The sequence below is a fragment of the Shimia sp. genome, from assembly GCF_965227725.1.
In the GTDB taxonomy this organism is placed as follows: Bacteria; Pseudomonadota; Alphaproteobacteria; order Rhodobacterales; family Rhodobacteraceae; genus Shimia.
This window is the reverse complement of record NZ_CBDDGH010000006.1, coordinates 403,700-461,370: the sequence shown is the minus strand read 5'-3', so window position 1 is coordinate 461,370 and position 57,671 is coordinate 403,700. Positions and strand designations below refer to the sequence as shown.

Sequence of the window (57,671 nt, the reverse complement as noted above, 5' to 3'; positions counted from 1 at the left end):
AGCCGCACACCTAAGAAGTCAACAATGTAGTGTATTGCTGAGGGATCTTTGACTAGAGCGCTCGTACATTCCTCATGGCCCTTGGTTGTACACGGCATTTATTAGGTATTTCCGAGGCGCAAACTTCAAATTTCAGTTTAAAAGTGCGGTCAATTGATTTTCACGTATTAAAGATCACCTAAACTCCAGTGCATCCAATGATTGCGAAATTTGATCTAATCAGTGGGTGGATGAGTTAGTTGACTATAGCCACCCAGAACTCCTCGGTCGATGATATAAGATAGGGGCAGCGAAAAGCTCGCGTTTTTATAATACGTAGCGACGGTACCATTTGAAAAATGGCTTCTCAACAATTTGAGGAAGCTCTCATTGGTATCAAAAATCATCACATAGATAGACTAGCGGTTTATCATGAGGCAACGTTCTATTTGTTCTTCTTAGTGAGGCTGATTGCGAGAAAATTTATGACTATTTTTAGAGGCGCCTGAATTGGGTGATTCTTCTGCATTCGCACAATGGGTTCTTTTTGTTTTGTGAGGTTCTCTTCTTCTGCGTCAGATTAGGCCTGGTTCACCTTATTATTAAGAAGACTTCTATGCGACGGGGTCATTGCACTGACAGTATATCAAAGGAGAAAATAGATGTGCTGACAGCTTAAATGGAAATTTTTTTCTGCAAGTGAGTAATAACATGCTAATAAGTTAAATTTTTATATTTGACCTCTTGCACTTCTTTTTTTCTTTTTATCTCAGCGTGTTGTTGGAAATATCAGAAGGTTAATCTTCTCAAAACGTTAAAATTCTGCCATGTTTTTCCCACATTTTGGTGAGGGTGGACCCGACGCCCTTGGTCTATTTTTAGTGCCGCCGACTTTTCGGCTGTTATTTGTATGAGGTTCATTATGAATTCTCCGGTGACCCCAGAGCAACTGGTCAATAGCTTTTTTGTAGGTAACCAAAACGACCCTCGCGTAGAGGTGCTTGCCGATGGCAACTACGTAATTGTGTGGGTGTCGGACGGGCAGGATGGGTCCGGTGCTGGTATCTTTGGACAAAGGTTTACCGCTCAGGGTCAACGGATCGGATCACAGTTCATAGTGAACGATACAAACCAGAACGATCAGCAAGACCCATCTATCGCAGCGACGGATGATGGTGGCTTTGTCGTCGTCTGGGATGCGATAAATCAGGATCAGCCCGGTGTTTTTGACTTCGGCATAGTTGGGCAACGTTTCTCGGCTGACGGTACTACGCTCGGTGGGGAGTTTGTGGTCAACGCGGTGAATACGGCGGCTTCGCAATTTGACCCTGAGGTGGCATCTGTCCCGGGCGGCGGGTTTGCCGTGACCTATGTTGACGACCTGGGGGATGGAAGCAACGATGGCATTCGTCTGCGCTTCTATGACGGTGCTGGCGCGGCTTTGGGCGATGATATTCAGGTGAACACTGGAGTCGCGAGTAATCAATTTTCCCCAGACATAGCACGCATTGAGGCCAGCGCGGGGGCGAATGGATTGGTCAATGGCGGGATAATTATCACGTGGACCAGTCCCAATTCCGGAACCACCGGGGACGGCTCGTCCAATGGTGTGTTCGCTCAGGTCTACGCCGCGGATGGCTCGCCTGTCGGTAGCGAGTTTCAGGTTAATACGACAATCGTCAACTCACAGAGCGAACCTGCCAGTGCTGGGCTTGCGGGTGGCCGTTTCGTTGTGGTTTGGGACGACAACGGCGGTGCAGACGGCAGCGGGACCGGTGTTTTTGCGCAGGTTTTTGAAGGTGACGGTACTCCGGTTGGCGGCGAGTTTCAGGTCAACACTGAATTTTCTTCCACGCAGAATGATGCGGAAATCACGGCCACGATTGATGGTGGATTTGTTGTCACCTGGACGTCAAACACCAGCGCCACTGCAGGCGATGGCAGTAGCACCGGGGTCTTTGCGCGACGCTTTGATGTGAACGGGGCGGCGGTGACCGGGGAAATCCTGATCAACGAGGAAATCACCTCCAGCCAGTTTGCTTCAGATGTGGCTGCGCTGTCTTCGGGCGGGTTTGTGGGCGTCTGGGTCTCCGAGACATCGGGCGATGCGGGTGATGGCGATCTGCAGGGTATTTTTCAGCGGATTTTTGACGACCCAATGACCTTTGTCGCGGCGGGGGCACAGCCCGAAGTAGAGGCGTTTTCCACCAGTCGGACATTTGCCGAAGCGGATTTGAACGCGGCTCCACAGCGTCTGGATATTGATGGCGCAGTTGCGTTTTCTGACACGGATTCCACCGATTTCGATGGGGGGCGGATCACGCTTAGTCAAATTCAGTTGCGCGTGGATGAGGATGAGTTTCCAGCTGAGGACGCCGATGAGCAGTTTCAGCTCGGGCTTGATACGTCCGGGGTGGTTTCAATCGTTGGAACGGATATCTCAGTCGATGGTGTTTTGGTGGGAACAATTGCCCAAGATGGCGCCAACGGGGCACCGCTGGCGCTTGATCTGAACGCCAGCGCAGATGCTGCGGCCGTTGAAATACTGCTTGAAAACCTCACTATCGCGAATGTGTCGGATGATCCACGGGCGCAGTCAACGCTGGAACTTTTGGTAGATGACGGCGACGGATCAGCGTCTGAACCGGTACTTATCGCAGTGGAGATCACACCTGAAGAAGATATTGACGGGCTGGTCGGCGCAGAGCGCCAGGTCAATACTGTTACGGTCAACAATCAGCGCGAAAGCGATATCGCTACGCTTGTGGATGGTGGATATATTTCGGTTTGGACTTCCACCAATCAAGATAACGCGGGTAGTTTTGATCAGGGTGTCTTTGCGCAGCGATATGACGCAAATGGCAAGGCTGTTGGTGCTGAGGTCCAGGTCAACTCAACTGTGATCTCCTCACAATTTGATGCCCGGGTGACTGGTTTGACGGACGGCGGTTGGGTTGTTGTTTGGGACGATGCCGCCATAGGTGGCATTCGCCTCAACCGCTATGACACGGCGGGAAATGTCACTGTCTCCGAGTTGCAGGTCGAGACCGAGACGTCCGGCAATCAGTTTGAACCAGATGTCGTCGGGCTCAACAATGGTGGCTATGTGGTCACGTGGTCCTCGCAAAACTCCGGGAGCGCGGGTGATGGCAACTCCAACGGTGTTTTCGCCCAGCTCTTTAACGCTGCTGGGGCGCCGGTTGGGGGCGAAATCGCCGTGAATGAACAGACCATTGGAGCGCAGGACACATCCAAGGTCGCTGCGCTTGGTAGTGGCCGCTTTGTTGTCGTCTGGGAGGAACGCGATATCGCAAACGGCGACGGGAGTTCTGGCGCAATATCTGCAAGGATTTTCGACGCAACAGGCGTGCCAGAGGGAAGCGAATTCCGGGTCAATACCCAAACCAACTCTGATCAATCCAATCCGGTTGTTGCAACTTTGGCCGATGGCGATTTTGTGGTGGCATGGCGATCGACCGGTCAGGATGGAGCGCAGGGCGGCATATACTATCAACGCTTTGCCGATACGGGCGCCTCCATTGGTGATGAAATCCGGGTGAATGACACAACGGAGGGCGATCAAACCACGCCTGATATCATTGCGCTGGATACCGGCGGCTTTGCCATTGGCTGGGTCGATACCACGGCGGCGGCACCTGGGTCCGGTTCGGATGTTTTTGTGCAGGTGTTTGACGCAGACGGCACACGGCTTGACAGCGAGCGTTTGATCAACACCGAAGTTGCCTCAACACAAAATGAAATTGCGCTGACAGCGCTGCCCGGTGGCAACTATGTTGTTCAGTGGACCTCAGCGACATCCGGTACTGCAGGGGATGGCGACAGCAACGGCATCTTCCAGCAGATCGTGGCGGACCCAACTGACATTTCGCAATCGGAGGCACCCAATCTCCAAGGTTTACCGCTGATCCTGGAGTTGAATGAAAATGCTGCCAATCTTGGGGTGCAGCTTGTCCAGGCAGGAGGTCTGTCTTTGACGGATGAGGACTCTCCCGATCTGGCCGGAGGGAGCATCCGTCTGGCGCGAATTGTCACAGAACCTCTGGCCGCTGCGTTCAACGCGCCCGACAATCTCGATCAAGATTCAGTTTTTGTCGCCGTGGGGGGCGGCATAACTCAGAATGTCGATACTCTGAGCGTAGACGGCGTGGAGGTCGCGATAATCTCCTCTGATGGTCAGAATGGCGCTGATCTGGTGTTAAACCTGCTGGCGGGGGCAACGCTCGATCGGGTTGAGACGCTGCTAAATGCGTTGAGCTATCAGACCGACAGTGATGATCCGCGCGACACCCGGACATACTCACTGCTGATCGAAGATGGCGATGGCGGGTTAACCCAGCCTCGGTCGCTTGAAATCCGTATTCTTGCTGAGGGCGAGCCAAATGCGCCTGTACCGGTGCCCCCTGAGCAACAAGTTAACACGTTCATCACAGATCAGCAGACCGATCCCGAGGTAGCGGCGCTCACCGATGGCGGTTGGGTGGTTGTTTGGAGTTCCGATGGACAAGACTCCGAGGGGTTCGGCGTGTTTGGCCAGCGCTACAATTCTGAGGGTGTTCGGGTTGGGGGAGAGTTCCAAGTCAACACGAGCTTTGACGGCAGTCAAAATGATCCGGTTGTGGCCGCGCTTGAAGACGGCGGCTGGGTCGTTGTCTGGGAAACAGGTTTTGTCGATGTGCCAGGCAGCACCGACGTGGGGATCGTGGCGCAGCGGTATGGGGCGGATGGCACCCCGGTTGGTGGAGAAGTGGTCGTGAACACGACTACTTCCAATACGCAGTTTGATCCGGCGGTTGCCACCATTCCGACCGGGGCACCTGGGTTCGCCAGCGGCGGATATGTGGTTGTCTATACGTCAGATACAGGGGACGGGTCATCTGGTGCGATCCTGATGCAGAGGTTTGCAACTGACGGCACGGCAGTGGGATCTGAGTTGGTTGCGAACGCGACGACTGCTGGCTTTCAGGATGAGCCGGACGTGGCGGTGCTGAGCGATGGACGCATTGCTGTAACCTATCAAACATCAAACAGTCTGTTCGTGCGCGTTTTAAACGCGGATGGCAGTGAGGCCGTTCCTGAGATTTTGGTTACTCCCAATGCGAACACTCCGGATATCGCGGCGACCGCCGACGGAGGCTTTGTACTGGCTTGGGCTGATACAAGTGGTTTGGACGGTTCAGGGCAGGGTATCGCTGCGCAGCGTTTTGACGCGAGTGGCGCACCGGTCGAGAATATTTTTGTGGTGAACGACCCCTTTGCTAGCACGCAGGGTGAGCCGGATGTGATCGGTCTGGATGACGGGCGGTTTGTGATTGCGTGGCGCGATTTCTCCAACGGCGGCGACGGAAGCGGTGACACAATTTACGCACAGGTCTACTCAGCCACCGGCGAGCGGCTGGATGGCTCGTTTGTTGTCAATCAGGAAACCACGCTGAGCACCCAGTTCATGCCGAAACTGGCGGCATTGCCAGGCGGAAATTTCGTGGCAACCTTTGCGTCCTCAACGTCTGGCTCTTCAGGTGATGGGAGCTCAACCGGGGTTTTCCAGCAGATTTTTGGCGACCCGGCTGACTTTACCCCCGGTGCCGCGCCTGTGATTCAAGGCATGTCCACAAGCGTTTCGTTTGATGAGGCAGATGTGAATGCCGCATTGCAACGCCTTGATGCAGACAAAACAGTTTCTTTGGGTGACACGGACTCTCCGGATTTTGACGGAGGCGTGCTCACACTGGCCGTGGATCAAACCTTCGATATCCTCGAGCAACTCAACGCGGGTGATGACGAGACGCAGGATCAACTGGGGCTCGTAGCAGGTGACGTTGGCAACGGTGACTTGCAGTTCACAGGGCTTGGGCTCAACGACACTGTATCGGTGGATGGGACGGCCGTTGGCGTGATCACCAGCGTCGGTACGTCTTTTGAAATCACCTTCAACTCTGATGCGACGGCAGAGGACATCGAAGCCATTTTGGGCAACCTTGCCTACGGCAATGGCTCAGATGCACCTGCGCCTGATCGGCGGCTCCGGGTCGACTTGACCGATGGCGATGGGCAGAATGCGAATACCCAACTGATCGATGTCAGCGTTGTACCCGAGCCAGATTCCGGGCTGATTGCTGGTGAAGAACGGCGCGTAAATGCCTTTACTGAAAGCACGCAAACCGCTGCGCAGGTGGTTGAACTGACGGGCGGTGGCATGGTCGTTGTCTGGCAGTCCTTTAACCAGGATGCCCTCTTTACAGAGGGTGTGTTTGGCCAGACGTATGACGCCGCTGGTGTACCGGTTGGGCGTGAATTCGCAATAAACACCACGACCGACCGCAACCAGAGCGAGCCTGTTATTGCAGCGACATCTGATGGCGGCTTTGTCGTCGCCTGGCGGGGCAACAACCAAGATGCGCCGGGCAGCTTTGATGACGGTATTATCGCCCAGAGATTTGACGCTGCCGGGGTCGCGCAGGGGGGCGAGATCATCGTCAATACGGCGATCCCTCAGACACAATTCGATCCGTCCATCGCGGCGTTTGTCGATGGCGGATTTGTGGTCACATATGTGTCGGATCTGGGGGATGGCAGTGGAAGTGCCATTCTGAGCCAGCGCTTTGATGCCAGCGGCACGCCGGTCGGCGCTGAGGTGGTGGTCAATACTGCCAATACCACAGGTAGCCAAAACCAGCCCGCAGTGGCGACGCTGGTCGATGGGGTGGGGAACAATGTGGGGCATGTGATCGTCTTCACGGCCCCAACACAAGGCGGTGATGGCGACGGCGACAGCAGCGGTGTCTTTGCACAGCGCTTTGACGCGACGGGAGCGCCCGTTGGCGCGGAATTCCAAGTCAACACGGCCACTGAGGGCGCTCAGGACGAGGCGGCTGTTGTCGGGCTGACAGGTGGTGGTTTCGTTGTCACTTGGACGGATGACACACAGGATCGCTCCTCCAACGGCGTCTTCGCCCAGATCTATGATGCAGTAGGTGTGCCTGTTGGCGACGAATTCCGGGTGAATACAGATCGCACGAACAGCGAGGGCGACCCGGCAATCACCGCGATGAGCGATGGTGGTTTTGCCATTAGCTGGACCGCCGGCACCAATCAGGACGGCAGCGGAGATGGCATATTTGCCCAGCGTTTTGCCGCAGATGGCAGCCGGATCGATGGCGAAGTCCAAGTCAATGTAGAGACGAGTTCCAGTCAGAACCTCTCAGACGTCGCAAGCTTTGGGACCGGGGCGGTTGCTGTTTGGACCTCCGCAACAAGCGGCAGCTCGGGTGATGGCAGCGGAAGTGGCGTTTTCTTGCGCACTTTCGAAGCGGCGCCCGCGACCAATACATCTCCGGTTTTGGAAGATGTGGAACGCAGTGCAACGATATTTGCGGACGATATTGTCGGCGGTGTTCCGATCCGAGATACAAACATTGGCCTGTCTGATGCTGACACCACGAACTTTGATGGTGCCACAATTGAGTTCTACTACACCGCTTTTGCCGCCCCCAACGACCAACTGGTGATTTTCACCGACGCAGATGTGACGGTGGCGGGGAGCACAATCAGCGTAGGCGGCACGGCCGTTGCGACCATCGATGCGACCAGCGATGGCAGCAATGGCGGCCCACTACTGATCACCTTCAACGCGCCTGCCACGATAGATGATGTGCAGATGGTGTTTGAGCATATCAGCTACAGCTCAACCGACCTTGCCGCCAATTTGGCGAACACCAGTCGGGGCATCGGGTTTGTGGTCACTGATGGCGATGGCGGTCAGAGCGAGCCGGATTCCATTTTCCTCAATATTCTCGCAGGTTCGGATACGTTTTCAGGATTGATCGTGGACGATTGGGGGGATCCGGAAAACGAGAATGCGCAGCTTGATGATTTACCCCCGCGCAGCGAGGCAGCGTTGTTTGCGGCACCGCAATTGATTGATGCAAATGTGGATTTCCGTGACTTTGAGGGCGCGAGTTTCAATGGTGGCTTTGTCCGTGTGTCGGAGGTCTTTAACTCCTCGGGTACGCAGCAGCTGTCGGTGCAGGATCAGGGGACCGGTGCTGGGCAAATTGGATTTGACGGCAGTAGTGTGTCGTTTGAGGGAACAACCATTGGCAGCGTCAACGGGTCATCTGACGGCGTAGATGGAACTGCATTGCAGATTGATCTCAATGCGAATGCGGACGAGGACGGTATTGAAGCGCTGATTGAAGCACTGACTTTTGGGATCAGCGGAACCCTAAACAACGACTCCGTCGCGTTTGACATTTCTGTTCAAAATCAACTGGGTGCACAGAGTGCGTTTAGCCGGACGCAGCAACTAGTAGATCGTGATCTGGTGATTGTGGATACCGGCCTAAGCGAGGAAGCGCAGGTCAACACATTCACGACCTCAGCCCAGCAAGCGCCACGCGTGGCAGAGCTGAGTGATGGCGGCTACGTGGTCGCTTGGAACTCGACACAGCAGGACAACCCCGCCAGTAGCAATCGGGGGATTTTCGCTCAGATTTACAACGCGCAGGGCGATCAGGTCGGTGTTGAATTCCAAGTCAACGAAGTTGCTTTGGGGGATCAGGTCCAGCCGCGCGCCGAAGGCCTTTCGAACGGCAATTTCATATTGTTGTGGACTGACGGCAATCTTGATGGATCGGGGCAGGGCGTTTTTGCTCAGCTTTATCAGAATGATGGGACAGAAGTCGGGTCGGCTTTTCAGGTAAACGAAGAGTTTTCCTCGACCCAAAGTCAGCCTGAGGCCGTCGACCTAGGTGCCGGTCGCACCATGATTGTCTGGACCTCAACCAGTTCTGGCTCTGCCGGGGACGGCAGCGGCAATGGTGTGTTTGGTAGGGTCTTTGATGCGTCAGGTGTGCCTGAGGCGGGTGAGTTCCAAATCAACTCAACAACAACAAGTGGCCAGCAGCGGCCACAGATCACGCTGCTCCCAGATGGGGATGCTGTGGTGGTCTGGGAAGATCGCGGCGGTGCCGATGGATCTTCCTTCGGGATTTATGCGCAGCGGATCGACACCAATGGTGCTTTGGTTTCTTTCGACGGTATGTCCGCCGGGACGGATGAACAGCAGGTCAACACGAGCACGCTCAGCACACAGCAACGTCCTGACGTGGCGACGCTGGCCAGCAGCGCCGCACTGCCTGCCGGTGGGTTTGTGGTCGTCTGGGAAAGTTCAGATGGCAATAACAACGGGGTGTTCGCCCAGATTTATGACGCGGGTGGCGTGCCTCAGGGCGGCGAGTTCCGAGTGAACACAACCGTGATTGGCCTGCAAACCGATCCTGTGGTGGTCGGTGCCTCGGATGGCAGCTTTTTTGTGGCTTGGAGCGATGATAGCGGCATTGACGGCAACGGGCGTGGTATCACCGCGCAGCAGGTCAACGCAGATGGTACGCTCAACGGAAACGCTTTTGTCGTTAATGAAGAGAACAGCGCCAGTCAGACGCAGCCTGATCTTGCCGTACTGCAGAACGGGACGCTTGCTGCGGTTTGGGTCTCGAACACTTCTGGGGCTGCGGGTGATGGTTCCGGGAATGGTGTTTTCCAAGCCTTGTTCAACCAACCTGCCCCAGCTGCCGGAGCTATGGCACCCGTGCTCGTGGGCGTTGAAGACGTTGTTGTGTTTGATGAAAACACTGCCAACGCCGCGCCGCAGCTTTTGAACCAAGATGGATCGCTGTCTCTGACAGATATGGATTCTGCTGATCTTGATGGCGGCAGTATTTTGGTACAGCGCATTGTGGGCAGCACGTTCAACGAAGAGGCGCTGCGGGGCGCTGGTGAAGGTGTTGAGCAAGACTCTTTTGGCGTAGCTGATGGGAATGGCGTAAGCGTTTCCGGCACCCAGATTTCTGTTGGTGGAAACGTGATCGGCACCATTGTTGAGGATGGTCAGAGCGGCAACCCTCTGAAAATCGATCTGAGTTCGGCTTTTGCGACCCCTGAAGCTGTGGAAGCCATTTTGGCGCAGCTTTCATATCAAAATCTCTCTGACGATCCGAGCGCCAGCCGACAGGTGGCCATCCAGGTCACCGATGGCGATGGCGGGTCGACCGGCAGCGAGGTGATGACCATTGAGGTTGTTGGTGAAGTCGACAGTACTTTGTCGCCGCAGGGAGGCGAAGAGCAGATCAATACCTTCGTTCCCGATGGCCAGAGCGATGCTGCGACCGGGGCGATTTATGACTCGGCGGGTGTTCAAATCGGGTATGTCGTGGCTTGGACCAGCGCGAACCAGGACCGCACGCAAGACAACACACCGGGGGTGTTTGCGCAGCGCTATGACTTAAATGGTGATCCGGTTGGCGCGGAGTTCCAAGTTAGTCTGCATACCGAATTTACGCAAAATGACCCAACCGTGACCGGCCTCCCGACTGGGGGCTTTGTGATTGGTTGGAACGACAACAGCTTTGCGCATCCGGCGGGCGTGCCGCTTGGCGAAGTCTCCAACGGCAGTTTCGCTCAGATTTTTGATGAGAATGGCCAGAGGGTTGGGGGCGAATTCCTTGTCAACGATCTGGTGTCCGGTACGCAAAATCAACTGGAGCTTGCCGCCAAAGCCGACGGAACCGTCCTCGCGGTGTTCACTGATACTCAAAGTGCGGACGGCAGCGGTTCGGGTGTTTTCCTGCGTGAGTTCGACAATACCGGTTTGGCTACTGGCGCGTCCCAGCAAGTCAACGTTGAGTTTTCCTCGACCCAGAATGATGCGGCTGTTGCGGTGCTCAGTGGTGGTCGGGTCGTTGTGACATGGAGCTCAGCTACCTCTGGCAACGCGGGGGACGGTGCCGGTGTTGGAGTTTTCGCGCGCTTGTTTGAAAACGATGGCACGCCAGTGGGCGGTGAATTCCAAGTCAACACGACCACGTCGAGCACGCAGGACGCCGCGCGCGTGGCAGCATTGGCCGATGGCGGTTTTGTGGTTGTCTGGGATGATGACAGTGGGATTGATGGCAGCAGCACTGGCATTCAGATGCAGCGCTTTGATGCAAATGGCGCGCCTGTCGGTGGTGAAGTTCTGGTCAATGATACGACAACGTTTGCGCAGGTCGATCCCTATGTGATGGCACTTGATACCGGTGGCTGGGTTGTTGCCTGGACAGACTTCAATGGGCTTGCCGATGGCAGTGGTGCGGCGGTATTGGGGCAGCTTTATGCACCCGACGGAAGTCGAGTGGATGGCGAGTTCCTGATTAACTCCGAAACATCGTCGACCCAGAGCGAGCCTCGACTGGTGGCACTGCCCAATGGCGGGTTTACAGCGGTGTGGACCTCCGCAACTTCCGGAACCGCAGGGGACGGGGATGGCTTCGGTGTCTTCCAGCAAGTCTTTGCAAATACTGGCGATGTGCTTGTTTCCGACAACCCGATCCTTATTGGGCTTGAGGGCACCGTTGCTTTCAACGAAGCGGATGTTAACGCTGCGGGTCAGCTCTTTGCCACATCAGCAGGCTTTGGAGACGCGGATTCCATGGATCTTGATGGCGGCGTTTTGACGGTTTCGATGGTCGTCACCGACGTCGTACAGGCGCAATTCACAGCACCTGATGACGCCTCTCAGGATCAGCTCGGGATCAGCACAGCTGGCGCCGTTTCTGTCGCGGGTGCTGATGTTTCGGTGGGCGGCACGCTCATCGGCACGATCGTATCGGATGGCACCAATGGCGCCAATCTGGTGGTGAACCTGAACAATGCAGCTACAGCGGCAGGAATTGAAACCCTTATCCGTAGTCTGACTTATGCCAATACCTCAGACGATCCAGAAACCTCGCGTCTCATCGCCATTCAAGTAACAGACGGTGACGGGGGCTTTGTGCGCGAGACGGTGGGCATTGATATTGCGCCGGAAGTGGATGGCGCCGTCCTCGTCGGAGATGAGGTACAAACCAATTCATTTACCACCAACAGTCAGGCCGATAGCCACGTCGCTACACTTGCCGATGGCGGTTATGTGATTGTCTGGACTTCAACCAATCAGGACGCCACTGGAGACAACCAGAATGGGGTGTTCGCACAGCGGTATGATGCGTCTGGCGCACCAGTTGGTGGGGAGTTCCAAGTCAACACCAATGCTGCTTTCAACCAAGATACCGCACAAGTGGTCGGGCTCGCGACGGGCGGTTTCGCGATTGCTTGGGAAGACAATTCCGGCCTCATTGGCGCCGACAGCGATCAAGAAATTGCGCTTCAGGTTTTTGATGCGAATGGACAGCCCTTGGGTACGGAGATTGTGGCTCCGAGCACCACCCACTTTGACCCCGAAAACCCAGCGCTTGCGGCGTTTGCCAACGGTGATTTTGTCTTGGTGCGAGAGGGGCGGAATCCGTCCAATGGCTCGCTGGATGAAATCTTTGTCCAGCGCTTCAATGATCAAGGCGGCACGGTTGGATCAGAGATCGTGATCCCCGCAATCGGGAGCTCAAACCTTAGATCAGCCGCAGTCGCGACGCAGGCAGACGGCACTTATGTGGTGGTTTTCCAAGCTTCTAATGTTGATGAGCCGGGTGCGTTCAACAATGGGGTGTTCCTCCAGCGTTTCGCAGCCGACGACACGCTGATTGGCGGGCCGATCCAGGTCAACACGCTGGAGCGTTTCGGTCAGTCTCTCGCGCGTGTTGCAGCGACCGAGGACGGCGGCTATGTCGTGACCTACCAGTCTGATATTGCAGATGATTTTGGCTTCTCTAGCGGCAGCTTGGGCATTTATGCACAGCGCTTCGACGGTGTAGGCAACAAGGTTGGCGATGAGTTTCTGGTCAATGAGATTGTCGATAGCTCTCAGTTCGAACCCGATGTCGCGGCACTTGCTGGCGGCGGATTTGTGATCAGCTTTGTCGACAACAATGGGGTTGACGGTTCCGGGCAGGGTGTCTTCTTGCAGCAATATGATGCGCAAGGCCATCGGATCGATGGAATGACGCAAGTCAACCAAGAGATAAGCTCCACGCAAAACCAGCCGGCCATCGCGGCTTTGGCAAATGGCAATATGGTTGTGTCGTTCACATCCAATACCAGCGGGAGCGCGGGCGACGGCAATAGCAACGGCGTCTTCCACCAGATTATTGGTGATCCCGCAGATTTTGCCAGCGGCGGTGACCCGGTGCTTGAGGGCATCAACCGCGAAGTGACTTATGCGGAAAATGACCTAAATGGCGTGCCCCAGTTGATTGATGCGAACGGAGCCGTCGCGGTTTCTGATCCAGATTCCGCCGATTTTGATGGTGGCGCCATTCTGGTTTCGAACTTGATTTCATCCGCGCCGCTGATTGACCAGATCAATCCACCAGATGATTTGACACAGGATCAGCTCGGTCTACGCCAGACTGCGCGGATCACCATAGCGGCCAACGATGTTTCCGTGGACGGCACGATGGTGGCACAGATCGTTCAGAATGGTCAGGACGGCACCCCATTTGAACTGAGCCTGAACGCGAACGCGACGCCTGAAATCGTCGAATTGCTTGTTGAGAATCTAACCTATCGCAACATCTCTGATGATCCGCTTTCAACCCGCGATCTCCGCATTCAGATCACGGATGGTGATGGCGGGGCGTCTGAGCCTCAGATTGTCACGATCACCATCACGCCAACGCCTGACGCTGCACAGCCGGTTGGAGGCGAGCAAGAGGTCAATACTTCTGCCGGGGCCAATTCAGAACCAGCGGTGGTGACATTGCCGGGCACGGATGGAGATTTTGTAGTGGTCTGGTCCGGTCCCGATGCTGATGGGCAAGGCATTTTGGCGCAGCGTTTTGACGTGAATGGCAACAAGGTCAATCGTGATGGCACTGGGCTGCCATCGGGTGACAATGACGAGTTTGCTGTCAATACCACCACGGCCGGCACCCAAGGAGACGCCCAGATCGCGGCGTTTTCGAACGGTGGTTGGCTTGTCACCTGGACTGACTCCAGCGGTCAGGATGGCAGTGGGTTGGGCGTCATTGCGCAACTCTTCAATCCCGACGGCACCCCCAATGGCGGCGAATTTGTCGTTAACAACCTGACGTCTTCCTCACAAGAGCATCAAGATGTGGCGGTATTGGGTGACGATAGCTTTGTCGTGACTTGGGAATCGATCAATTCCGTGGGTGCGAGTGACGGAGATGGCCGCGGTATTTTGGCCCGGCATTTTGACTCATCAGGCACGCCACTTTCTGGCCAGTTTGTGGTCAACACGGGGGTGGCGAGCACGCAAAGTGACCCTGCTATCACAGATCTCAACGATGGCGGCTTCCTAGTCACTTGGGAATCATTCTCTTCCAGTGGCTCCGCTGACGGTGATCGTTTCGGCATCTTTGCGCAGCGTTTTGATGCGTCGGCTAATCCGGTGGGCAGCGAGTTCCAGGTCAACACCTCGACACGCAGCGACCAGAGTGATCCGGCTGTGGCTGTGCTGAGCGATGGTAATCTCGTCATCACCTGGACCGATGCGGTAGCGGATCTGGCGTCTTCTGGGGTGTTTGCCACCATCGTTGCACCTGATGGCACGCCGCTGGTGGAAGAGTTCCGCGTCAATGACCAACGCGCCTTTATTCAGAACGATCCTTCTGTTGCAGCGTTGGACAACGGCAGTTTTGTGATCGCCTGGACGGACTTCAATGGCACAGACGGATCTGGTCAGGGCGTGTTCGCCCAGCAGTATGACAGCACCGGTGGGCGTATCGACAGCCAGTTCCAGGTCAACACCACCTTCTCGGGCACTCAGAACCAGCCTGACGTGGCGGCTTTGCCCGGTGGCGGCTTTGTGGTGGCTTGGAACGGTTCTGTGCTCATCCAGATTTATGGTAATGAGACACCCACCATTTCGCCAGTCTCGGCGAACGGCGATGAAGACACGGCAATTGCGCTGGATGCGGCTATCTTCGATGCAGGGTTCTTCGATCCAGATGGCAATACGCTACAAGAAATCCGCATCGAGACTTTCCCGACGAACGGTACTTTGGCGCTCAACTCGGTGCCAGTGCTGAGCGGTCAAGTTATCTCTCGCGCAGATTTGCTCGCGGGCAATCTGACCTACACTGGCAATCAGGACTTCAATGGCAGCGACAGCTTCCTTTGGACCGGTTCGGATGGGATTTCCTTCTCGACGGACCCAGCGGTTGCAGCCAACATCACCGTCGATCCTGTGAACGATGCGCCAGGGCTTGAGGCAGGGGCGGATACCAGCGCGGGTGAGGGGGGCAATCTCAATCGCACACTGGATCTTTCGGACCCTGACACGGATCTGCGCAGCTTCACCGTCGACTACGGCGATGGGGCTCCTCTCGAAATGTTCGATAGCAGCTCGCTGTCGCCGGTCATCAATCATGTCTACAGCTCTGAGGGTGACTTTACCGTCACGGTGACAGTTGACGACAATGCCGGAGAACCCAACTCAGTCGAGATGGACAGCTTTGTGGTCTCAGTCGTCAACGCCAATCCGGTCGCGGTGAATGACTCTGTCTTTGCGAACGAGGATGGCCCGGCGATCAACGGCAATGCACTGACCAACGACAGTGACCCAGGTGGAGATGCATTGAGTGTGAGCGCCGTTAACGGCATGGCCGCGGATGTGGGCAACCAGATCACATTGGCATCGGGTGCGCTCTTTACCCTGAATGCTGACGGCAGCTTTGACTATGACCCCAATGGGCAGTTCGAAGGCTTGGCCGACTTCCAGTCGACCGCAGAGCAAATCACCTATGATCTCTCAGATGGTGAAGGGGGGACAGACACTGCCACGATCTTTGTCAATGTTCAGGGACAGAACGATGCGCCTGACGCGGTAGACGACAATGTAAGCGCCAATGATGATAGTGCGATCAGCGGCAATGTGCTGAACGACAATGGCAATGGCGCTGACAGTGATATCGATGCTCTCAATGTGCTGTCTGTCTCTGCCGTGAACGGTCAGGCAGGCGATGTGGGCAATCAGATCGCGCTTGGCTCAGGGGCGCTGCTGACGCTGAACGCAGATGGCACGTTTGATTATGATCCCAACGGTGCTTTCGTGGGTGATGATGCGGACAGCTTCACCTACACGCTTTCGGACGGTCGGGGCGGCAGTGACACTGCGACAGTTTTTGTAACAATCGTGGGCACCAACATCGCGCCGGATGCGCAGGATGACACAATTGCGGCAGACGAAGATGTTCCAATCATGGGTGATGTCTTCGCCGACAACGGCGCAGGCCCGGATGCGGATGCAAATGGCGACTCAATCACAGTGACGCAGGTCAATGGCAGTGCTGCCAATGTGGGCATTCCCATCGCACTCACAGGAGGGGGCACGCTCACGCTCGAAAGTGACGGGCAGTTCACTTTTGACCCGGCCGGGGACTTTGAAAACCTGGCCTCAGGTCAGGCGCAGAACACCTCCTTTACCTACACCATCGAAGACGGTGAGGGCGGCAGCGACATGGCGACCGTGACGCTGGTTGTCGCGGGCGCAAATGATGCTCCGGTTGCGGTTTCTGATTTCGAGATGACCGATGAGGACAGCGCAACCAATGGCGATGTCTTGACAAATGACAGCGAAATCGATGTTGGCGATATGCTTGCCGTTGTCGAGGTCGGTGGATCAACACTCGCTGTTGGCATGTCAGTGACGACCAGCGGTGGTGGTTTGGTGACCATCGATGCCAATGGCCTTTTCACCTATGATCCCAATGGCGCTTTTGAATTCTTAGGCATCGGGCAATCCACGACGGACTCCATTGCTTACACCTTGGGGGATGGGTTTGGTGGCACAGACACAGCTACGCTGTTTGTGACGGTCAATGGCGTGAACGACGCCCCGGTCGCGGCTGACGATGCCTTTAACGTTGGTGAAGATGACAGCTTGACTGCAGATTTGACGGCGGACAATGGGAGCGGTGCGGACAGTGATCCAGATGCGAGCGATGTTCCGTTCCTAACGGCGGTTAATGGGTCAACCGCCGCGATTGGCCAGCAAATCACGCTGGGTTCTGGAGCGCTTCTGGTTGTGAATGGTTCGGGCACCTTCACTTATGACACCAATGGCCAGTTTGAGATGCTGAATGTCGGTGAAACGGCGATGGATAGTTTCACGTACACGCTCTCAGACGGCCAGGGGGGCACAGATACTGCTACCGCGACGATAACGATCAACGGCAACGCGGATACGCCCGTTGCAGTGGATGACGACGTTGCGACGGATGAAGACATGCCAGTGTCCGGCGATGTGCTGACCAATGACACCGACGCTGATGGCGACACGCTAAGCGTCGTTGCCGTAAATGGCGAAGCTGGCGATGTGGATACACAGATTGTGCTGCCCTCCGGAGCACTGCTGACGTTGAACTCTGACGGCACATTCGACTATGATCCCAACGGCCAGTTTGAGGCCCTGGCTGATGGTGAAAACGGTGCGGATCAGTTTGACTACACCGTTTCTGACGGCAATGGCGGCACGGATACCGCAACTGTCACGATTGACATCGACGGTGTGAATGACGCACCACAAGCCGGTGATGATTTCTTCTCGACCGATGAAGAAACGTCGCTCGTCATGTTGGACCTTTTTGCCAACAATGGCGGATTGGCTGATGTGGACATTGATGGAACCGATGTGATCTCGGTCGTCGACGTTAACGGCGCGCCGGGCGATGTCGGCAACCAGATCACACTGACTTCGGGCGCCTTGCTTATCGTCAACGCAGACGGCTCCGCGAGTTATGATCCAAATGGGGCGTTTGAGTTCCTTGCGGCGGGCGCAGATGTCAACGACAGCTTCACCTACACGATTAGCGACGGCAACGGTGGCACGGATACCGCCACCGCGACCATATATGTCAATGGTGTCAACGATGCCGCTGTTGCGGAAGACGATGGGTTCAATGTTGCGCTGGATGACGCATTGATGGGCAATGTGCTGTCTGACAATGGCAATGGTCCGGACAGCGATGTGGATGTTGGCGATGTGCTCTCGGTGACAGAGCTGAATGGCTCCGGCGCCGCGCTGGGTGTTGCGACCGCCCTGGCTTCAGGGGCGCTGGTGACGCTGAATGCAGATGGCACCTTCAGCTATGATCAGAATGGGGCTTTTGCAGGTCTGAGCTCGACAGCTACGGCGGCCGACACGTTTGACTACACGATCTCAGATGGCAATGGCGGCACGGATGTGGCGACGGTGACGATCACCATTGGTGGCTCCAACCAGCCTCCTGTTGCCGCGGGCGACAGTGCGACGACTGACGAAGACAACGCTGTTGTGATCAATGTGCTGGCCAATGACAGCGATGTGGATGGCGACACGCTGACGATCTCGGCGCTTGGTGCAGCGAGCAATGGCAGCGTTGTAGACAATGGCGACGGCACAGTCACCTACACACCAGACGCAGACTTCAACGGCGCGGACAGCTTCACCTATACAGTGAGCGACGGTAACGGGGGCGTTGATACGGCGACGGTCAACGTCACGGTGAATCCGGTGAATGATGATCCTGTTGCCGCGGGCGACAGCGCCACGACCGACGAAGACAATGCGGTTGTGATCAACGTGCTGGCCAATGACAGCGATGTGGATGGCGACACGCTGACGATCTCGGCGCTTGGTGCAGCGAGCAATGGCAGCGTTGTAGACAATGGCGACGGCACAGTCACCTACACACCAGACGCAGACTTCAACGGCGCGGACAGCTTCACCTATACAGTGAGCGACGGTAACGGGGGCGTTGATACGGCGACGGTCAACGTCACGGTGAATCCGGTGAATGATGATCCTGTTGCCGCGGGCGACAGCGCCACGACCGACGAAGACAATGCGGTTGTGATCAACGTGCTGGCCAATGACAGCGATGTGGATGGCGACACGCTGATGATTTCGGCGCTTGGTGCAGCGAGCAATGGCAGCGTTGTAGACAATGGCGACGGCACAGTCACCTACACACCAGACGCAGACTTCAACGGCGCGGACAGCTTCACCTATACAGTGAGCGACGGTAACGGGGGCGTTGATACGGCGACGGTCAACGTCACGGTGAATCCGGTGAATGATGATCCTGTTGCCGCGGGCGACAGCGCCACGACCGACGAAGACAATGCGGTTGTGATCAACGTGCTGGCCAATGACAGCGATGTGGATGGCGACACGCTGACGATCTCGGCGCTTGGCGCAGCGAGCAATGGCAGCGTCGTGGACAACGGCGACGGCACAGTCACCTACACCCCGGATGCGGATTTCAATGGCGCCGATAGTTTCACTTATACGGTGAGTGACGGCAACGGGGGCACGGATACGGCGACAGTCAACGTCACGGTGAACCCGGTGAATGACGATCCGGTTGCGGAAGACGATGGGTTCAATGTTGCGCTGGATGACGCATTGATGGGCAATGTGCTGTCTGACAATGGCAATGGTCCGGACAGCGATGTGGATGTTGGCGATGTGCTCTCGGTGACAGAGCTGAATGGCTCCGGCGCCGCGCTGGGTGTTGCGACCGCCCTGGCTTCAGGGGCGCTGGTGACGCTGAATGCAGATGGCACCTTCAGCTATGATCAGAATGGGGCTTTTGCAGGTCTGAGCTCGACAGCTACGGCGGTCGACACGTTTGACTACACGATCTCAGATGGCAATGGCGGCACGGATGTGGCGACGGTGACGATCACCATTGGTGGCTCCAACCAGCCTCCTGTTGCCGCGGGCGACAGTGCGACGACTGACGAAGACAACGCTGTTGTGATCAATGTGCTGGCCAATGACAGCGATGTGGATGGCGACACGCTGATGATCTCGGCGCTTGGTGCAGCGAGCAATGGCAGCGTTGTAGACAATGGCGACGGCACAGTCACCTACACACCAGACGCAGACTTCAACGGCGCGGACAGCTTCACCTATACAGTGAGCGACGGTAACGGGGGCGTTGATACGGCGACGGTCAACGTCACGGTGAATCCGGTGAATGATGATCCTGTTGCCGCGGGCGACAGCGCCACGACTGACGAAGACAACGCTGTTGTGATCAATGTGCTGGCCAATGATAGCGATGTGGATGGTGACACGCTGACGATCTCGGCGCTTGGCGCAGCAAGCAATGGCAGCGTTGTTGACAACGGCGACGGCACAGTCACCTACACCCCGGATGCGGATTTCAATGGCGCCGATAGTTTCACTTATACGGTGAGCGACGGCAATACTGGCACGGATACCGCGACGGTGAATATTACTGTGAACCCGGTGAATGACGATCCTGTTGCCGCGGGCGACAGCGCCACCACCAACGAAGACAGCGCCGTTGTGATCAATGTGCTGGCCAATGACAGCGATGTGGATGGTGACACGTTGACGATCTCGGCGCTTGGCGCAGCGAGCAATGGCAGCGTCGTGGACAACGGCGACGGCACAGTCACCTACACCCCGGATGCGGATTTCAACGGCGACGACAGCTTCACTTATACGGTGAGTGACGGCAACGGGGGCATGGATACGGCGACAGTCAACGTCACGGTGAACCCGGTGAATGACGATCCGGTTGCGGAAGACGATGGGTTCAATGTTGCGTTGGATGACGCATTGATGGGCAATGTGCTGTCTGACAATGGCAATGGTCCGGACAGCGATGTGGATGTTGGCGATGTGCTCTCGGTGACAGAGCTGAATGGCTCCGGCGCCGCGCTGGGTGTGGCGACCGTCCTGGCTTCCGGCGCGCTGGTGACGCTGAATGCAGATGGCACCTTCAGCTATGATCAGAATGGGGCCTTTGCAGGTCTGAGCTCGACAGCCACGGCGGTCGACACGTTTGATTACACGATCTCAGATGGCAATGGCGGCACGGATGTGGCGATGGTGACAATCACCATTGGTGGCTCTAATCAGCCCCCTGTGGCAGCGGACGACAGCGCCACCACCGACGAAGACAATGCGGTTGTGATCAATGTGCTGGCCAATGACAGCGATGTGGATGGCGACACGCTGACGATCTCGGCATTGGGTACTGCCAGCAACGGCAGTGTTGTAGACAATGGCGACGGCACAGTGACCTACACGCCGGACGCGGACTTCAACGGCGCGGACAGCTTCACCTATACAGTGAGTGACGGTAACGGGGTCACGGATACCGCGACAGTGAATATTACTGTGAATCCAGAGCCTTCAGTCAATCTGCTTGGTCAATGGGAATTCAATGGTGATGGCACGGATCTGATTGCCGGGAACACCGCGCTTGTCAGGAGTGGGGCTCAATTTGGACCGAGCGCCGCGGTGCTGGACGGCGTCAATGATTTTGTTGAGATCACAAGCCTTGGCGCTTACGAGATCGCAGAAGGGTTCGCAGAGATCCGGTTCTCAATTGATGCGCTCAGCGGAGTGGATAGCACTACAAATCTGCGATCCGGTGAATGGCAGGCGCTTTTCTCTCGTGACTCTCGAGGTTTTGACGGCGGCGGCCATGTCACGGCATTGGTGGACGGCGACGGCTCGATCCTTGTGCGCCACCAGACAATGACACAGAGCTATGCGATTGATGTGGATGCTGGCAGCATTATGGCTGGAGTAGACTACCACCTTGTGTACAGCTTCAGCGCGGACACAGGCATGGCGCTCTATCTGGCGGAAGATGGCGATCCGCTGCAGGAGGTTGGTAGCAACGATGCCTCTGTATTGGCGGGCGATCCGTTAGGCTTGATCGGTAATCAAGAACCCTGGACCTTGGGCGCGTCACAAGCCAGAAGCAATGATGGCGTTGCAGACCGGCTGCAGGATTTCCTCGATGGACAGGTGGATAGTTTTACTCTGACTGCAGGCGTGTTTTCTGTTTCAGGTAATACTCCTCCTGTTGCTGCGGACGACAGCGCGACGACTGACGAAGACAACGCTGTTGTGATCAATGTGCTGGCCAATGATAGCGATGTGGATGGTGACACGTTGACGATCTCGGCGCTTGGCGCAGCGAGCAATGGCAGCGTCGTGGACAACGGCGACGGCACAGTCACCTACACCCCGGATGCGGATTTCAACGGCGACGACAGCTTCACTTATACGGTGAGTGACGGCAACGGGGGCATGGATACGGCGACAGTCAACGTCACGGTGAACCCGGTGAATGACGATCCGGTTGCGGAAGACGATGGGTTCAATGTTGCGTTGGATGACGCATTGATGGGCAATGTGCTGTCTGACAATGGCAATGGTCCGGACAGCGATGTGGATGTTGGCGATGTGCTCTCGGTGACAGAGCTGAATGGCTCCGGCGCCGCGCTGGGTGTGGCGACCGCCCTGGCTTCCGGCGCGCTGGTGACGCTGAATGCAGATGGCACCTTCAGCTATGATCAGAATGGGGCCTTTGCAGGTCTGAGCTCGACAGCCACGGCGGTCGACACGTTTGATTACACGATCTCAGATGGCAATGGCGGCACGGATGTGGCGATGGTGACAATCACCATTGGTGGCTCTAATCAGCCCCCTGTGGCAGCGGACGACAGCGCCACCACCGACGAAGACAATGCGGTTGTGATCAATGTGCTGGCCAATGACAGCGATGTGGATGGCGACACGCTGACGATCTCGGCATTGGGTACTGCCAGCAACGGCAGTGTTGTAGACAATGGCGACGGCACAGTGACCTACACGCCGGACGCGGACTTCAACGGCGCGGACAGCTTCACCTATACAGTGAGTGACGGTAACGGGGTCACGGATACCGCGACAGTGAATATTACTGTGAATCCAGAGCCTTCAGTCAATCTGCTTGGTCAATGGGAATTCAATGGTGATGGCACGGATCTGATTGCCGGGAACACCGCGCTTGTCAGGAGTGGGGCTCAATTTGGACCGAGCGCCGCGGTGCTGGACGGCGTCAATGATTTTGTTGAGATCACAAGCCTTGGCGCTTACGAGATCGCAGAAGGGTTCGCAGAGATCCGGTTCTCAATTGATGCGCTCAGCGGAGTGGATAGCACTACAAATCTGCGATCCGGTGAATGGCAGGCGCTTTTCTCTCGTGACTCTCGAGGTTTTGACGGCGGCGGCCATGTCACGGCATTGGTGGACGGCGACGGCTCGATCCTTGTGCGCCACCAGACAATGACACAGAGCTATGCGATTGATGTGGATGCTGGCAGCATTATGGCTGGAGTAGACTACCACCTTGTGTACAGCTTCAGCGCGGACACAGGCATGGCGCTCTATCTGGCGGAAGATGGCGATCCGCTGCAGGAGGTTGGTAGCAACGATGCCTCTGTATTGGCGGGCGATCCGTTAGGCTTGATCGGTAATCAAGAACCCTGGACCTTGGGCGCGTCACAAGCCAGAAGCAATGATGGCGTTGCAGACCGGCTGCAGGATTTCCTCGATGGACAGGTGGATAGTTTTACTCTGACTGCAGGCGTGTTTTCTGTTTCAGGTAATACTCCTCCTGTTGCTGCGGACGACAGCGCGACGACTGACGAAGACAACGCTGTTGTGATCAATGTGCTGGCCAATGATAGCGATGTGGATGGTGACACGTTGACGATCTCGGCGCTTGGCGCAGCGAGCAATGGCAGCGTCGTGGACAACGGCGACGGCACAGTCACCTACACCCCGGATGCGGATTTCAACGGCGACGACAGCTTCACTTATACGGTGAGTGACGGCAACGGGGGCATGGATACGGCGACAGTCAACGTCACGGTGAACCCGGTGAATGACGATCCGGTTGCGGAAGACGATGGGTTCAATGTTGCGTTGGATGACGCATTGATGGGCAATGTGCTGTCTGACAATGGCAATGGTCCGGACAGCGATGTGGATGTTGGCGATGTGCTCTCGGTGACAGAGCTGAATGGCTCCGGCGCCGCGCTGGGTGTGGCGACCGCCCTGGCTTCCGGCGCGCTGGTGACGCTGAATGCAGATGGCACCTTCAGCTATGATCAGAATGGGGCCTTTGCAGGTCTGAGCTCGACAGCCACGGCGGTCGACACGTTTGATTACACGATCTCAGATGGCAATGGCGGCACGGATGTGGCGATGGTGACAATCACCATTGGTGGCTCTAATCAGCCCCCTGTGGCAGCGGACGACAGCGCCACCACCGACGAAGACAATGCGGTTGTGATCAATGTGCTGGCCAATGACAGCGATGTGGATGGCGACACGCTGACGATCTCGGCATTGGGTACTGCCAGCAACGGCAGTGTTGTAGACAATGGCGACGGCACAGTGACCTACACGCCGGACGCGGACTTCAACGGCGCGGACAGCTTCACCTATACAGTGAGTGACGGTAACGGGGTCACGGATACCGCGACAGTGAATATTACTGTGAATCCAGAGCCTTCAGTCAATCTGCTTGGTCAATGGGAATTCAATGGTGATGGCACGGATCTGATTGCCGGGAACACCGCGCTTGTCAGGAGTGGGGCTCAATTTGGACCGAGCGCCGCGGTGCTGGACGGCGTCAATGATTTTGTTGAGATCACAAGCCTTGGCGCTTACGAGATCGCAGAAGGGTTCGCAGAGATCCGGTTCTCAATTGATGCGCTCAGCGGAGTGGATAGCACTACAAATCTGCGATCCGGTGAATGGCAGGCGCTTTTCTCTCGTGACTCTCGAGGTTTTGACGGCGGCGGCCATGTCACGGCATTGGTGGACGGCGACGGCTCGATCCTTGTGCGCCACCAGACAATGACACAGAGCTATGCGATTGATGTGGATGCTGGCAGCATTATGGCTGGAGTAGACTACCACCTTGTGTACAGCTTCAGCGCGGACACAGGCATGGCGCTCTATCTGGCGGAAGATGGCGATCCGCTGCAGGAGGTTGGTAGCAACGATGCCTCTGTATTGGCGGGCGATCCGTTAGGCTTGATCGGCAATCAAGAACCCTGGACCTTGGGCGCGTCACAAGCCAGAAGCAATGATGGCGTTGCAGACCGGCTGCAGGATTTCCTCGATGGACAGGTGGATAGTTTTGTCTTCGCTGAGGGTACCTTTTATGATGCATTGTTTTAAAGCAGCATCCAGGATTCAGGGAGTGCGCATTGAATGAGCGGGATCGGATAGAAAATACGCGTTCTGTTTGTTCTATTGATTTGGCGTGGCTGGATGATGGTGTTCGACGCGATGTTTTCGTGCCATGCATCGCAGTTTTGTTCGATATCGGCGGTTGCATGCTCCCGCAACCAAAATATACCAGCAAGAAAATAAGACACCTGAGACAGTTTTAGGCTCTCGAAGCGCGACCGCCTAAATCAAGCAGTGCTACAGCCGTGCTACACCATACAGCAAAAGCAAGCACACTCCTCACATAGCTCCACACTACACAGCAGCCGCCTTCGGGCGGCTTTCGACGTTTGGAACCTCACCAAGTGGAATCACTCTGGAAGCAACAAGAGCCAAAACTGAAAAACAGAGCGTGGTCATCGTCAGTACTGTCAGCACCGGCAGCAAAGTGAATGGCCGCTAAGAGCCGATTCTGTTGAAAAACAACGTGTTGCTGATGCAGAAATTGATGAGCTGAACCGAGCGCGAGCGCCTTTCTGGTCAGGCTTTGCGCGTTTGCTGCGGCGCAGGAAAGATCTTGGCCAATTTGCGGAGGTTCTGGGCGGTGGCGGCGAGGAGGAATTCGTCATTGGCACCACATGGTCCGCGTAGTCGGAGCCGTCCCAGACCGAGGATGCGTTTGAGGTGGGCAAAGAGCATTTCGACCTTCTTTCTGAGTTTCATCGAGATGTCGTATTGGCGGGTTTTGGCGATCTCGCGGGCGACTTGACGAGCGTCTTCGTGCTCTTCGCGGGTGATTTTGCGCGCATCGGCATTAGGGCAGCATTTGGCTTTTGATGGACAGGCCTGGCAAACTTCTTTCAGGGCGCGGTAGCGGGCCGTGCCCTTGCCGGTTGGCCCTCGGTTTGGGTCAGAATAGTTGCGGCGGAACTGCTTGAGTTCCTGGCCCTCAGGGCAAATGTATTGATCGTTTTCTGCATCCCACTCGAAATCCGCCCGCGTCCAAGTGCCATCGTTGCGCCCGGACTTGTCGAAGACCGGAATGTGCGGGGCGATGTTGCGGTCGACAAGCCAGCCCAGGAGCGGCCCGGTGCCATAGGCGGTGTCCGCGATCAGGCGCTCCGGATGCAGATCGAACTTCGCTTTCACGCGGTCCAGCATCGTCTTGGTCGATCCGACCTCTGCCTGCCGGATTGATCTGGTGCCTTCCACGTCGATTATAACCCCGTGATCCGTGTCGATCAGGTAATTGTCGGAATAGCTGAAGAAAGCAGGCCCTTTACGCGCTGCCGTCCATTGGCTGGCAGGGTCAGAATGCGAGGTAAACTTGGGTTGCACTTCGCTCGCAGCTCCGAAAGCCGCCTTATCCAGGGTGTCGAGATATTCGCGAACCGCACGAGGCGCATCTTCTGGATCGATGGTTGATGCATCCCATTCTTCTTTTGGCGTTGAATTCTGCTTGTTGGCATCGGCTTCGATCAGGCTGGCATCGATTGCCATGCGCTGACCGCTGACCAGACCTTCTTCGATGCACCGCGCGACAGTCGTCTCAAAAAGGTGGCGCAGCAGTTCGCTCTCGCGGAAGCGCCCATGCCGGTTCTTGGAGAACGTCGAGTGATCCGGGATACGGTCATTCAGATCGAGGCGGCAAAACCATCGATATGCCAGGTTCAGATGCACCTCTTCGCACAGCCGTCGCTCAGAGCGGATGCCGCAGCAATAGCCGACCAGCAGCATACGGATCAGCAGTTCAGAATCGACCGATGGACGACCGGTGTGGCTGTAGAAATCCGCGAGATGCACTCGAATGCTGCTCAAATCGACAAAGCGATCAATCGACCGAAGCAAGTGATCTTGGGGCACGTGGTTCTCCAATGAGAACTCATAGAATAGCGACGCCTGCGCTTCCTGCCTCGGTCCCAACATCGCTCTATCCTCCCACCCATTGGAAGAATTGAATCAGCAGTTCATGCACCGATCAAGGATGAGTTTTTCAACAAAATACGCCCAGTCTGTGAAGTCGTTTTTTGTCCTGCGTGCGCACGCAGCGCCATAATCGCCGCGAATGCTTGGCCCAGGATGCTGCGTAGCGACGAAGATCGCTGCCATACTAGCGGCGGCGCAGCCGTCGCTCCCTCAGGGCATGAAGCGATTATGATGTGCCTAATCGTAAGGTGTGTGGTTTGATTGTGGAATACGCAATTACGGCTTTGGGCCGAAACTAGTGATAGAATGTATCTACAAGCGGGCGGGATAAACGATGTCAAAGAGCGGCGTGGTTGTGTCGAAACGACCAAACACGGGCCCAATTTAAGATGCGCAGTAAGAAAATGTAGATGTTATAAAGTGGGGCGGTTGTAACGCTTACGGTTCGTTCACGCTTCTTGAATTGCCTTATGTTCTCTCTCGATCTCGCGCGCGAGAAGTCCGACAATGAAATGTCCAATGCGCTACAGATTAAAGCAACTGAAATGCGGTATTGAGCAGAAGCTGCCAATAAAATTGGTCACTTCTACCGTTCCGATTGAAGTGCGCCCCTGACCCCACGAACCTCACTGCGGGATATTCTCCGGTGTCAGCACTTGGACTGTGGAAATCGGCGCTTCCACAAGACCGATGGACAGCCCATGAAAAGAAAGGAAGGTGTTGAACGTGTTCCGTAGGTCCTGTTGCAGATCGTGATGCAGGATGAAATCGATGCGCCGGCTCTGGATCAGCGCTCTATTTTCCCGATCAAGGTCGTGAGCCACATACATATCCGGGCGCAGACCTCTGTGCTCTAGCGTGCGTAGGATTGACAGGTTGCCGCCCCCCATCGAATAGACTGCGCGCAGATGATGAATGTCGTCGACGGACTTCTTTATGAGCCTTGACGTTTCAAGGTCCACCCCGCTGCCGCCTTGGACAGCTAGAACCTGTAGTTCAGGTCGCTCGCGTGCCAAGGTTTCGGTAAATGTGTACTCACGCTGTTCTTCTCCCAGAAAGCGTTCATGGCTGCGAGTGGCTAAGACTATTCCCGGCTCATCCCCAAGCATACGGGAGATAAGATAGGCAGCAGTACGTCCTGCTCCGGCGTTGTCTAACCCGACATAGGAAAGACGATCGGTATCCCCGATATCGGTGACAAGCGTGACAACCGGGATTTTTGCGGCGGTCAGCGTCTTCACTGCTTCCCTAATACGTGCTGTATCCCGTGCCTTAATACACACGCCCTGACTACCTCGCTTCATGATCCGTTTCAGCGCTGCGACGACCTCATCCTCTTCCATGATCTCCTGCAGCAGAAATCGGGGGCGGCACACCGCAGTCCCGATCTGTGGCAGTACAGTTTCTGCGGCCGACTTTACCTCGCGACTGAATCGAGATGGTGCCTCTACAACGAAGTCAAAGAACAGACGTCTGCCGCGGGCAGCAAGCTGGGCTTCTTGTGCCTTCAATTCTTCAATCGCGGTTTTCACACGTAGCTTTGTTTGCGGGCTCACATGGGCCCGTCCGTTCAGAACCCGATCAACAGTAGCGGTGCTCAGACCTGCCTGCCGAGAAATCTCTTTGATTGGAAAGCGGTGTGTCATTTGATGTGTTTTTGATGTGTTTTTGGCCCCAACGCAATGCCTGTGCTTGTATCCTTTCTGGGAACAGGGAGGAGCCTTTATGAGGGATACCATCGAAAACACCGTTGCCTACTACGACCCCGATAGCTGTGATCTTGGAGAGTTCACAGCACTCATCGATCAAGCTACGCGCAGGGAGCAGGTGCCGCATGCAGCTACAATTGAAAAGAACATCCCGATCTACGATATGGCGGACCTGCGTCCGGCCCTCGAAGGTGACCAAACTCGTCGAAAGCTCATGGCGGAATGGGCGAAAGTTCTGCGCTCTGGTGCAGGAGTCGTGGCCTTGAAGGGAGCCTATGCCGATAAGACAGCTCTGGATGAAGCGACCCGCATCTACGATAAAATTATTGCGGAAGAGAAGCAGGGAGCTGGTGGCGCGGGCGATCACTTCGCGGCGTCAGGAGCAAATGATCGAATATGGAACTCACTTCAAAAACTCTGCGAAGCCTCGCCCGAAGTGTATCTAAACTACTTCGCAAACACCTCTATCGCTGTGGTTTGCGAAGCTTGGTTGGGGCCGAACTATCAGATGACGGCGCAAGTAAACCTCGTACACCCCGGGGGCGCAGCTCAGCAGGCTCATCGCGACTATCATCTTGGGTTTCAAACCGCCGACGTCAGCGCATCTTATCCCGGGCACGTCCACGATGTTTCCCCAATTTTGACGCTTCAGGGTGCTGTCGCGCATTGTGATATGCCTTTGGAAAGCGGCCCGACCAAACTGCTGCCCTTTTCGCAAGCATATCGTCCGGGTTATGCAGCATGGCGCCGGGAAGACTTCCGGGCGCTTTTTGAAGAACGCTACGTGCAGCTACCGTTGGCCAAAGGAGATGCTGTGTTCTTCTCCCCCGCGTTGTTCCACGCGGCGGGTGCCAACACCAGTCATGACATTCACCGCTTCGCCAACCTTTTGCAGGTGTCATCTGCCTTTGGCCGCGCAATGGAGACCGTCGACCGGGACAGAATGTGCAAACTGCTTTACCCCCTCGCGGTTCGGGCCAAGCAAACAAACAGGCTCAGCGTCGCCGAGTTGTCGGCGGCAATCGCTGCGACCGCGGAAGGGTACTCTTTTCCGACAAATCTGGATCGTGATCCGCCAAAAAACGGTCTTGCACCGGAAACCCAAGCCGCCTTCTTTCGGCGCGCATTGGTGGAAGGGATCGAGGAGCATGCCTTCACTGAGCAGCTCGATCAGATGAGTAGTGCAAGAATGGCCTAAGCATATGCGACTTGGCAGCCGAGTTCCTAACCCGTCGCTGGCTGCGTATGCGGCATAGGTCTGCGCAGCTGCCTTGGTCGCCTTCATTTCGACCCACGCCGCAACCTGCAAACTGTCCTCTTAGATTTTCCTAGGACAAAGGTGGCTCAAGCGCCGCCGCTACGCAGCTACGCTCAAAATGCCTGCATAGTGCGAGGCCAATAGGTGTCCCTGGCGATGTTACCAAACCATATCAGAAGAATACCCTTAGAGACCTCCTTTACCCATTGATTGCTGACCGCGCAGGCTGGTTGTTTGCGAACTCGCTTCTGTCCTTTGTGGCCCGCGCAACGCAGAACAACTCTTGGCCTATGAAGAGACGCAGCGCATCGCCACAGATATGCAGCATTTGGAAGTATCCAAAGTCCAGGGCCCGCTAAGGTCCATGCTGGCGCGAAAGGTAGTGGTGCATAAGATACATAATATCCCCAAAGCGGCCCTGCGTTGTTTGGGACAACCCACCCACCTCGGGACACGTATCTCAGATTTGGCTGATCCGGTTTTGACCCGAAAAACAACGAAAAAGGGTATGGTTTGCGATGACCTAGAGCATTCGTGATCGCTTCTAATACCTATATCGCTCCGCTCGCGGCTGAATGCAGACTAGAAAACTGCTTGCTACACAAATTTGACATGTAGCCCTGCCACACGAACACTGGCTTTTTTATAGGTTTAGAAGGAATCGGTTATGTCCTTTTGGTGGCGCAGCATTGTAATTGGCAACTATCAATCTAACGTATTGACCGGCTCAAGTGGTCGCGACTTTATTTTCGGCCGGTGGGGAAATGATACAATTTCCGCGGGTGGCGGCAACGATATCATTTTTGGTGGTTTTGGGGACGACGACATTTCCGGTGACGCCGGACGTGATACGTTGTTTGGTGGCCATGGCGACGATTGGCTTCGGGGTGGTTCGGGCAACGACCGTCTTTTTGGTGGCCGCGGGTTCGACACGGCGATTTATGAAGGCGGTTTGAGCGACTATAGCGTCTCCTTTCAAGGCAAGTGGCATTGGCAAACCATCAAAGTCTCCAGCGTGAATGCTACGGTGGCCGATGCGGGGACGGATCGGCTTAAGGGGATCGAGGCGCTCTATTTTGCTGCAGATGACCTTACGATTTTTGTGGATGGTCGCAACAATGCGGCGATTGCGGAGGATGACAGCATCACCGCAAACGAAGACGGTACACCCCAAATTTCCCAGGCCGTTCTTCTGGCGAATGATTCCGATTTTGATGGCGACGACGTTTTCATCTCTGCCGTGGCAGCTACGTCTGCTTCCGGTGCTTCTGTTGAGTTTGCGGATGACCAGATCTCTTACAATCCCGGCAACCTGTTTGACGGTTTGGACGACGGCGAGACCGCAACCGACAGTTTCACTTACACGATTGACGACGGCAAAGGCGGGACCGCGCAGGCCACCGTCACTGTGGCTATTCAGGGAACAAATGATGCGCCCGTGATTTCGGCAGCCGCCACGGTGACCATCGAAGAAAACACTACCGTTGTGCCCGCCGCGATTGCGGCAGCGGATGTGGATGGCGAGCCTGTGGGCTTTGCGATCACCGGCGGCGCCGATGCGGCTCTGTTCGCAATAGACGGCTTAACCGGCGCGCTGAGCTTTGTCTCGGCACCGGATTTTGAGATGCCTTTGGATGCGGATGGCGACAATGTCTACAAAGTACAGGTAAGTGCCACAGATGGTGACTTGACGGATAGTGCAGAGATCGCTGTCACGGTTTCGGATGTTGACGAAATCGACGCGCGCATCAACGAGTTGCACTACGACAATGCAGGCACCGACGTTGGCGAATTTGTCGAAGTGCGCGTTGGTGCGGGGCAGGATACTTCTGGCCTTCTCATCGAGTTCTATCGCGACAGCGGTACACTCTACGATAGTGTGACTCTTGCTGCGGCGCCGAATAGCTCCGAAAACGGATTTGACTATTATTTGGTGGAACTGCCCACAAACGGTATTCAGAATGGAGCGGCCGATGGCATCGCGCTCTCCAACAACGGTCAGCTGATCGAGTTGATCAGCTATGAGGGGACGCTGACCGCCACTGAGGGCACCGCAACGAGCGTCACCTCAACAGACATCGGGGTCACCGAAAGCAGCAGCACACCCATTGGTGCATCGCTTGCACGGAACGAAGCGGATGACACCTGGTCCGTCGCCGATCAGGACACGCGTGGCGTGAACAATGATTTTGTGCCCCCTGCGGAGCTGGTGATTTCAGAAATCATGCAGAACCCGGCGGCCGTTTCTGACACTAACGGCGAGTATTTCGAGGTTTACAACGCAGGATCGCGGGTCTTTGACATGAACGGCTATACGATTTCCGACAACGACTTCGACAGCCATGTCATCGACAATGGTGGACCGCTCCTCATCCAACCCGGTGCTTATCTCGTGTTTGGGCGCAACGCTGACGCCGCCTCCAACGGCGGTGTCGCTGTGGATTACCAGTATTCGGGTGTCTTCCTTGCCAATGGCGCTGATGAAGTTGTTCTGACAGACATTGAAGGGCGCGAGATTGATCGGGTCGAATATGACGGCGGACCGCTGTTCCCAGACCCTAACGGGGCGTCGATGGAGTTGGTTGATCTGGCGGCGGACAACAACGATGGCAACAACTGGACAGCCGCGATCCAAAGCTTTGGCGATGGCGATCTCGGCACACCAGGCGATGCGAACGGTGCCGCGCCGCAAGTCTTTGTCGGGCGGATCAACGAGTTCCACTACGACAACAGCGGCAGCGACATCGGTGAGTTCGTTGAGGTGCGCGTTGATGCGGGTAGCGACGTCAGCAACGCGACTGTGGTACTCTACAACGGCAGCAACGGAAGCCCCTACGCCACCTACGCTTTGCCCGGCGCACCTGTGTCTTCGGATGGCACCTACGACTACTACATAGTCGACACAACCGGCCTTCAAAACGGCGCCCCCGATGGCATCGCGCTGGTGAACTCCGACACCGTCATCGAATTTCTCAGTTATGAGGGCGCCCTTACTGCAGTGGGCGGCCCGGCAGATGGCCTAGCGTCAACCGATGTAGGCGTATCGGAAACCGGAAGCACGCCGGTCGGCTTTTCGCTCCAGCGCAATAACGATGGGAGCTGGCGCGCCGCGGAGGCAGAAACCCGTGGCCGTGCCAATGACGGAAGCGCTCCGGCAATTGCCGTTGCGATCAATGAATTCAGGGTGTCCAGTAGCGGATCGTGCGATGACACCTCGAATTTTGTCGAGCTTGTTTCCACACCCGGTCAATCTTTTGACGGCCTGACCCTGCTGGCACTGTCCGGTGAGTTTGAGCCGGGTACGGTTGACTATGCTATTTCGCTTGACGGGGCCGTCGCCGATGAAAACGGCTTCCTCTTGATCGCAGAAGCGACCAATCCGGCACTTGGAACAGGTGATGTCGGCGTCACGGACCTCGATTTCTTTGGTTCGCCACAGTCCTTTCTTGTTGTCGATGGCTTTACCGGCAATGCGGGCGACGATCTTGACGTCAACAATGACGGGACGCTCGACACTGATGTCGGGACGGTGCTGACGTCGCTGTCGCTTATCGATGGCGATACCAACCCCGATGTCAGCTATGGCGATACGGTCTTTGGGCCGGACGGAAGCTTTACCCCTGCGGGTGGCGCACGTAACCCGGACGGCACCGGTACTTTCCAACAACTGGCCTTTGGCGACACATCTCAGGACACGCCGGGCGAAAGCAACGAGGCTGGCCCCGCCGAATTGGTCCTGATTTCTCAAGTCCAAGGCGCTGGGGATGCAACCGCTTATTTTGGCCAGGTTGTCACGGTCGAGGCAATTGTCACCTACGTGGTGGAAGACGGCTTCTTCCTGCAAGAGGAAGACAGCGACAGCGACGCAGATACTGCGACGTCCGAAGGCATATTTGTCTTTGCTCCCGGCCTGACCTCCCTGCCCAGCTTGGGCGACAAGTTGTCGGTTACTGGAACCGCGACAGAATTTTTCGACCAGACCCAGATCGGCAGCGTCTCCAATGTGACCGTGGTGTCGTCGGGCAATCCTTTGCCCACGATGGCCGAAATCATGCTGTCCAATGCAGCTTCAAACTTTGAAGCAGTCGAAGGTATGCGATTCCGCCTATCTAGCGGCATCTCTGGGGAAGAAATCACCGTCATCGAGAACTTCAACCTCGACCGCTTTGGTGAGATCACGGTTAGTGCTGGCACACAAACCCAAGCAACGCAGCTTTTTGACGCGCAAACCGAGGCTGCTCAGGTTGCGGCGGTCATCGAAGGCAACCAAAACAACCGTTTGATCATCGATGATGGGCAGCCGGGACAGACCCCAGATGCCTTTGCGTTCATCGCCAACACGACCGCTGGTGACGATGGCGACGGTATTCTTGATGCAGGCGATACTTTCACCGCCGCAGGCGCAACGTTGCGGCTTGGGTCCGAAATCACCGGCGTGACCGAGGATGCGGGTCAAGATGACATCACCGGTGTGATGACTTTTGCGTTCGGTGAATACCGCATGCTGGTGGACGGTCAGCTTCTCGTCGATCCTGCCACCAACGAAGGGGCGCGTCCTGACACGCCAGACGATGTGGGGGGCGACATCCAGGTGTCCGCGTACAACGTGTTGAACTACTTCACGTCGTTGAGTGACGGAGCGGCTACAAACCCAGCGGGTCAGGCCCGTGGTGCGCGCAGTGCTGAAGATCTGGATCGGCAGACAGTCAAGCTGGTTGAGGCCTTGCTCACGACCGAAGCGGAAGTCTTCGCCATTCAGGAGATTGAGAACAACGGGTTTGGCCCCGGTTCAGCCATCGCCACTCTGGTTGACGCGCTCAACGCCGAGGCAGCAGTGCTGGGAACCGGTGCGATTTACGCGTTTGTTGACCCGACCGGAACCGGCGACCCAATCGGCACAGATGCTATCACCACGGGTCTGATTTACGACACCACTGCGGTGAGCGTTGTGAGTTCTGACTTCAAGATCTTTGATGAGACCTCCGCTGTAGAAACGTTTGCGCTCGCAAATGTACTCAATGCCGTTGTGTCTTCTAGCGATCAATTGGGCGACTTCCAGCGCAACCGGCCTACGGTTGCGGCCGAGTTTGAGGATCTGTCGTCTGGTGCGACCTTCACGGTGGCCTCAAACCACTTTAAGTCGAAAGGCGACAGCAACCTGCAAGATGTCGTGCTGGCGGCGCAATCCTATCTTGACGGGGGCGGTACAGGTATCACACAGGCCGATATTGATGCAGTTATTGCTGATCCGAACTACGATCAAGGCAATGGGCAGGGCTTCTGGAACGCGGTTCGGACCGATGCGTCTAGCGAACTCGTGGCTTGGTTGGAGAATGACTACAACGGTGCTGGGACCGAAAACTACCTGATGCTCGGCGATTTCAACGCCTATGCGAAGGAAGACCCGGTACAGACCATTGCAGATAATGCTGCTTACACCGACTTGATAGACAGCTATATCGGTCAAGAAGACGCGTTCAGCTTTGTCTTCGACGGTCAGCAAGGCACGCTCGATCAGGCACTGGCGTCAAATGATATCGCCGCCATGGTGACCGGCGTCACAGAGTGGCACATCAACGCGCAGGAACCGGACTTGCTGAACTACAATAGCCAGTTCAACGATCCAGGTTTCTATAGCCCCGATGTTTTTGCCTCCTCTGACCATGATCCGTTGATTATTGGTCTAGATACGCAACCTGATACGTTGCTCATGGGCTAACGCATGGATCCCAGGCGGCTGATCGTCGCCTGGGAAGTCTCCTTCAGAACAAGGCGAGGCCGATGGTTTAGAGGAAGTGTTGACTTTTGGCCTCGCAGCCTGGGATCAGCCCGTTGAAGTTTTTGTCATCCGTCAAAGCAAAGATTGACGTATATGATGGCTGAAAATGCTGCGTAATAGGGTCTAGCCACGAAATCACCGACGCTGACACCGTAGAAGATGCCAGAGGCTCCGTATGATGTGTAGCGTAGATGGATTGCACACGAGAGGCTCTGGCGACCGTCGTAGACCGCTCTCTATCCGATGCTCAAATGGGAACGACCACATATGAGGTATGCTGCATCAGAGATGTTTGGAGGTCATTCGGCTCCTGAAAGAAAACCGTATGTCGGTGCGTAGGTCGCTGGCTAAATTGTCCGCTCCCGTCACCACATTCTACCGCCGGCATCCAGATTTGGCAGGTGTGGCAAGGGTTAACATCTCGCGTTTTAGCGCACGCTAAGCATGTCTTCACAAGTGTCGGCTTTGAACAAACCTCGACTGGCTTCTTGCTATTGCGGAGAGCGACAGCCTTTTGCTGATCTGGTTGGAGGCGTTCAATTGGTCGGCGCCTCATTCCAATCGGTCGGCGTGCACCTCAATTTCAAAGTCCAATTTGGCAGCCGTAGATTTCCGGCTGGTTGGCTGCAGCGAAGGTCCGGTTTCTGCCGATTCTGTTGAAAAACAACGTGTTGCTGATGCAGAAATTGATGAGCTGAACCGAGCGCGAGCGCCTTTCTGGTCAGGCTTTGCGCGTTTGCTGCGGCGCAGGAAAGATCTTGGCCAATTTGCGGAGGTTCTGGGCGGTGGCGGCGAGGAGGAATTCGTCATTGGCACCACATGGTCCGCGTAGTCGGAGCCGTCCCAGACCGAGGATGCGTTTGAGGTGGGCAAAGAGCATTTCGACCTTCTTTCTGAGTTTCATCGAGATGTCGTATTGGCGGGTTTTGGCGATCTCGCGGGCGACTTGACGAGCGTCTTCGTGCTCTTCGCGGGTGATTTTGCGCGCATCGGCATTAGGGCAGCATTTGGCTTTTGATGGACAGGCCTGGCAAACTTCTTTCAGGGCGCGGTAGCGGGCCGTGCCCTTGCCGGTTGGCCCTCGGTTTGGGTCAGAATAGTTGCGGCGGAACTGCTTGAGTTCCTGGCCCTCAGGGCAAATGTATTGATCGTTTTCTGCATCCCACTCGAAATCCGCCCGCGTCCAAGTGCCATCGTTGCGCCCGGACTTGTCGAAGACCGGAATGTGCGGGGCGATGTTGCGGTCGACAAGCCAGCCCAGGAGCGGCCCGGTGCCATAGGCGGTGTCCGCGATCAGGCGCTCCGGATGCAGATCGAACTTCGCTTTCACGCGGTCCAGCATCGTCTTGGTCGATCCGACCTCTGCCTGCCGGATTGATCTGGTGCCTTCCACGTCGATTATAACCCCGTGATCCGTGTCGATCAGGTAATTGTCGGAATAGCTGAAGAAAGCAGGCCCTTTACGCGCTGCCGTCCATTGGCTGGCAGGGTCAGAATGCGAGGTAAACTTGGGTTGCACTTCGCTCGCAGCTCCGAAAGCCGCCTTATCCAGGGTGTCGAGATATTCGCGAACCGCACGAGGCGCATCTTCTGGATCGATGGTTGATGCATCCCATTCTTCTTTTGGCGTTGAATTCTGCTTGTTGGCATCGGCTTCGATCAGGCTGGCATCGATTGCCATGCGCTGACCGCTGACCAGACCTTCTTCGATGCACCGCGCGACAGTCGTCTCAAAAAGGTGGCGCAGCAGTTCGCTCTCGCGGAAGCGCCCATGCCGGTTCTTGGAGAACGTCGAGTGATCCGGGATACGGTCATTCAGATCGAGGCGGCAAAACCATCGATATGCCAGGTTCAGATGCACCTCTTCGCACAGCCGTCGCTCAGAGCGGATGCCGCAGCAATAGCCGACCAGCAGCATACGGATCAGCAGTTCAGGATCGACCGATGGACGACCGGTGTGGCTGTAGAAATCCGCGAGATGCACTCGAATGCTGCTCAAATCGACAAAGCGATCAATCGACCGAAGCAAGTGATCTTGGGGCACGTGGTTCTCCAATGAGAACTCATAGAATAGCGACGCCTGCGCTTCCTGCCTCGGTCCCAACATCGCTCTATCCTCCCACCCATTGGAAGAATTGAATCAGCAGTTCATGCACCGATCAAGGATGAGTTTTTCAACAAAATATGCCCAACATGTAGGGCATCACTTCGATTTTGGCTGCGGAGCCGCTATTAGGCGGATTCCGCAACAAGTTTCCTTATTCGCCCGATGGGGCAAGCTAGTCTGTCAGGCTTTGCACGCGTGAATGTCTCGAAGACTTCCGGTCATCCTTCTAAGGTCGCTTGAATTGGCCTGTCTGAGCCAGGAGGCAACTCATTCTCCTTCTCGGGTTTGGGTCGAGTTTTCATACTGCTCGCGCAAAGCGCGTAAGTGAGAGAAAAACTTCCCACTTTGACCATCATGTGCTTGTGCAGTTTGCAGAAACCAAGCCTTGTCGCCCTCCAGCACTCGTATGTGTAATTGGGTTTGGTATTTTGACCGGGGACGACCTCTAACCGCTGTTCTATGTGACGCTCCCAGCGGGTTTACAAAAGCCCCGGCGAAGACTGCTGGCTTTTTAGCTTTTGCAAAATCTTGGTCTCTACACGCTCAGCCAAAGCTTCTAGCTGATCTTCGAGGTGGTTCAATAGTTCTCCTGAGTGATATGACACGGTTATCTGTTCTCCAGATGTTTCGGATGCGCATACGGAAAACTCTGTAAGATTCAAAGAGTACTTGGTGGACGAAACGAAGGTCTAAGTGAGTGTTCCGCGCATGACGGAACTAGACACACAGGTTCTTTTGGAGGCTTTTGCGAAGGCTTTAACAGCCGAAAGAACTTCGCAAAATTTAACACGGGAAGAACTGGCGCAGCGGGCCAGAGTGAGCGCGCGCTATATCTCTTACCTTGAAACAAACCGGTATCAGCCCAAGTTGGAACCAATCGGTCAAATTTGCAGTGGGTTGGGGCTCAGTCTTTCCGATTTCACAAAGAAAATTGAGCGCGCGTACCCAGCAGAGAGGAAGCATCAGCAAGCCGAGTAACGGAGCCGGCTATGTTGCCAAAGTTGCATCGTTTTCATACTCCATCTGGTTTCGTGTTGGGGCTTTTACGTTTTCTTCAGGGCCTGACTGCGCGACTTGGCTGAGATTAGTTGCACGCATGGACACACAAAACCGCAGCAATACTCTGCGCGCTCGAATATCCGGCTAACGCAATTCGTTAGTTGGGAGCGCGCTGGTGTGGGTAAAGGCCTTATACCCCCTTTGCGGCAGATTACCGTTGATCCGAGGGTTCGTTTCCCTCCTTTCCTACCATAGTTCTTGTAGGAAAAATTTATGCTGACCATTGCAGTTTCTGTCGGTGATCAAGTGATCGACAAGGCAACGGCCGCTAATGTCTCGAACCTGGCTGATATCTCCAACTATGAGGTTCGGACCGTCGAGCGGGGCTATGAACCACTTGGAATTCCATCATCAAATACCCAAGAAATGATCTCTGGTCATGAGCGCCGTAGCAGCGTGTGGAGCCTCGTTGCGACGGTTGCAGTGTTGGCGCGGAGGGAACAAGGCGATGTTTAGGGCGTATGCCGCCAGCGTTGCAGACCACGCGATGTGGGTGGGCGCAGCAAAATTGACCGTCATCTATGAACTGTCAGCAATGCACATTGCCGTGCTGTTCTTTGGGAAGAGCCGTGATGTCAGACAATGACCAAGAGGACTCGGTCTCTTTCTACTTCCGAGTTTCCTGTGAACAGACGGATCAATTCAATCAACTCGCTGCCGCACAGTTTGGCATGAAAAAAGGTGCGAAGAGGCAGATGTTCTTGAAGCTGCTTGATGGCCACCTGCGGTCCCAAAAGATTGCTCAATTGAAAGAAGAAATCTCGGTGCTTGAGAAGGAAGGGCGATGGGGCAGTTGTACGCAACGAATGGAGCAGCCAATGCGCAGTAGGCGCCAATTGCGTGTTTGGAGTTGGGCCGCTCATTGCGATTCCGCCAAACATCTATTTGCTGAAAAACCGTGGGTGAATGCGAGTATAACTCGCAGAGGGCAACGCCCTTTTGAGAGCTTTTTGGAGATGTCGCAGATTTATCATCTACCGCTTCGAAGCAAACCAAAACGGCTACGCAGGCCTGGGGCGCCGCGAGTGGACCCCAGAAAATGCTTATCCGTCGCAAGAAAGGAAGAATGCCGCAGTTATGAGGAAATTTGGAGCGGAGGGACATTGGATCAAAAGATCCTGGAAGGGCTAACCGCATTGGCAGCTGACACGTCTGCGGCTCCTATGCGCGCGGCAGGGCGCGACCCAGCAGCAGATCTGGCTACCAACAATGCGTATTGTGCATTTGAGGCGGTTGCAGATCTTTACGCGCCGGGGCCTACGGGAACGAATGTCAATGATTTTAGGGCTATCTTGTTAACGTGACAGACGTTGCCAAATTTATCATGCTCTCCAGCTCTAATACTGACGTACCATGATCAGATCGGGTGTTGTCGCTTTAACTTCTGGTCCATCAACGGGCACCGATAATAAGGCATTATTCAGATCACCTAGCTGGTGGCATCCCTGCCCTCAAATGCCTCTAAGCTGTGAAATTGGGTGTTGATGCTGCACGTCGGCTTGAGCGGACACGGTAGCAATTTCGACGGACGAATGGATGGCCGCTAACATTTGCAATACACCTAGAGAAGTTAGTGGCGGAAAGAGGCGAAATCCTGCGTTAGGGATTCATAGATGTCTGTCGTCAGGTGACGACCCTGCGGGGCGTCTTTGTCTTCTATGACGCCTTGAAACCCGTCTAGAATTTCGGCTGCCTGACTTTGAGCAACAGTTTTTGCCCATCCTTGAAATAATGGGCCCGCATTTTCTCTAAAGAGATGCTGTCTTTCCCCTTAGCGATCAGGCTGCACCAATAAAGAGTTTGGTACATGTCTGCGTTCACATGCTCAGAAACGAGCTCCGAGTATGACTTTGATTTTGCGGCTTTGATAGCGGCGTCAGCTATACCCATGATCACGTAGAAAACGCCTGTGCGGCTTCTCCCATATCCCTGAGATTTTTGGGCCATGTTTGTTTTGCTATAGGGAGAGCTGGCATTTCGATGAGGTTGTCGTGAGAATCTCAGACCAAAAGTATTGGCTTTGACGCGCGGTCGATCAACATGGAGTCGTGTTGGCGAAATCATCCAGCCGAAACAAACGGACGGCAAAACGGCTGTTGCGCCGCTTGGTAAAACGTCTTGGTTTTATTCCCAAGAGGATCGTCACGGACAAGCTGCTCTCAAATGCCGCCGCCAAATGGGAGATCGGCCCGGGCCTGGATCACTGGTCGCACAAGGGTCACAGCAACCACGCCGAAAACACGCATCTCCCATTCCGAAAGCGAGAACGGACTATGCAAGGCTATCGCTCTCAGACCGGACTACAGCGGTTCGTAGCCATCCATTCAGCAATCCGCAATAGCTTCAGCATCCCCGCTCGCAGCCGCTCAGCCTTAACAATCAGATATGACCGTCTCAAAGCGTTTGGCACTTGGAATGCGGCCACACGGGCCGCTTGAAATCCGAAAACATAGCATCTCTATGTGGATCACGGATTAACGTGACAATACCGGCGGCGGCCTTGTTTCGTGGGGATTGGACGAGAACGTTGAGAGGCCATTTGTCGGCCGGGGCTGGCCGATCACGCCGGATCTTGGCGGCGAACCCTTGGCCGAAGCGGCTTACCCAATCGTGGATTGTCTCAAAGCGAACCGCTGGTAGGCCCAGACGCCGTATCAGATGACGCTCTTCGGAAAACGGAAGTCTATGATCCGCGACAAATCTACGTAGAAACCTGACCTATAGTTGGGGAATTGCTTACTTAAACCGAAAGACTTTCGGGGAATGCAAAAAGACTGTTAGAGTCTGCATTTGTTCAACATCGATGCTGCTTCGGTTTTATAATGCCAGGCAAGATGAGTTCGTTATAGTTGCTCACCGAAGAGCGGATGCTGAACAACGATGAACGACCCCAACAATGACACGGCCCCCATTGTCCCAGAGCTTCTGGCAGAGCAGTTCATCCTGCCGGTTGAAGGCTCGCTGGCGCGGTCGGACGTGCGACAGTTTGAATTGCTGTTCGACCTGATCCCCGACATCTATTTCTACATTAAGGGTACGACCGGCCGATGGGTTACTTGCAACATTGCCAGTCTGCGTCTGTTGTCTCTGACCAAGCGGCACGAGATTTTCGGGGCGCGGGAAGAGAGCTTTTTTCCGCCCCAGATAGCCGATGCTATCAAGCAGGACGATTTGAACGTTATCAGAAATCAGAGACGGATCATCAACAAGTTCGAACTGATCGCGGATGAGCGTGGCCAGCTTATCTGGGTGGTTACAAACAAGCTCCCCATTCTCAGTACCAATGGCGAAGCGCTTGGCCTGGCTGGGGTCACCCGAATCCTGCCCGAAAGTCGAGCTTTGCCCGGCCCGCTGGAGCGTTTTCGGGTCGTCGTGGCTTCTATTGAAAACAACATTGCCCAGCCCATTAAAGTTCCCGAGCTAGCTGCAATGGCGGGAATGTCGGAAAGCCATTTCCGCCGACGGTTCAAAGCAGCCTTTGGCGTCTCGGCACAGGAGTTCATCTTACGGACACGTCTACTTGCGGCCTCGCGCATGATCGCCAACAGCGCCGATCCGTTCTCGGTGATTTCACTCCGGTGTGGTTTTTCGGATCAGAGCTATTTTACGCGCCAGTTCGTTCGTTTCTTCGGGCAATCTCCCAAAAGATACCGGCTGAGATGGCGCAGCAGCTAGTTCAGAATGATCGAATAGTTACAAAACACAGCAAAATTCATGCAAGATATCACGCTTGTGACGTGGAACTATCTTCCTGGTTGATGGTCCGAGGGACCGTCAAAAACGGGAGGAGGCATTCAGGTTACACGCCTGAATGGCATGACAAATTGTATACTATCAACAAGATAGAATTCGCTTCCTACGGCGTGGATACGGCTAATGTCGTGCTAGTTCTGGTGCATGGCCTTGGGGCGTCGGCGCGTCAGTTCGACGATCTTATTGAATTGGCTTCCAATGACCTTCGGCTGATTTGTGCCAATTTACCCGGTCATGATGAAAACTTCTGTGATCCCAGGGAAGGCTCAATCGGCTTTGTGGCGTTCCGCGATCTTCTGATCGGGCTTTGCGATGATCTGAAAATCCGGAACGCCGTATTTTGCGGTATCTCAATGGGGGCGGCCCTGTCACTGATGGTGGCCAAGGAGCGCCCGGACTTATGCCGGCATATAGTGGCCATCCGGCCTGCTTGGCTGACCGAGCGTCGGCCGGAAAATCTGGATTTGATCGGCCGCATAGGTGAACTGTTCAGGGCACAGGACAGTACGGCAGTTCGTGTTCAGATAGAAGCCACCCCCTTGTTTCGGGATATGGCACAGGATGTGCCGCGCGCTGCGGACTCTGTCCTGTCTGCAATTACCCGGGATCACGCACCGAGCCACGCGCCTGTTCTTTCTGCGATGGTTGCAGATGCGCCGTTCCGTCGTCTGGTCGAACTGCGCGAAATTCGCTGCCCGGTTTGCGTGGTAGGCACCAATGCCGATGCGTTGCACCCGATTGAGCTGGCGCATCAGACAGCTAACGCATTGCCGAATGCCCGCCTTGAAATTCTGCCCCCGCGGTATCTCGCGCCCGAGGCTCACGCACGCGCGCTGAAAGACCTTGTCCGGGATGTTGTCACCCTGTCTGACGGAGTACAAAATGATTACCAAAAGAGTTGACCCTCAGGTTTTTTTGGACCGAATGCGCCAAAAGGTGAAGGCCCGAGACCCGATCATGATTGCCAGCGCCGGCAGTGGGCTGGTCGCCAAGCTGCTGGAAGAGCAGGGGGTTGATATCATCAATACCTTTTCCGGGGCGCGGCTGCGGGCCAACGGGATGGGCACGATGTCGATGATGTGGCCCAATCTGGACAGCAACGCACAGACGCTGAACTACACCCGCGAAGACATCATGCCTGCGCTGTCGGGCCAGGCGATGATCTGCGCCTGCCTCAACGCCAATGACCCCCTGCGGGACATGCGCATGGTGCTTGAGGACTGCCAGCGCATGGGGGCCAATGCGGTCTCCAATATCGGGCCGTCGGTGTCTTATGTGGATGAAGGCAGCGAAATCAAGAAGGTCCTGACCAGCGCCGGTGTCACCCTGGACAATGAGATCGAGATGCTGCGCTTGGCCAAAGAGATGGGGATGGTTGCGGTTGGCCTTGCTTTCACGCCCGAGGACTCCGAGCGGATCGTGGCCGAGGCGGCGCCGCATATCTTCTGCTACCACGCGGGCACCACGAAGGGCGGGCGCACGGGCTACGACAACGGCTCGACCATTGCCGATACTGCTCGCGATACCGAGGCTGTTTATCAGCGCGCACTTGCCCTTGCACCCGACACCATTCTGGTCGGCCACGGGGCCGCGATGGAAACGTCCGAGGACGCGCAGTTCATGCTGAACAACACCAGCGGCCACGGCTTCTGGACCGGATCCTCGACCGAGCGGTTACCGATTGAGCGTGCGGTGACGCAGGCGGCTTCGGACTTCCGTAAGCTTTCATTTCATTGATCAATAGGTGTGACATGACCCCAAGCGTAGCCATTCTAGCCACTGCCGATACCAAGGGACAGGAAATCGCCTTTCTGCGGGACCAGATCACCGCACAGGGTGTCACCGCGCAGGTGTTCGATTTCGGCGTGATGGGTGACCCTAAGATCGCCGTCGATGTCAGCGCCGATCAGATCGCGCGGGCGGGTGGCACTGATCTGGCCTCTCTGCGGCGGGACGGCAAACGCGAAGAAGCAAGCGCCGCCATGTCGGTGGGCATGACCAAGCTGCTGCTGGAGCGTCTGGCACAGAGTCAATTGCAGGGCGTGATCGGGCTGGGCGGGACGCAGGGGACCGCCGCTATTGCCCGTGTGATGCAGGCCTTGCCGTATGGCGTGCCCAAGGTGATGTTCTCGACCATGGCGTCAGGCGATACCTCCGGTTACGTGGGCATTCGCGACGTGACAATGATGTTCTCGGTCAGCGATATTCTGGGGCTCAACCCGTTTTCCCGTGCCATGCTGACCAATGCCGCCGGGGCCATCGCCGGGATGGCCAAGGCCGGGGCCGATCTGAACTTTCAATCCGACCGTCCGGTGATCGGCATGACCAATCTGGGTGTGCTGACGCAAGGCACCATGCGCGCCATCGAGCTGCTGAGCGACAAGGGGTACGAGGTGATCGTGTTCCATGCGGTCGGCTCTGGCGGTGCTGCGATGGAGGCAATGATGCGCGAGGGAGTGATCTCGGCCGTGTTCGACTATGGATTGGGAGAGTTGGCCGATCAGATGTTCGGTGGCATCCGTGCCTGCGACGACACGCGGCTGACCGTGGCGGCGGAACTGGGCTTGCCGCAGGTAATCGTGCCGGGCGGGATCGACCATCTGGGCATTCTGCTTGATGAACCCAACACTGTGCCGGGTCAATATGCTGACCGGCCTTATGCTTTCCACAACCCGGTAATTTTCGTACCCCGCACCACCGCCAAGGAAAGCCAACAGATGATGACCGAGCTTGGTCGCCGGGCAACACAAGCAAAACACACCAGCTTCCTGCTGCCCATGAAGGGGGGCAGTGCCTATTCGGTCGAGGGCGGGCCGCTGCGAGACATAGAGGCCGATAGGGCCCTGTTTGCGGCGGCCCATGAGGCCCTGTCCGGTATCGGTCCGGTGATCGAGGTCGACGCTGCTGCCGAAGACGCTGCCTTTATCGAAAGCGCTGTCGATACACTGATCGCCAACATCGAGGCAGCGGGCAAATGACCCTGTCGCTCAGCAATATCCACAAACGCTATGGCGGGCTACACGCGCTGAAAGGCGTGCATCTGAATGTGCCCGAAGGCGCGTTCTATGCACTGTTGGGGCCGTCCTCGGCGGGTAAAACTACGGCATTGCGGGTGATTTGCGGACTCGAAACGCCGGATGAGGGTACCGTGTCGCTGTTCGGTCAGCGGGCCAATGACGCGCCCATTCAGGGGCGCGGGCTGGCGATGATCTTTCAAAGCTTTGCGCTCTATCCGCATCTGAAAGTGCGCGAGAATCTGGCCTATCCCTTGCGTCGTAGCGGATTGCCCTCGCAGGAGATCGACAAAAAGATCGGGCGCGTGGCCGAGACGTTGAATATCCAGCACCGGCTGGGCAATCGCACCGATCAACTTTCGGGCGGTGAACAGCAGCGCATCGCCATTGGCCGCGCCCTGATCCGCGAGCCGCAGGTTCTGTTGCTGGACGAGCCGCTGACCAATCTGGATGCCAAACTGCGCGACGCCATGCGGGTCGAGTTCAAGCGCCTGCATCGCGAACTGGGCATCACAATGCTCTACGCCACGCCAGATCAGTTGGAGGCCACGACGATGGCCGACCAGATCGCGGTGATCGACGATGGCAGGATCATTGCAACCGGCACGCCGGCAGATCTTTATCATGCGCCACAAAATACCCGTGTTGCACAGCTTGTCGGCTCACCGCCGGTCAATCTGGTGCCGGTTCAGGCACGATCCGATGCTGGCACGTGGCTTGGGTTCGCGCAACTAGCCTTGCCCGCGCCAGAAGGCACGGTTTGCGCGATCCGTCCGCATGATCTGACCCTTGCCCCTGATGACCCGGATTTCGAAGGTGCGGTCGTGCTAACTGAAGCCCTTGGCGATGTCAGTGTCGTGACCGTACAGGCAGGCGACGTGCAGCTGCGCACCGTTCTTTATGGCACGGATGCGGCGCGACTTCGGATCGGGGATCAGCTGCCACTCAAAATCAATCACGCGATGTATCTGCACCCGTCTGAGGGCGCACACCTGTGACAAAAAGACCTGGACAATCAACGGAGGAGAGAATGACCAGATTTAGCAAAACGGGGGCGCTTCTGTCAGCGGCGATATTGGCCGGATCGGCCGTCGTGGCAGAAGACATCACCATCCGCATGGCGGCACCCGATTGGGGGCCTACGCGTTTCATGCAGGATCATGCAAACGCAACCTACACCGCTCCGTCGGGCAACAACGTCAAGCTGGAGATCGACTTTATCCCGTGGCCGAATTTCTTTGACCGAGTAAATGCTTCTCTGAACTCGGGCGAGCAGAAATACCAGATGCTGGTGTCTGACAGCCAATGGCTGGGCACCTTCATCGAGGCTGGTCATTTCATGAAGCTGAACGACTACATCGCCGAAGACGAAGAGTTGCAGGCCATTATCACGGACCTGCATCCGGCGCTGGTCTCAGGCTATTCGACCTATCCCAACGTACCGACGGAAAAGATCGCTGAGATGGGGAATTATTCGCTAGACGTCAACTACTATGGCTTCCCGCAATTCCCGGACAACTATTTCACCTATTATCGCAATGATTTGTTCTGCGACGAGAGCGAGAACGCCGCGTTCCAGGAGAAATATGGGTCAGAACTGCCCTGCGCCCCCGAAGCCTGGGACAGCGTAACCTGGGATGACTGGGGCAATTTTGGTGAGTTCTTCACCTGCAAGGCCGGGGAAACGCTGGCAGGTGAAACGCTGGACAGTGATGTTTACGGGGTCGCCTATCAGGCGGGCAAGCCGCTGGATTTCTCGACCATGCAGATCAACGCATTCTTCTGGCAATGGGGCGGAGGCATCTGGGATGAGGCCAATGAACCCAATGCGCAGGTCATGGGTGTCGTCAATTCCGATGAAAACGTCGCCGGCTTCGAACGCTATCTGGAGCTGCTGAGCTATGCGCCGCCGATTGCCAAGACCGGCCAGATGGGCATCTTTGAAATTCAGGATTTGTATATGCAGGGCAAGATTGCCGCCATCATCGACTGGGCTGCACTGGCTGCGCCGGTTGTTGATCCGGCAACCAGTCAGGTCGCCGATGTCACCAGCTTTGGAATGATGCCGGGTAATATGCTGAACGGCGAGTTGGATCGCAGCGCCAATCTCGGAGGGCAGCCCTTTGTTCTGACCACCTGGAACGATGATCTGGTCGTCGCCGAGGCGCTGAACCTGGTCAAATGGTGGCTGTCCGAGGAGATCCAGATCGCTGCGGTCAAGGCCGGTGGGCAGTCGGGTCTGACTTCGGTTCTGGAAAACCCCGACTATGACAGCTGGGCGCCGTGGAATGCCACCTATCGCAAATCTCTGCCCTGGCAGAAAGACCTGTGGCACGTGCCCGAGATGTTCGAGATGCTGACCCAACAGCAGGAAGAGTTCGACCGTGCAATCACTGGTCAGGTTTCGGCCAGAAAGGCGCTGGATGCTGTGGCCGAATTCCAGGACGAACTTCTGCGCGACGCGGATCGCTTGCAGTAAACCGATGGAGAAAGCTGTGAACCAGGCGATAAAACCTCCCCAACTGCCGCCCGCTTTTATTGAAAAGGTGGAAACCCGTGGCTTTCTCCAATGGATCAACGCGCCAGAGCGGCGCGGGGCACTTCTGGTTACGCCCGCTCTGGCCACCTTGTTTCTGATCAATATCCTGCCGCTGCTGTGGTCTTTTGGGTTGAGTTTCTTCAACTATCGCGCAAACCGCTTGAGCCCGCCCAAGTTTCAAGGGCTTGAGAATTACACTGACCTTCTGGGCGATGATCGCGTTTGGGAGCGGTTTGTGACCACGGGACTGATCGTTAGTTCTTCGGTCGTGTTGCAATTGTTGGTTGGCTTCGGGCTGGCGCTTTTGTTTGCAAAGAAGTTCCCGATGCGGCGGCTGGCGCTGATGTTCGTGCTGACGCCTATGATGTTGTCTTTCGTGTCGGTCGCGATCTTCTTCAAACTGTTCTACGATCCAACGCTGGGTATGTTGTCCTGGTTCATCAGCCTGTTCTCCGGCGAAAGCTTTGCGCTGCTGGCGACCCCCGCGGGAGCCATAGCGGGCATTGTCATCGCCGATGCCTGGATGTGGTCGCCTTTCGTGATGTTGCTGGTGCTGGCCGGGTTGGTTTCGGTCCCGGGCTATCTTTATGAGGCGGCCGAGATCGACCGTGCTTCAAGCTGGAAGCGGTTTCGCACAATCACCTTTCCATACGTCAAAAGCCTGCTGTTGCTAGCACTGTTGTTCCGAACGATCGAGACATTTAAGACCTTCGATCTGGTCTTCCTGATCACCGAGGGCGGGCCAGGTTCGGCCACGGAAACCATCGCCATCTACGCCTATCGGCTGGGGTTCCAGTTTTTTCGCACCAGCGAGGCTTCGGCGCTGGCCTACATGATCCTGTTCGTCGTGATCGTGCTGACCTCGATCTATCTCTACGTGGTGAAACAACGCAATGAAGCGGAGGGCGCGTGATATGTCATCGTCGTTTCGAACCCACGACCAGGCGGGCCCGGTCCGCACCGCATGCGCCTGGCTTGTGGGCATCATCTACTTCGCGCCAGTTTTCTGGATCATCCTGACAGCCTTCAAAACTCGCGCCGATGCATTGGCGATCCCGCCTAAGCTTTTCTTTTCCCCGACGCTGGACAATTTCCGCGCCGTCTTCTTCCAAACATCGACTACCGGAGAGGTAACGGGGTCGGGCGTCTGGCTCTACTTCGCGAATTCGGCCTTCATTGCAGGGTCATCGGTGCTGTTAGCGCTGATTATTGGGACGTTGGCGGCCTATGCCTTCTCGCGCTATCCGCTCAAAGGCAACGACACCTATCTCTTCGTGATCCTGTCGACCCGCATGCTGCCTCCGATTGTTGTGATCATCCCTATTTTTTTGGTGTTCCGTCTGACCGGGCTGTCGGGTTCTTATATCGGGATCATCCTGCTCTATACCGGGTTCAACCTGCCGTTTTCGATCTGGATGATGAAAAGCTTCTTTGACGATCTCAATTCCGAGGTTGAAGACAGCGCGCGTATGGATGGCTCGGGTGACTGGTCGGTCTTTGGACGTATTGCGCTGCCGCAGGTTAAGGCAGGGCTGGCGGCAACGGCGGTTTTCGCGCTGATCCTGACATGGAACGAGTTCATCTTTGCCCTGCTGTTAACAGGCCCTGAAACCCGAACGGTTCCCGTCGCCATCGCCAGCACCATCGGCGGTGAGATCGGTGTCGATTGGGGCAAGCTGTCGGCCATGGTGTCGCTGTTCCTTGTCCCTGTTTTCATCGTGACTTTCGCTTTGCAGAACCAACTGCTGCGCGGGGTCACCTTTGGCACTGTCCGCAAATAAGTGAGGCCAATATGAATGAGTTGAAACTGTCCGGCCTGACCAAGTTCTTTGGCGACTTCGCTGCCGTTCAGGATGTGGACGTAACGGTCCAAGCGGACGAGGTTTTGTGCCTGCTGGGTCCTTCGGGCTGCGGGAAGACCACCACGCTGCGTATGATCGCTGGGCTGGAATCTGCCACAAAAGGCTGCGTGTTTTTCGGTGACCGCGACGTGACCGCCCTGCCTGCGCGGGACCGGGATGTGGCGATGGCGTTCCAGTTCTACGCGCTCTACCCCGATCTGACGGTGGGCCAGAACCTTGTCTATCCGCTACAGGCCGAGGGCGCGAGCCCCGAGGAAGCTGCTGATCGTCTGGGCCAGATTGCGGACATCCTGCAACTGAGCGAGGTACTGGACCGATATCCCCATCAGTTGTCAGAGGGGGAGAAACAGCGCGTTGCCGTGGGTCGCTGTGTGATCCGTGCGCCCAATGCGTTTTTGTTCGATGAACCGCTCAGCCGTCTGGACGCCAAGCTGCGCGATGAGATGCGCGGTTCGATCCGCAAGGTTTTGGCGACGCTGGACCGCCCCACTGTGATCGTCACCCATGACCAGCTTGAGGCGATGACAATGGGCGACAGGATTGCGGTCATGCGTGACGGCAAGGTAGAACAGGTCGGCCGACCGTTGGATGTATTCGAAAGGCCTGCCAACACATTTGTTGCAGGGTTTATCGGAACCCCGCAGATGAACCTGATTTCTGGACGCTGTATTGCGGCCAACGATCGAGAGCTGGCGATCGAAACCGCCGGACACACGATATCAGTTTCATCCGATCCTTTTCAGACGCTCCCACCTGAAGGGGCAGAGGTCACCATGGGGTTCAGGCCGCGAGCTGCCGCACGGTCTGCCGAAGGCATATCACTCAAATCCGCCAAGGTATTTTTGTGCGAGAACATGGGGGCGGAAACCCTTGTGCACTCTGATTGGGCAGGACAGTCAATACGTGCCTTGCTGCAAGGCCCCGGTTGGCCGGAAGGGCAAGCACACGACGTTGAAGTCAGTGAAGTGGCGCTAACTCTATTCGGTCCAGACGGAACCCGGATCAGACGGAAATCCGAACAGGAGGCCGCATGATGACGACTCTCAGTAAAACCGCGGCCGCTCGTTCACGAGGTTTGATTTTGGCGATGTCGATCGGATCGTTGATAGCCGTCTTTCAGCCATTTTCGCACGTCTTATTTCAAGTTGGCTGCCTGACAGCATTTTTCTCAGCGATCCTATTCAACTTGATGCCTTTCATAAATGCCGGCCAACCCCTGAAATCTCTTCGCCAGCCAGCAGTCACGATCCTGATCGTTTTCCTGTGTCTGGTTGGTTTCGCTATCCTGTCTGCCTGGGGCTACGTCCTCTATCTGCAGGCCCAGTAGTTTCGGAAAGTTAGAATGAAAAATCGTTGGAATGACACAGAAGCTAGCGCTTTGGCTATGGATTTGGAATTGCGCGCGTACACATCTCGTTTGATTGGCGTAGACGCTGAACTTGTGTTGCATGGGGGCGGAAATACATCGGTGAAAACCATTCAAAAAGATATTTTTGGCAATGATGTGGACGCGATTTTCGTCAAAGCGTCGGGGTTTGATCTGGCAAATATGTGGACCGAAGGGTTCACTGGTTTAGAGCTGAACAAGCTGCTGGCACTATCCAAACTTCCGGCTTTGTCCGACCCTGACATGGTGCGCGAAGTGAAGCGCGCGCAGTTCGACCCGCAGGCTGCAAATGCCTCGATCGAAGCCATTGTTCATGCGGTGATCCCGTATAAATTTGTAGATCACTCTCATGCGGATGCGATCCTAACAATTTCGAACTCGATGCTGCCGTCCGAGACTTGGCAAGAGGTGTTTGGTGACAGTGTTGCCGTGCTGCCCTACGTGAAGCCGGGCTTTGATCTGGCGAAACAGGTTGCAGAGTTTGCGGCCAAGGGCGGCTTTGAGCGCTGCGACGGGCTGATCCTGGAAAACCATGGGTTGTTTACTTTTAATGACGACGCCAGAAAAAGCTACGACCAGCACATCAAACTGGTGGCGCTTGCTCAAGGGTTTCTGGAAGATAAATTCGGCCGTCTGAAGCCGGGGGCCCCGAATACAGACGATCCGCTGGCTCTGGCGCAATTGCGAAGGGCCGTCGGCGATCTGGCAGGGTTTCCTGTTCTGTCGCGCCCCTCATGCAGCGTACCAGAGGACTTTTCCGGGCGGCTGGCCGAGCTGACCAAAACCGGCACCGTGACGCCCGAGCATGTCATTCACAACAAACCGTTTCCTGCACTTGTCGGTCCGGAAGCTACCGTTGGACTGGCGCGATTTGCTGCTGACTATCAGGCCTATTTCGATCGTGCTGGCGATGACAATTTGCAACGACTGCCCCTGAACCCACATTGGGTGGTGTCCCAAACGGGCAGCATCCGCAGCTTTGGCCCCAACATCAAACGCGCCGATATTTCGGCTGATGTTGCGCGGACCACGGCGAAGGCGCTGCTCTATGCGCAGGAAACAGGCGGCTGGCAGGGCCTGAGCGAGGATGACCTGCGCGGGCTGGAGTATTGGGAACTGGAACAAGCCAAACTGAAGAAACAACCCAAAGGCCCTGAATTGACCGGCAAGATCGCGGTTGTGACTGGCGCCGCCACTGGGATCGGGCGTGCGATTGCGCAAAAGCTGCACGCAAAGGGGGCCGTGGTCGTCGGGTTCGACATCAATCCTGTGGTCGTAGAAAACCTGTCGAATACAGGACTTGAAGGTACAGTAGTTGATGCTACGGACCGGGCCGAAGTCGAGGTTGCGCTGGCGAATGTGGTCCAAGCCTATGGCGGGCTGGATATTTTAGTTTCGAACGCGGGTATCTTCACCGCAGGTGCGCAGGTCGAAGATATGGACGACAACGACTGGGCTAAGTCTATGCGGGTCAATTTGGACGCCCATATGATCCTGTCACGCGCCTCCGTGCCCTATCTCCGGCAGGGTTTTGACCCGTCGATCCTGTTCATGGCCTCGCGCAATGTACCAGCTCCAGGGGCTGGGGCCTCGGCTTATTCGGTGGCCAAAGCTGGGTTGACTCAACTGATGCGTGTTTTGGCGCTGGAACTGGCTGAAGCCGGAGTGACAGTCAATGCACTACACCCCGATGCGGTGTTCGACACCGAGCTTTGGACCGATGAGGCACTGAAGCGCTCCGCCAAACGCTATGGGTTGACGGTTGAAGCCTACAAAAAACGCAACCTGATGAAGGCCGAGATCTCGTCAGACCACGTCGCAAAAGCTGCACTTGCGCTTGTCGGAGACCGTTTCCGTCGAACAACCGGCGCGCAGATTCCGCTGGATGGCGGAAACGCACGAGTAATTTGAGCAAGTGGTTGAGTGTCTGGTCAGTGAAAATGAATGACCTCAGATGCTGGTCTTGCCAGACCGCGCTGGCAAAAAATCGACTAAATCCGCAGGCCTACAACATGGCTCGCAATCACGAAGGAGGCTGGTATGTCGGATGCGATCAAGGGACCGGGATTATTTCTGGCGCAGTTTGCGGATGATGTTGCTCCCTTTGATACGCTGGGCGATTTAGCGACATGGGCAGCGGGGCTGGGGTATAAGGCGGTGCAGATCCCGACATTTGACGGGCGTTTGTTTGATCTGGATAAAGCCACTGACAGCCAAACCTATTGCGACGAGATTACTGGCATCTGCCGCGACGCAGGGGTTGAGGTCAGTGAGTTGTCGACCCATTTGCAAGGCCAGTTGGTCGCCGTTCACCCGGCCTATGATCGGTCCTTCGATGCCTTCGCGCCCGAGAAGGTTCAGGGCAGTCCGCAGGCACGGCAGGATTGGGCGGTGGATCAGGTCAAGAAAGCCGCCATCGCCGCGCGGCGTATGGGGCTGGACACCACTGTCAGTTTTACCGGATCACTGGCCTTTCCGTATCTCTACCCGTGGCCGCAACGGCCTCAGGGTCTGATCGAAGAAGCTTTTGAGGAACTCGCCCGCCGCTGGAAGCCGATCTTTGACGCGTATGCCGAGCAGGGTGTTGCTATTGGCTTTGAAATCCATCCCGGAGAGGATGTGTTCGACGGTGCGACCTTTGAGATGTTCCTCGATGCTGTAGATGGGCACGAGGCCTGCCGGATCAACTACGACCCCTCGCATTTCCTGCTGCAACAGATGGACTACCTAGAATTCATCGACCTCTATCACGAGCGCATTTGCGCCTTCCATGTGAAGGATGCCGAGTTTAACCCGACCGGACGGCAAGGCGTCTATTCAGGCTATCAGGGCTGGATTGGTCGGGCGGGTCGATTCCGCAGCCTCGGCGATGGGCAGGTGGATTTTGGCGCGATCTTCTCGAAACTGACGCAGTATGGCTATGACAGCTGGGCGGTGCTGGAATGGGAGTGCTGCCTGAAATCTCCCGAACAGGGGGCCGCTGAAGGCGCGCCATTCATCGCTCGCCATATCATTGAAACCACGGATAAGGCCTTTGACGATTTCGCAGGCGGCGAAGTGGATCAGGCCATGATCCGATCTATGCTGGGGCTGGGCCAATGAAACCATTGAAATTGGGTATGGTCGGGGGCGGGCAGGGGGCCTTTATTGGAGCGGTCCACCGCATTGCCGCCCGGTTGGATGGGCAATGGCAACTGGTGGCGGGGGCGCTTTCGTCGGACCCGCAGCGGGCCGAAGCCTCGGCGCAAGAGCTGGGTCTTGATCGGAACTATGCAGATTTTCGTCAGATGGCACAGGCCGAGGCCGCGCGCGACGACGGTATCGATGCAGTGGCGATTGTGACGCCCAACCATGTGCATGCCGACCCGGCCATAGCGTTTCTTGAAGCGGGAATCCACGTCATCTGCGACAAGCCTCTGGCCGCCACGGCTGAGGATGCCGCGCGCATCAAGGCCGCAGCTGAGGCGTTACCCACCCATTTCATCCTGACGCACAATTACACCGGCTATCCGATGATCCGGCAGGCACGTGAGATGGTGCAGGCGGGCGAGTTGGGCAAATTGCGGCTGGTGCAAGTGGAATACGCGCAGGACTGGCTGACGGAACCCACCGCCCCCGACAACAAACAGGCCGATTGGCGTACCGATCCGGCGCGTTCGGGGGCCGGGGCCATCGGCGATATTGGCACCCACGCATTCAATCTGGCGCATTTCGTGACGGGCGAGGTGCCCTCGCATCTGGCGGCAGACCTTTCCAGCATGGTGCCGGGTCGTTTAGTCGATGACAACGCCCATATCCTACTACGCTATGCCAGCGGTGCGAGGGGGATGCTCTGGGCCAGTCAGGTGGCGGTGGGCAATGAAAACGGCCTGCGCCTGCGGATTTATGGCGACCGGGGCGGCTTGGAATGGTCGCAAGAACACCCCAATCATTTATATGTCAGCGGCTTTGGACGTCCAACGCAAATAGTAACGCGCGGTTCGAGCGCGATGACCTCCCTTGATGCTCAGCGCGCCAGCCGTGTCCCGTCGGGCCATCCCGAAGGTTATCTAGAATGCTTCGCAACGCTTTATAACGAAGCGGCCGACCTGATCAGGGGCAAACACGACGCTGGTCGTTTGTCGCCTGGCCTGCGGGATGGCTTGTTAGGTGTTTCGTTTGTTTCCGGAGCCTTGTCTTCGGCTAAGGGCAATGGCAAATGGGTTAGGGTCAAATTGTATTGAATTTCGATACAGCGAGCGTTTGAAACTTGTGAAGGGCGTGGCGAATTGAGGGATCTTTGCTGTCCGGCCGACGAGCTGTTGGCTAGCTTCTCTCCATGCTTAGCAAAGCCGTGTGGCAAGTCTCAGATTGATTAAAATGTTGATTTGAAAGGGTATATCTACCCGAGGTCAGGTGTTTTAGGGTGGGCAAAGACACGGCCTGAGTGGAGTGAGGCTCTGGCTCATAGGCCGTACAAATACTTCGATATCAGCGCCGAAAGTAGTTTCAGTTTCGAAAAAGACACCCGACGATGTAAGGATACTGGTTCCCAGGAGTGTCGCAAAGGGTTGTAGCCACTTTTTCTGTCGTGCGAAATTCCGCCTGTGTCTGGTAAACCGTCGTGAGCCGCTACCATCCGATTTCACGGCTTCGAGGCTTTTGACACTTAGAATGCGGCTAGGCGATATGCATGGTGACGGATCATAAGTGTTCCTTTCTGGCCTAGAACTTAACGTTACCTCCCCCCCTGAGCAGCAACTGGCTTAGATGCACCCCTCTATTCCGGCTTTGGGTGTGTGATTGCCATTCTTGGTGCTCCGCTTCTGAAAATCATTCGACCAATTCAGCCAGGTGGGGTGTAAGATTAACTACGATACTGTTTTTATACGATAATTTAATGTCGGACATTATTGTTGATTTTGTCAGACATTATTTTTATCGTGACGCCTACGAAACTCGGAGCAACGTGACGTGTCTGACCAGCCGACAAAACCAACCCCTTCTGACAACGATGCATCGCGCGCGCTTGAGCATCTGGAGCCCGGAAACAGTCGGCGCACGGTATTGGATGCGCTGTCACGCATGATCGAAAATGCGCAACTTGGCGTGGGAGATCGCCTGCCGCCTGAAATAGCGATTGCGCGGAAGCTTGAGGTGAGCCGCGCGAAGGTGCGGGAGGCGCTGATCGCTTGGCAAAACATGGGAATTGTGACGCGAAACAAAAAGGCGGGCACCGTGCTGGCGGCTGAGGTGTTCAGCAACGCCATCCATATGCCAATGACACTCAAGCTCGAGGCCGAAAGCCTGTTGCGGACCCATTCCGTGCGCCGCCCGCTTGAGATCGAAGCGGTTCGGCTGGCCGCCCGCCACATCAATGAACGTCATGGGCGATTGATCATGGGCCGGGTTGAAGAATTGATGACTGTCTACAGCGCGGGTGAAGACTGGCGCGAAGCTGATCACAAATTCCACGCGGCGATCCATGCCGCCACAGGAAACCCTTTGTTTGCACAACTTGTGCTGCAAATTCAGCAGGGCTTCAACGAAATCTATGAAACGCCGCTCGGACAACCGCAGCTAGGTCAGAACACTATTCCGTTGCACCCGGATCTGGCCGCCGCGGTAGTACGTGGTGAAGAGGACAAAGCCGCCGATGTGATGGCGCGCATTATGGACATGGTTGAGACCGAAGTGCGCAAGGTGATGGAGACCTATGATGTCTGACCTTGACCAAAACGCCGCTGCTCTGGCGACTGTGCTCAGTTCGGTTCTCGCAGATGAACATGGGGCGATCACGCCACCCATCGTGCAATCCTCGCTGTTTGCCTTTGAAGATTATCAGGCGTTTGAAGATCGGATGGCCGGCCGCAGTGAACGACCAATATATACTCGCGTTCAAAACCCGACCGTCGCGGCATTTGAAGGGTTGATGGCACAGGCAGAGCATGGCGCAGCGGCTGTCGGATTTGCCTCGGGCATTGCAGCCATCTCTTCAACCTTGCTGGCGTTTTTGCAACCCGGTGATCGGGTTGCCTGTGTTGAGCATGTTTACCCTGACACCTATCGCTTTATGGAGCTTATGCTGCGCCCCTTTGGCGTCCAAGTCAGCTATCACTCCGTGGCTGCTTTCGAGACGGACGCTAATCTGCTGGAAGGAGTCAAACTGGCCTATCTGGAAAGTCCAAATTCTGTGGTCTTTCAACCGATGAACTTGATGCAGGTGGCTGAACATGCGCGGCGGCATGGTGTGCTAACGCTGATTGATAATTCATGGGCCAGCCCAGTGTTCCAGAACCCCATCGATTTGGACATCGATATTGTGGTGCATTCGGCCTCAAAATACATCTCCGGTCATTCCGATACGGTTGCAGGGGTTACGATTG

General features: G+C 56.0%; 26 protein-coding genes and 1 pseudogene (2 of these 27 running past the window's edge). 23 read left to right on the top strand and 4 right to left on the bottom strand.

Features of this window, described 5'->3' with window-relative positions:
* Together ACO07T_RS19835 and ACO07T_RS19830 are read left to right on the top strand one after the other, a co-directional pair.
* Positions 1–30 carry the 3' end of a serine O-acetyltransferase gene (locus ACO07T_RS19835; RefSeq protein WP_422050838.1) on the top strand. The gene continues 513 nt to the left of window position 1, outside the view, so only the last 30 of its 543 coding nucleotides appear in the window; the start codon falls outside the window, past its left edge; the stop codon is at positions 28–30.
* Between the two features lie 871 nt (positions 31–901).
* Entirely contained in the window at positions 902–24,922 is a 24,021-nt protein-coding gene (locus ACO07T_RS19830; protein WP_422050837.1) for an Ig-like domain-containing protein, read from the top strand.
* A 531-nt stretch (positions 24,923–25,453) separates the two neighbouring features.
* Here the strand turns inward: ACO07T_RS19830 and ACO07T_RS19825 are convergent.
* A complete protein-coding gene (locus ACO07T_RS19825) occupies positions 25,454–26,839 on the bottom strand; it encodes an IS1182 family transposase (protein WP_422050836.1) in 1,386 nt (461 codons plus the stop codon).
* 626 nt (positions 26,840–27,465) lie between these two features.
* Positions 27,466–28,485: a LacI family DNA-binding transcriptional regulator gene (locus ACO07T_RS19820; RefSeq protein WP_422050835.1), complete on the bottom strand. Its 1,020-nt coding sequence runs from the start codon at positions 28,483–28,485 to the stop codon at positions 27,466–27,468.
* A gap of 79 nt (positions 28,486–28,564) precedes the next feature.
* Here ACO07T_RS19820 and ACO07T_RS19815 point away from each other — a divergent pair, with 79 nt between their 5' ends.
* Together ACO07T_RS19815 and ACO07T_RS19810 are read left to right on the top strand one after the other, a co-directional pair.
* A complete protein-coding gene (locus ACO07T_RS19815; RefSeq protein WP_422050834.1) occupies positions 28,565–29,746 on the top strand; it encodes a phytanoyl-CoA dioxygenase family protein in 1,182 nt (393 codons plus the stop codon).
* 727 nt (positions 29,747–30,473) lie between these two features.
* Positions 30,474–35,525, top strand: coding sequence for an ExeM/NucH family extracellular endonuclease (locus ACO07T_RS19810; protein WP_422050833.1), 5,052 nt, complete (start codon positions 30,474–30,476; stop codon positions 35,523–35,525).
* 781 nt (positions 35,526–36,306) lie between these two features.
* Here ACO07T_RS19810 and ACO07T_RS19805 read toward each other — a convergent pair.
* On the bottom strand, positions 36,307–37,692 hold the full coding sequence (locus tag ACO07T_RS19805) for an IS1182 family transposase (RefSeq protein WP_209101862.1): 1,386 nt from the start codon (positions 37,690–37,692) through the stop codon (positions 36,307–36,309).
* Between the two features lie 708 nt (positions 37,693–38,400).
* Between ACO07T_RS19805 and ACO07T_RS19800 the strand changes: the two genes are divergently transcribed.
* The 3 genes from ACO07T_RS19800 (at position 38,401) to ACO07T_RS19790 (ending at position 40,055) form a co-directional block, all read left to right on the top strand.
* A complete protein-coding gene (locus ACO07T_RS19800) occupies positions 38,401–38,670 on the top strand; it encodes a helix-turn-helix domain-containing protein (RefSeq protein WP_422050832.1) in 270 nt (89 codons plus the stop codon).
* A 294-nt stretch (positions 38,671–38,964) separates the two neighbouring features.
* Positions 38,965–39,207, top strand: coding sequence for a hypothetical protein (locus ACO07T_RS19795; protein WP_422050831.1), 243 nt, complete (start codon positions 38,965–38,967; stop codon positions 39,205–39,207).
* A gap of 116 nt (positions 39,208–39,323) precedes the next feature.
* Positions 39,324–40,055 (top strand): MOFRL family protein, encoded by a 732-nt coding sequence (locus tag ACO07T_RS19790; RefSeq protein WP_422050830.1) that lies wholly within the window; start codon positions 39,324–39,326, stop codon positions 40,053–40,055.
* 373 nt (positions 40,056–40,428) lie between these two features.
* Here the strand turns inward: ACO07T_RS19790 and ACO07T_RS19785 are convergent, their stop codons facing one another.
* Positions 40,429–40,698: a hypothetical protein gene (locus tag ACO07T_RS19785; protein WP_422050829.1), complete on the bottom strand. Its 270-nt coding sequence runs from the start codon at positions 40,696–40,698 to the stop codon at positions 40,429–40,431.
* Positions 40,699–40,721: 23 nt separating this feature from the next.
* On the opposite strand from ACO07T_RS19785, the pseudogene ACO07T_RS19780 reads away from it, so the two are divergent.
* The 16 genes and pseudogenes from ACO07T_RS19780 to ACO07T_RS19705 all read left to right on the top strand — a co-directional run.
* Positions 40,722–41,189: pseudogene (locus ACO07T_RS19780) on the top strand (DDE-type integrase/transposase/recombinase); the annotation flags it as partial.
* A 442-nt stretch (positions 41,190–41,631) separates the two neighbouring features.
* Positions 41,632–42,426, top strand: coding sequence for a helix-turn-helix domain-containing protein (locus ACO07T_RS19775; RefSeq protein WP_422050828.1), 795 nt, complete (start codon positions 41,632–41,634; stop codon positions 42,424–42,426).
* Positions 42,427–42,575: 149 nt separating this feature from the next.
* A complete protein-coding gene (locus ACO07T_RS19770; RefSeq protein ID WP_422050827.1) occupies positions 42,576–43,406 on the top strand; it encodes an alpha/beta fold hydrolase in 831 nt (276 codons plus the stop codon).
* A complete protein-coding gene (locus ACO07T_RS19765; RefSeq protein WP_422050826.1) occupies positions 43,357–44,241 on the top strand; it encodes a phosphoenolpyruvate hydrolase family protein in 885 nt (294 codons plus the stop codon). Before ACO07T_RS19770 ends, ACO07T_RS19765 begins: the two co-directional genes overlap by 50 nt.
* 14 nt (positions 44,242–44,255) lie before the next feature.
* On the top strand, positions 44,256–45,482 hold the full coding sequence (locus ACO07T_RS19760; protein ID WP_422050825.1) for a Tm-1-like ATP-binding domain-containing protein: 1,227 nt from the start codon (positions 44,256–44,258) through the stop codon (positions 45,480–45,482).
* On the top strand, positions 45,479–46,516 hold the full coding sequence (locus ACO07T_RS19755; RefSeq protein ID WP_422050824.1) for an ABC transporter ATP-binding protein: 1,038 nt from the start codon (positions 45,479–45,481) through the stop codon (positions 46,514–46,516). The genes ACO07T_RS19760 and ACO07T_RS19755 overlap by 4 nt, the downstream gene beginning before the upstream one ends.
* Before the next feature lie 32 nt (positions 46,517–46,548).
* Positions 46,549–47,997 carry an ABC transporter substrate-binding protein gene (locus tag ACO07T_RS19750; RefSeq protein ID WP_422050823.1) on the top strand — a complete coding sequence of 483 codons (1,449 nt, stop codon included), beginning with the start codon at positions 46,549–46,551 and terminating at the stop codon, positions 47,995–47,997.
* 4 nt (positions 47,998–48,001) lie between these two features.
* A complete protein-coding gene (locus ACO07T_RS19745; protein WP_422050822.1) occupies positions 48,002–48,970 on the top strand; it encodes a carbohydrate ABC transporter permease in 969 nt (322 codons plus the stop codon).
* 1 nt (position 48,971) lies between these two features.
* A complete protein-coding gene (locus ACO07T_RS19740) occupies positions 48,972–49,838 on the top strand; it encodes a carbohydrate ABC transporter permease (protein WP_422050821.1) in 867 nt (288 codons plus the stop codon).
* Positions 49,839–49,849: 11 nt separating this feature from the next.
* Positions 49,850–50,953, top strand: coding sequence for an ABC transporter ATP-binding protein (locus tag ACO07T_RS19735; RefSeq protein ID WP_422050820.1), 1,104 nt, complete (start codon positions 49,850–49,852; stop codon positions 50,951–50,953).
* On the top strand, positions 50,950–51,246 hold the full coding sequence (locus tag ACO07T_RS19730) for a hypothetical protein (RefSeq protein WP_422050819.1): 297 nt from the start codon (positions 50,950–50,952) through the stop codon (positions 51,244–51,246). The genes ACO07T_RS19735 and ACO07T_RS19730 overlap by 4 nt, the downstream gene beginning before the upstream one ends.
* A gap of 15 nt (positions 51,247–51,261) precedes the next feature.
* Positions 51,262–53,217, top strand: a complete 1,956-nt coding sequence (locus ACO07T_RS19725; protein WP_422050818.1) for an SDR family oxidoreductase — start codon at positions 51,262–51,264, stop codon at positions 53,215–53,217.
* Positions 53,218–53,346: 129 nt separating this feature from the next.
* Positions 53,347–54,408 carry a sugar phosphate isomerase/epimerase family protein gene (locus ACO07T_RS19720; RefSeq protein ID WP_422050817.1) on the top strand — a complete coding sequence of 354 codons (1,062 nt, stop codon included), beginning with the start codon at positions 53,347–53,349 and terminating at the stop codon, positions 54,406–54,408.
* Complete coding sequence (locus ACO07T_RS19715; protein ID WP_422050816.1) at positions 54,405–55,529, top strand: Gfo/Idh/MocA family protein; 1,125 nt, start codon at positions 54,405–54,407, stop codon at positions 55,527–55,529. The genes ACO07T_RS19720 and ACO07T_RS19715 overlap by 4 nt, the downstream gene beginning before the upstream one ends.
* A gap of 730 nt (positions 55,530–56,259) precedes the next feature.
* Complete coding sequence (locus ACO07T_RS19710; RefSeq protein WP_422050815.1) at positions 56,260–57,012, top strand: FadR/GntR family transcriptional regulator; 753 nt, start codon at positions 56,260–56,262, stop codon at positions 57,010–57,012.
* Positions 57,005–57,671, top strand: partial view of an aminotransferase class I/II-fold pyridoxal phosphate-dependent enzyme gene (locus ACO07T_RS19705; RefSeq protein WP_422050814.1) — the 5' portion only. The gene runs 497 nt beyond the window's last position; only the first 667 of its 1,164 coding nucleotides appear in the window; its start codon is at positions 57,005–57,007; its stop codon lies off the right edge, out of view. The genes ACO07T_RS19710 and ACO07T_RS19705 overlap by 8 nt, the downstream gene beginning before the upstream one ends.

Bases quoted from the DNA above. Each gene is read 5' to 3' on its own strand.
- ACO07T_RS19725 (WP_422050818.1), top strand. From the start codon at position 51,262: ATGAAAAATCGTTGGAATGACACAGAAGCTAGCGCTTTGGCTATGGAT.
- ACO07T_RS19720 (WP_422050817.1), top strand. From the start codon at position 53,347: ATGTCGGATGCGATCAAGGGACCGGGATTATTTCTGGCGCAGTTTGCG.
- ACO07T_RS19750 (WP_422050823.1), top strand. From the start codon at position 46,549: ATGACCAGATTTAGCAAAACGGGGGCGCTTCTGTCAGCGGCGATATTG.
- ACO07T_RS19765 (WP_422050826.1), top strand. From the start codon at position 43,357: ATGTTGTCACCCTGTCTGACGGAGTACAAAATGATTACCAAAAGAGTT.
- ACO07T_RS19805 (WP_209101862.1), bottom strand. From the start codon at position 37,692: ATGTTGGGACCGAGGCAGGAAGCGCAGGCGTCGCTATTCTATGAGTTC.
- ACO07T_RS19785 (WP_422050829.1), bottom strand. From the start codon at position 40,698: ATGGCCCAAAAATCTCAGGGATATGGGAGAAGCCGCACAGGCGTTTTC.
- ACO07T_RS19760 (WP_422050825.1), top strand. From the start codon at position 44,256: ATGACCCCAAGCGTAGCCATTCTAGCCACTGCCGATACCAAGGGACAG.
- ACO07T_RS19810 (WP_422050833.1), top strand. From the start codon at position 30,474: ATGTCCTTTTGGTGGCGCAGCATTGTAATTGGCAACTATCAATCTAAC.
- ACO07T_RS19730 (WP_422050819.1), top strand. From the start codon at position 50,950: ATGATGACGACTCTCAGTAAAACCGCGGCCGCTCGTTCACGAGGTTTG.
- ACO07T_RS19745 (WP_422050822.1), top strand. From the start codon at position 48,002: ATGGAGAAAGCTGTGAACCAGGCGATAAAACCTCCCCAACTGCCGCCC.
- ACO07T_RS19800 (WP_422050832.1), top strand. From the start codon at position 38,401: ATGACGGAACTAGACACACAGGTTCTTTTGGAGGCTTTTGCGAAGGCT.
- ACO07T_RS19735 (WP_422050820.1), top strand. From the start codon at position 49,850: ATGAATGAGTTGAAACTGTCCGGCCTGACCAAGTTCTTTGGCGACTTC.
- ACO07T_RS19740 (WP_422050821.1), top strand. From the start codon at position 48,972: ATGTCATCGTCGTTTCGAACCCACGACCAGGCGGGCCCGGTCCGCACC.
- ACO07T_RS19825 (WP_422050836.1), bottom strand. From the start codon at position 26,839: ATGTTGGGACCGAGGCAGGAAGCGCAGGCGTCGCTATTCTATGAGTTC.
- ACO07T_RS19755 (WP_422050824.1), top strand. From the start codon at position 45,479: ATGACCCTGTCGCTCAGCAATATCCACAAACGCTATGGCGGGCTACAC.
- ACO07T_RS19815 (WP_422050834.1), top strand. From the start codon at position 28,565: ATGAGGGATACCATCGAAAACACCGTTGCCTACTACGACCCCGATAGC.
- ACO07T_RS19715 (WP_422050816.1), top strand. From the start codon at position 54,405: ATGAAACCATTGAAATTGGGTATGGTCGGGGGCGGGCAGGGGGCCTTT.
- ACO07T_RS19795 (WP_422050831.1), top strand. From the start codon at position 38,965: ATGCTGACCATTGCAGTTTCTGTCGGTGATCAAGTGATCGACAAGGCA.
- ACO07T_RS19775 (WP_422050828.1), top strand. From the start codon at position 41,632: ATGAACGACCCCAACAATGACACGGCCCCCATTGTCCCAGAGCTTCTG.
- ACO07T_RS19790 (WP_422050830.1), top strand. From the start codon at position 39,324: ATGTCAGACAATGACCAAGAGGACTCGGTCTCTTTCTACTTCCGAGTT.
- ACO07T_RS19820 (WP_422050835.1), bottom strand. From the start codon at position 28,485: ATGACACACCGCTTTCCAATCAAAGAGATTTCTCGGCAGGCAGGTCTG.
- ACO07T_RS19830 (WP_422050837.1), top strand. From the start codon at position 902: ATGAATTCTCCGGTGACCCCAGAGCAACTGGTCAATAGCTTTTTTGTA.